General features: G+C 70.9%; 46 protein-coding genes (2 of these 46 running past the window's edge). 23 read left to right on the plus strand and 23 right to left on the minus strand.

All coding sequences use genetic code 11. The features are described 5' to 3' along the window. The 4 genes from RGI145_RS15650 to RGI145_RS15665 all read right to left on the minus strand — a co-directional run. A protein-coding gene (locus RGI145_RS15650; RefSeq protein ID WP_208863880.1) for a Crp/Fnr family transcriptional regulator crosses the window boundary here: on the minus strand, positions 1–564 show its 5' portion. Its footprint begins 195 nt before the window's first position; 564 of the gene's 759 nt are visible here — the first part of the coding sequence; it begins with the start codon at positions 562–564; the stop codon falls past the left edge of the window. Positions 565–722: 158 nt separating this feature from the next. Beyond that, positions 723–842 carry a cytochrome bd-I oxidase subunit CydX gene (gene cydX, locus RGI145_RS15655; protein ID WP_019461854.1) on the minus strand — a complete coding sequence of 40 codons (120 nt, stop codon included), beginning with the start codon at positions 840–842 and terminating at the stop codon, positions 723–725. A gap of 12 nt (positions 843–854) precedes the next feature. Continuing rightward, a complete protein-coding gene (gene cydB, locus RGI145_RS15660) occupies positions 855–2003 on the minus strand; it encodes a cytochrome d ubiquinol oxidase subunit II (RefSeq protein ID WP_075799081.1) in 1149 nt (382 codons plus the stop codon). Positions 2004–2016: 13 nt separating this feature from the next. Further along, entirely contained in the window at positions 2017–3585 is a 1569-nt protein-coding gene (locus tag RGI145_RS15665; RefSeq protein ID WP_075799082.1) for a cytochrome ubiquinol oxidase subunit I, read from the minus strand. 161 nt (positions 3586–3746) lie between these two features. On the opposite strand from RGI145_RS15665, the gene cydD reads away from it, so the two are divergent. The 3 genes from cydD to RGI145_RS15680 all read left to right on the plus strand — a co-directional run bounded on the left by cydD (position 3747) and on the right by RGI145_RS15680 (position 9633). After that, positions 3747–5426, plus strand: a complete 1680-nt coding sequence (gene cydD / locus RGI145_RS15670) for a thiol reductant ABC exporter subunit CydD (RefSeq protein WP_075799083.1) — start codon at positions 3747–3749, stop codon at positions 5424–5426. Between the two features lie 7 nt (positions 5427–5433). Next, complete coding sequence (locus RGI145_RS15675) at positions 5434–7152, plus strand: ATP-binding cassette domain-containing protein (RefSeq protein ID WP_237183094.1); 1719 nt, start codon at positions 5434–5436, stop codon at positions 7150–7152. A gap of 237 nt (positions 7153–7389) precedes the next feature. Then, positions 7390–9633, plus strand: a complete 2244-nt coding sequence (locus RGI145_RS15680; RefSeq protein WP_075799084.1) for a TonB-dependent siderophore receptor — start codon at positions 7390–7392, stop codon at positions 9631–9633. 63 nt (positions 9634–9696) lie between these two features. Here the strand turns inward: RGI145_RS15680 and RGI145_RS15685 are convergent, their stop codons facing one another. Then, positions 9697–10341, minus strand: coding sequence for an aspartate/glutamate racemase family protein (locus RGI145_RS15685; RefSeq protein WP_075799085.1), 645 nt, complete (start codon positions 10339–10341; stop codon positions 9697–9699). A gap of 122 nt (positions 10342–10463) precedes the next feature. Here RGI145_RS15685 and RGI145_RS15690 point away from each other — a divergent pair, with 122 nt between their 5' ends. From RGI145_RS15690 to def, 6 genes are all read left to right on the plus strand, one after another. Beyond that, positions 10464–11348, plus strand: a complete 885-nt coding sequence (locus RGI145_RS15690) for a MurR/RpiR family transcriptional regulator (RefSeq protein ID WP_237183095.1) — start codon at positions 10464–10466, stop codon at positions 11346–11348. After that, complete coding sequence (locus RGI145_RS15695) at positions 11345–12739, plus strand: aspartate aminotransferase family protein (RefSeq protein ID WP_075799086.1); 1395 nt, start codon at positions 11345–11347, stop codon at positions 12737–12739. Before RGI145_RS15690 ends, RGI145_RS15695 begins: the two co-directional genes overlap by 4 nt. A 32-nt stretch (positions 12740–12771) precedes the next feature. Beyond that, positions 12772–13785: an amino acid ABC transporter substrate-binding protein gene (locus RGI145_RS15700; protein ID WP_156878566.1), complete on the plus strand. Its 1014-nt coding sequence runs from the start codon at positions 12772–12774 to the stop codon at positions 13783–13785. An 86-nt stretch (positions 13786–13871) separates the two neighbouring features. Next, positions 13872–15461: an ABC transporter substrate-binding protein gene (locus RGI145_RS15705; RefSeq protein ID WP_075799088.1), complete on the plus strand. Its 1590-nt coding sequence runs from the start codon at positions 13872–13874 to the stop codon at positions 15459–15461. Positions 15462–15475: 14 nt separating this feature from the next. Continuing rightward, on the plus strand, positions 15476–16948 hold the full coding sequence (locus RGI145_RS15710) for a M81 family metallopeptidase (RefSeq protein WP_083670817.1): 1473 nt from the start codon (positions 15476–15478) through the stop codon (positions 16946–16948). A gap of 120 nt (positions 16949–17068) precedes the next feature. Further along, entirely contained in the window at positions 17069–17629 is a 561-nt protein-coding gene (gene def, locus RGI145_RS15715; RefSeq protein ID WP_075799090.1) for a peptide deformylase, read from the plus strand. A 21-nt stretch (positions 17630–17650) separates the two neighbouring features. Here def and RGI145_RS15720 read toward each other — a convergent pair whose 3' ends face one another. From RGI145_RS15720 to madL, 4 genes are all read right to left on the minus strand, one after another. Next, positions 17651–19951: a hybrid sensor histidine kinase/response regulator gene (locus RGI145_RS15720; RefSeq protein WP_083670820.1), complete on the minus strand. Its 2301-nt coding sequence runs from the start codon at positions 19949–19951 to the stop codon at positions 17651–17653. Between the two features lie 283 nt (positions 19952–20234). After that, complete coding sequence (locus tag RGI145_RS15725) at positions 20235–20948, minus strand: GntR family transcriptional regulator (RefSeq protein WP_208863881.1); 714 nt, start codon at positions 20946–20948, stop codon at positions 20235–20237. 3 nt (positions 20949–20951) lie between these two features. Beyond that, entirely contained in the window at positions 20952–21719 is a 768-nt protein-coding gene (gene madM / locus RGI145_RS15730; RefSeq protein WP_075799091.1) for a malonate transporter subunit MadM, read from the minus strand. After that, the gene (gene madL / locus RGI145_RS15735) at positions 21712–22122 is read right to left on the minus strand and encodes a malonate transporter subunit MadL (RefSeq protein WP_075799092.1); all 411 of its coding nucleotides are present in this window, start codon (positions 22120–22122) and stop codon (positions 21712–21714) included. Before madL ends, madM begins: the two co-directional genes overlap by 8 nt. Positions 22123–22392: 270 nt before the next feature. On the opposite strand from madL, the gene mdcA reads away from it, so the two are divergent. From mdcA to RGI145_RS15780, 9 genes are all read left to right on the plus strand, one after another. Continuing rightward, on the plus strand, positions 22393–24039 hold the full coding sequence (gene mdcA / locus RGI145_RS15740; protein ID WP_075799093.1) for a malonate decarboxylase subunit alpha: 1647 nt from the start codon (positions 22393–22395) through the stop codon (positions 24037–24039). 12 nt (positions 24040–24051) lie between these two features. Further along, the gene (gene mdcC / locus RGI145_RS15745) at positions 24052–24369 is read left to right on the plus strand and encodes a malonate decarboxylase acyl carrier protein (protein ID WP_075799094.1); all 318 of its coding nucleotides are present in this window, start codon (positions 24052–24054) and stop codon (positions 24367–24369) included. After that, positions 24366–25280, plus strand: coding sequence for a biotin-independent malonate decarboxylase subunit beta (locus tag RGI145_RS15750; protein WP_075799095.1), 915 nt, complete (start codon positions 24366–24368; stop codon positions 25278–25280). The genes mdcC and RGI145_RS15750 overlap by 4 nt, the downstream gene beginning before the upstream one ends. Further along, positions 25267–25995 carry a biotin-independent malonate decarboxylase subunit gamma gene (mdcE, locus tag RGI145_RS15755; RefSeq protein ID WP_075799096.1) on the plus strand — a complete coding sequence of 243 codons (729 nt, stop codon included), beginning with the start codon at positions 25267–25269 and terminating at the stop codon, positions 25993–25995. The genes RGI145_RS15750 and mdcE overlap by 14 nt, the downstream gene beginning before the upstream one ends. Then, a complete protein-coding gene (gene mdcG, locus RGI145_RS15760; RefSeq protein WP_075799097.1) occupies positions 25988–26650 on the plus strand; it encodes a malonate decarboxylase holo-[acyl-carrier-protein] synthase in 663 nt (220 codons plus the stop codon). The genes mdcE and mdcG overlap by 8 nt, the downstream gene beginning before the upstream one ends. Beyond that, positions 26647–27486 carry a triphosphoribosyl-dephospho-CoA synthase MdcB gene (mdcB, locus tag RGI145_RS15765; RefSeq protein ID WP_075799098.1) on the plus strand — a complete coding sequence of 280 codons (840 nt, stop codon included), beginning with the start codon at positions 26647–26649 and terminating at the stop codon, positions 27484–27486. The genes mdcG and mdcB overlap by 4 nt, the downstream gene beginning before the upstream one ends. Further along, on the plus strand, positions 27483–28415 hold the full coding sequence (locus RGI145_RS15770) for an acyltransferase domain-containing protein (protein ID WP_075799099.1): 933 nt from the start codon (positions 27483–27485) through the stop codon (positions 28413–28415). Before mdcB ends, RGI145_RS15770 begins: the two co-directional genes overlap by 4 nt. A 366-nt stretch (positions 28416–28781) precedes the next feature. Further along, a complete protein-coding gene (locus RGI145_RS15775) occupies positions 28782–29267 on the plus strand; it encodes a tripartite tricarboxylate transporter TctB family protein (RefSeq protein WP_075799100.1) in 486 nt (161 codons plus the stop codon). Further along, complete coding sequence (locus tag RGI145_RS15780; protein WP_208863882.1) at positions 29267–30802, plus strand: tripartite tricarboxylate transporter permease; 1536 nt, start codon at positions 29267–29269, stop codon at positions 30800–30802. The genes RGI145_RS15775 and RGI145_RS15780 overlap by 1 nt, the downstream gene beginning before the upstream one ends. A 52-nt stretch (positions 30803–30854) precedes the next feature. Here the strand turns inward: RGI145_RS15780 and RGI145_RS15785 are convergent, their stop codons facing one another. The 6 genes from RGI145_RS15785 to RGI145_RS15810 all read right to left on the minus strand — a co-directional run bounded on the left by RGI145_RS15785 (position 30855) and on the right by RGI145_RS15810 (position 39329). Further along, a complete protein-coding gene (locus tag RGI145_RS15785; RefSeq protein WP_208863883.1) occupies positions 30855–32582 on the minus strand; it encodes an ABC transporter ATP-binding protein in 1728 nt (575 codons plus the stop codon). Then, positions 32579–33694, minus strand: coding sequence for an ABC transporter permease (locus RGI145_RS15790; protein ID WP_075799101.1), 1116 nt, complete (start codon positions 33692–33694; stop codon positions 32579–32581). Before RGI145_RS15790 ends, RGI145_RS15785 begins: the two co-directional genes overlap by 4 nt. Positions 33695–33701: 7 nt before the next feature. Continuing rightward, the gene (locus RGI145_RS15795; RefSeq protein WP_075799102.1) at positions 33702–34688 is read right to left on the minus strand and encodes an ABC transporter permease; all 987 of its coding nucleotides are present in this window, start codon (positions 34686–34688) and stop codon (positions 33702–33704) included. A gap of 74 nt (positions 34689–34762) precedes the next feature. Beyond that, a complete protein-coding gene (locus RGI145_RS15800; RefSeq protein ID WP_075799103.1) occupies positions 34763–36736 on the minus strand; it encodes an ABC transporter substrate-binding protein in 1974 nt (657 codons plus the stop codon). Positions 36737–36891: 155 nt separating this feature from the next. Continuing rightward, the gene (locus RGI145_RS15805; RefSeq protein ID WP_075799104.1) at positions 36892–37881 is read right to left on the minus strand and encodes a mannonate dehydratase; all 990 of its coding nucleotides are present in this window, start codon (positions 37879–37881) and stop codon (positions 36892–36894) included. Positions 37882–38177: 296 nt separating this feature from the next. Continuing rightward, positions 38178–39329: a mandelate racemase/muconate lactonizing enzyme family protein gene (locus tag RGI145_RS15810; protein ID WP_075799105.1), complete on the minus strand. Its 1152-nt coding sequence runs from the start codon at positions 39327–39329 to the stop codon at positions 38178–38180. A 294-nt stretch (positions 39330–39623) separates the two neighbouring features. On the opposite strand from RGI145_RS15810, the gene putA reads away from it, so the two are divergent. Further along, on the plus strand, positions 39624–43310 hold the full coding sequence (gene putA / locus RGI145_RS15815) for a trifunctional transcriptional regulator/proline dehydrogenase/L-glutamate gamma-semialdehyde dehydrogenase (protein WP_075799106.1): 3687 nt from the start codon (positions 39624–39626) through the stop codon (positions 43308–43310). Between the two features lie 40 nt (positions 43311–43350). Here the strand turns inward: putA and RGI145_RS15820 are convergent, their stop codons facing one another. The 7 genes from RGI145_RS15820 to RGI145_RS15850 all read right to left on the minus strand — a co-directional run bounded on the left by RGI145_RS15820 (position 43351) and on the right by RGI145_RS15850 (position 53100). Next, on the minus strand, positions 43351–44997 hold the full coding sequence (locus RGI145_RS15820) for a GMC family oxidoreductase (protein ID WP_075799107.1): 1647 nt from the start codon (positions 44995–44997) through the stop codon (positions 43351–43353). Next, positions 44987–45607, minus strand: a complete 621-nt coding sequence (locus tag RGI145_RS15825; RefSeq protein WP_075799108.1) for a gluconate 2-dehydrogenase subunit 3 family protein — start codon at positions 45605–45607, stop codon at positions 44987–44989. The genes RGI145_RS15820 and RGI145_RS15825 overlap by 11 nt, the downstream gene beginning before the upstream one ends. Next, on the minus strand, positions 45600–46550 hold the full coding sequence (locus RGI145_RS15830; RefSeq protein ID WP_237183097.1) for a hypothetical protein: 951 nt from the start codon (positions 46548–46550) through the stop codon (positions 45600–45602). Before RGI145_RS15830 ends, RGI145_RS15825 begins: the two co-directional genes overlap by 8 nt. A 28-nt stretch (positions 46551–46578) precedes the next feature. Continuing rightward, the gene (locus RGI145_RS15835; RefSeq protein ID WP_075799109.1) at positions 46579–47688 is read right to left on the minus strand and encodes an enolase C-terminal domain-like protein; all 1110 of its coding nucleotides are present in this window, start codon (positions 47686–47688) and stop codon (positions 46579–46581) included. Continuing rightward, positions 47685–49484, minus strand: a complete 1800-nt coding sequence (locus RGI145_RS15840; RefSeq protein ID WP_075799110.1) for a thiamine pyrophosphate-requiring protein — start codon at positions 49482–49484, stop codon at positions 47685–47687. The genes RGI145_RS15835 and RGI145_RS15840 overlap by 4 nt, the downstream gene beginning before the upstream one ends. A 141-nt stretch (positions 49485–49625) precedes the next feature. Continuing rightward, the gene (gene rhaI / locus RGI145_RS15845; protein ID WP_075799111.1) at positions 49626–50942 is read right to left on the minus strand and encodes an L-rhamnose catabolism isomerase; all 1317 of its coding nucleotides are present in this window, start codon (positions 50940–50942) and stop codon (positions 49626–49628) included. A 31-nt stretch (positions 50943–50973) separates the two neighbouring features. Continuing rightward, complete coding sequence (locus RGI145_RS15850; RefSeq protein WP_075800125.1) at positions 50974–53100, minus strand: bifunctional rhamnulose-1-phosphate aldolase/short-chain dehydrogenase; 2127 nt, start codon at positions 53098–53100, stop codon at positions 50974–50976. A gap of 167 nt (positions 53101–53267) precedes the next feature. Between RGI145_RS15850 and RGI145_RS15855 the strand changes: the two genes are divergently transcribed. From RGI145_RS15855 to RGI145_RS15870, 4 genes are all read left to right on the plus strand, one after another. Continuing rightward, on the plus strand, positions 53268–54071 hold the full coding sequence (locus RGI145_RS15855; RefSeq protein WP_075799112.1) for a DeoR/GlpR family DNA-binding transcription regulator: 804 nt from the start codon (positions 53268–53270) through the stop codon (positions 54069–54071). A gap of 117 nt (positions 54072–54188) precedes the next feature. Further along, entirely contained in the window at positions 54189–54512 is a 324-nt protein-coding gene (locus tag RGI145_RS15860; RefSeq protein ID WP_075800126.1) for an L-rhamnose mutarotase, read from the plus strand. Between the two features lie 85 nt (positions 54513–54597). After that, positions 54598–56058, plus strand: coding sequence for an acetate and sugar kinases/Hsc70/actin family protein (locus RGI145_RS15865; protein ID WP_156878568.1), 1461 nt, complete (start codon positions 54598–54600; stop codon positions 56056–56058). Between the two features lie 241 nt (positions 56059–56299). After that, positions 56300–56512, plus strand: coding sequence for a hypothetical protein (locus tag RGI145_RS15870; protein ID WP_075799114.1), 213 nt, complete (start codon positions 56300–56302; stop codon positions 56510–56512). A gap of 72 nt (positions 56513–56584) precedes the next feature. Here RGI145_RS15870 and pdxR read toward each other — a convergent pair whose 3' ends face one another. After that, on the minus strand, positions 56585–57671 hold the 3' portion of the coding sequence (pdxR, locus tag RGI145_RS15875) for a MocR-like pyridoxine biosynthesis transcription factor PdxR (protein WP_075799115.1). It continues 347 nt past the right edge of the window; the window shows 1087 of its 1434 coding nt (coding positions 348–1434); its start codon lies off the right edge, out of view; its stop codon occupies positions 56585–56587.

Here is a 57671-nt window from a genome sequence, read left to right on the forward strand (position 1 = left end):
CACCGCCTCCGGCGCCAGATGGACGGACATGTCGAGCAGGAAGCTCGCCACCTTCTCCTCCGCCGTCTTGCGGCCGAGCAGGAGCATCCGGTTGCGGGCATCGTCCAGCGCCGCCAGGGTGCGGCGGAGCAGCAGGCGCTCCATCCGGACATGCTCCTCCAGCGTCTCCTCGAAGGGCTTGCGGGGGAAGACGCAGAGCTCCGCGTCGGTCAGGGCAGTGATCGTGTGCTCGGCGGATTCGGCGAAGGGGCGGCCCACGAAATCCGCCGGGTAGAGCAGGCCGACGATCTGTTCCCGCCCATCGGCCGTCGCGGCGCTGAGCTTCAGCACGCCGGACAGGAGATTGGCGCAGAGCAGCGCATCGTCCCCTGCCCAGAGCAGGGTCTGCCCGCGCTCCAGCTTCCGGTGGCGGCCGATGGCATTGAGGCTGTGCAGTTCCTCGTCGCTCAGGGAACCGCAGAGCGACTGGTCACGGACCTGGCAATCGGCACATGGACGGTGAATGGCGCAAGTCCCCCCGGCTGGACCGCGCCAGTATAGCGGGGCCGGGAGGGCTTGTGGCAAGGAAGGCCCCGCCGGGAGCGCATGGCCCCCGGGCGGTCATCCCATACCGGCTCCGGGGCCGGCGGAAGGGGCGGAAGGCGGCCTTGCCGGCCGGCCCCTCCCCGTATCCTCCCCCGGGGAAACCGGGCCCCGATGGGCCCGTCCCCCCGGGGGGTACGTCAGTGGGCCGGATGGATGTCGCTCTCGTCGGGCGGCAGGTGGAACTCCAGCCACATGCCGTTCAGCACCCCGAAGGTGACCGCCAGGCCGAGGCCCAGCACCCAGGCGAAATACCACATGGATCTTCGTCCTCAGTAGAAATGCGGGTTGGCGGCGACGTCCTGGCTGGTCACGCGGCCCCAGAGCACCCGGTAGACCCAGGCGGTGTAGGCCAGCACGATCGGCAGGAAGATCACGGTCACCACCAGCATGATGAACAGGGTCCGGTGAGAGGAGGAGGCGTTCCAGACCGTCAGGCTGGAGGAGGCATCCACCGAGCTCGGCAGGATGAAGGGGAACATCGACAGGCCCACCGTGCTGATGATGCCCAGGGTGGAAAGCGAGGAGCCGAGGAAGGCCGGCACCTCCTTGCGCCACAGGATGCCCAGCAGGGCGAGGACGGCGCCGCCGAAGCCCAGGGCGGGGGCGATCTTCATCCAGGGATAGGTGCTGTAGTTGTCCAGCCAGGCGCCGGCCGCGGCGACGGTGCCGGAGCGCAGCGGGTTGGAGAAGCCGGCCGGGTCCACCACGCCGGTCAGGCGGAAGCCCATGTCGCCATAGGCGACGAAGGCGCCGCCGAGGGCGAAGAGCAGGATCGAGGCCAGCGCCGCCACGGTGCCGAAGCGCCGCGCGCGGTCATGCACCGCGCCATGCTCCAGCTTGACGCTCAGGAAGGCCGTGCCGTGCAGCACCAGCATGGCCACCGAGAGCAGGCCGCAGACCAGGGTGAAGGGGGTGAAGAGGCCGAGCAGCGTGCCGTCGTAGAAGGCGCGCAGGTCGCCATCCAGCCGGAAGGGCACGCCGCGCAGCACGTTGCCCACCGCCACGCCGAAGACCAGGGCCGGGACGAAGCCGCCGATGAACAGCGCCCAGTCCCAGCGCGCGCGCCAGGCCGCGCCGGGGCGCTTGCTGCGGTACTTGAAGCCGACGGGCCGCAGGATCAGCGCCGCCAGCACCAGGAACATGGCGAGGTAGAAGCCGGAGAAGCTGACGGCATAGACGAAGGGCCAGGCGGCGAAGATCGCGCCGCCGCCCAGGATGAACCAGACCTGGTTGCCTTCCCAGGTCGGGCCGATGCTGTTGATCACCATCCGCCGCTCCACATCCGTGCGGGCGACGAAGGGCAGCAGCGCGGCGACACCCATGTCCCAGCCATCGGTGAGGGCGAAGCCGATGAGCAGCACGCCCATCAGCCCCCACCAGATGACCCGCAGGGTCGCGTAGTCCAGGGGGAATTCCATGACCCGTCCTCCTTCAGGCGGTCATCGGCGTCGCGGGCAGCGCGCCGGGTTGGGGCTGCGGGTCCTCATGCCCCGCATAGGGTCCGCGGCGGACGGTGCGCAGGATCAGCCCGACCTCGATCACCGCCAGGGTGCCGTAGAGCAGGGTGAAGCCCACGATCGTGGTCCAGAGCGCGGCACGGGACAGGGAGGAGGCGCCGAGCGCGGTCGGCAGCACGCCCTCGATCGCCCAGGGCTGGCGGCCCATCTCGGCGATGACCCAGCCCAGCTCCGTCGCCACCCAGGGCAGCGGGAGGGCCAGCACGCAGAGCCGCAGGAACCAGCGCTGGTCGAAGCGGCGCATCGAGCAGAGCACGAAGGCCGTGGCGAAGAGCGCGATCATGGTGAAGCCGACCCCGGCCATGATGCGGAAGCTCCAGAACATCAACGGCACGCTCGGCACGGTGTCCCAGGCCGCCTGCTCGACCTGCGCCGGCGTTGCCTGGCGGGGGTCGTCCACATAGCGCTTCAGCAGCAGCCCGTAGCCCAGGTCACGCCCGTGCTGCGCGAAGGTCGCGCGGGCCGCGGCATCCTTCGGGTCCTGCTTCAGCACCTGCACGGCGCCATAGGCGATCTGGCCGGAGGCGATGCGCTCCTGCGCCAGCAGCACCAGCTCCGACATGCCCGTCACCTGCTTGTCCAGGCTGCGGGTGGCGATCAGCCCCAGCACCCAGGGGATCTGCACGGAGTAGTCGGTGCGGCGCTCGGCGAAGTTCGGCAGGCCGAAGAGGGTGAGCCCGGCGGGCGATTCCTCGGTGTGCCAGGCGGCCTCGATGGCGGCCAGCTTCATCTTCTGGTTGTCGGTGAGCGCGTAGCCGGACTCGTCGCCCAGCACCACGACCGAGAGCGAGGAGGCGAGGCCGAAGGCCGCCGCCACCGCCATCGAGCGCCGCGCGAAGCCGACATGCCGGTTGCGCAGCAGGTAGAAGGCGGAGATGCCCAGCACCACCACCGAGGCGATGACGTAGCCGGCGGAGACGGTGTGGACGAACTTGGCCTGCGCGATCGGGTTGAAGAGCACGGACATGAAGTCCACGACTTCCATGCGCATGGTCTCGGGGTTGAAGGCCGCGCCGACCGGATTCTGCATCCAGCCGTTGGCGATCAGGATCCACAGCGCCGAGAGGTTGGTGCCCAGCGCCACCATGAAGGTGACGAAGAGGTGCCCGAGCCGGCTCAGCCGGTCCCAGCCGAAGAACATCAGCCCGACGAAGGTGGCCTCCAGGAAGAAGGCCATCAGCCCCTCGATCGCCAGCGGCGCACCGAAGATGTCGCCCACGTAGTGCGAGAAGTAGGACCAGTTCGTGCCGAACTGGAACTCCATCGTCAGGCCGGTGGCGACGCCGAGCACGAAGTTGATGCCGAAGATCAGGCCCCAGAACTGCGTGATGGTGCGCCAGATGGGGCGCCCGGTCATCACGTAGACGCTCTCCATGATGACCAGCATGAAGGAGAGGCCCAGCGTCAGGGGCACGAAGAGGAAGTGGTACAGCGCGGTCAGCGCGAATTGCAGTCGCGATAGGTCGACGACACCCGGATCCATGGCTTGCTCCGCCGTTTGGGCGCCGCGCCCGGCCCGGACTCCGGAAGGAGCCGCGAAGGGCGGCGCGGTGCGCCTCATGCGGCTCCCTAGGCCGGCGGGCGGGGCCTCTGCCTTGACCTTGATCAAGGCTCCGCGATCAGCCGCGTGCGAGACCGCCGGTCATGCCGCACCCCGCCCCCGACAGGCAGAGCGCCACCCGCCGCCGCGCCTGGCTCCGCGCCGCCAGCCGCGAAGGCGGCCGCTGGAACGCCCTCGCCGTCCTGCTGCTCTGCCTCGACGGCCTTGCCGCCATCGGCTTCGCCGCCGCGCTGGCGGGCGGGCTGGTGTCGCTGGAGCGGGGCCTCGCCGCCACCGCGCCCTGGCTGCTGCTGGGCCTGGGCGCCGCGCTGGCGCGCGGGCTGCTCGCCCGGCTCTCGCTGCAGGCCGGGGCACGGGCGGCCCGGCGGGCCAAGACGGCGCTGCGCCGGCGCATCGTGGTGGCGAGCCTTGCCATCCCCGCCGGGGAGCGTCCGGCCAGCGGCGCCCTGCTGAACGCGGCGGTGGACGAGGTGGAGACGCTGGACGGCTACCTCGCCCGCTTCCTGCCCGCGCGGCAGGCGGCGGCGCTGGTGCCCTTCCTGGTCCTGCTCGCCGCCGCCTGGGCCAGCCCGGTCAGCGCCGGCATCCTGCTGCTCACCCTGCCGCCCTTCATCCTGGCCCTGGCCCTGGCCGGCGGGGCCGCGGCGGATGCGCAGCGGCGGCAGTTCTCGGCCCTGTCGCGCCTGTCGGAAGTCTTCGCCGACCGGGTGCGGGCGCTGCCGGTGCTGCTGGCCTTCGGGGCGGAGGAGCGCGAGGCCACGCGCCTCGCCAGTGCCGCCGAGGAGCTGCGCCGCCGCACCGTGGGCGTGCTGCGCGTCGCCTTCCTGTCCTCCGGCGCGCTCGAATTCTTCGCCGCCCTCTCGGTGGCGCTGGTCGCCGTCTATGCGGGCTTCAACCTGCTCGGCCTGCTGCCGGTGAAGATGCCGGGGACGCTGACGCTGGCGGAGGCCTTCTTCGTGCTGGCCCTGGCGCCGGAATTCTACGCCCCGATGCGCCGCCTCGCCGCCGCCTATCACGAGAAGCAGGCCGCCGAGGTCGCCGCCGACCGGCTTTCCGCGCTGGAGGCCATGGCGAAGGCCCCCGCGAGCCGGGCCGCGCCGCTGCGCCAGGCCCCCGCGATCCGCTTCCAGGACGTCACGGTCCGCTATCCGGGCGAGGAACGGCCGGCCCTGTCCGGCTTCAGCCTGGACATCGCGCCGGGCGAGACGGTGGCGCTGCTGGGCCCAAGCGGCGCGGGCAAGAGCACTGTGCTGAACCTGCTGCTGGGCCTGGCGCCGCTGAGCGGGGGCGAGGTGCTGGTGGACGGGCTCGCCCTGTCGGAGGCGGGCTCCTTCGCCCCCTCCGTCGCCTGGATGGGGCAGGCGCCGCTGATCGTGCCGGGCAGCCTGGCCGGGAACATCGCCCTGTCGCGCCCGGATGCGACGCCATCGGCACTGGCGCCCGCCATCGCGGTGGCGGCGGAACAGGCCGGGCTCGGCACGCTCCTCGCCCGGCGCGAGGGCGGCCTGGAGGCACGGCTGGACGAGCGTGGCAGCGGCCTGTCCGGCGGCGAGCGGCGCCGCGTCGCCCTGGCCCGCGCCCTGCTGAAGCCGGCGCCGATCCTGCTGTTGGACGAGCCGACCGCGCATCTCGACGCCGCCTCGGAGGCGGCCCTGGTGGAGACCATCCGGCGCGTCACCGCGAAGGGCGGCCACACCACCCTGATCGCCACCCATTCCGAGCGCCTGGCGGCCGTCGCCGACCGCGTGCTGCGCCTGAGCTGAGCCCGCCATGACCAAGTCCCATGCCCTGCCGGCCGAAGCCTCCAAGGAGAGCACCGGGACCGCGCCCCTGCCCCCGCTCCCCGCCTCCCCCGCCCCGGCCGGCCCGCTGCGCCGGATCCTCGGCGCGGAATGCCGGCGCCAGCGGCCCCGGCTGCTCCTGGCCGGCCTCCTCGCCGCCCTGGTCGCGGCCGCCTCGGTCACGCTGCTGGGCCTGTCCGGCTGGTTCATCACCGCCGCCGCCCTGGCTGGGCTGGGCGGGCCGGCGGTGGCGCAGGGCTTCAACTATCTGCTGCCCAGCGCCGCTATCCGCCTGCTCGCCATCCTGCGCACCGGCGGGCGCTATGGCGAAAGGCTGGTCGGGCACGATGCCGCGCTGCGCGCCCTGGCGCGGCTGCGCCCGGCCCTGTTCCGCGCCCTGGCCGCTTCGCCCCCTGCCACCGCCCTGGCGCTGTCCACCGGCGAGGCCACGGCGCGCGTGGTGGGCGACGTGGATGCGCTGGAGGCCGACCTGGTGCGCCGCTCCGCGCGCTGGGGGCTCTGGGCCTCGCTGCTCTCGGGCACGGCGCTGCTGCTCCTGGCGGGGACAGGCCCCGCTTTGGCGGCGGCCCTGGCGCTGGGCCTGACCGTCGCCGTTGCACGGCGGCTGTCCGCGCATCTGACGGAACGCGGGCGGGAGGCCCAGCGCGCCGCCGGCAGGCTGAAGGAGGAGTTGGCCACCCTGCTGGCCGCCGCCACGGAACTGCGCGCGCATGGGCTGGAGGACTGGGCCGCCGAGCGGATCGCGCAGCGCGGCGCTGCCCTGGGCGCGGCGCAGCAGCGCGCGGCCGCCGGGGCGGGCTGGTTCGAGTTGCTGCAGGCCGGGGCGACCGGAACGGCCGCCGTTGCTGCGCTGGCGCTGGCGGGACCGGCCGACCTGCCGATGGCCGCCCTGGCGGCGCTGGGCGCGGCCATGGTGGTGGACGGCGCCTCCGGCTTCGTCCGCGGGCTGGAGCGCCAGGGCAGCGTCGCCGAGGCGGAGGCACGGCTCGACGCGATGCTGGCCCCCGCCGGGGAAGAAGCTCCGGCCGGCCGCGTCCTGGCTTATCCGCCTTCGATCCGCTTCGCCGGGCTGGCGGCGGGGCTGCTGCCCCCGGGCTGCGTGGCCGCGATCACCGGCCCCTCCGGCTGCGGCAAGACCACGCTGCTGGAAACCCTGCTGCGCCTGCGGGAACCGGAGCCGGGGCGGATCTTCCTGGGCGGCGTCGATCTGGCGGAGCTGGATGCCGCGACCGCCCGGCGCTGCTTCTCGCTGCTGCCGCAGGATGCGGCGCTGCTGGCCGGCAGCCTGCGCGACAACCTGCTGCTCGCCGATCCGGAGGCGAGCGAGGAGCGGCTCTGGCAGGCGTTGCACGATGCCGGGCTGGAGGAGCGCGTGTCGCGGCTGCCGGGCGGGCTCGATGGCTGGCTGGGAGAGAACGGGGCCCGGCTGTCGGGCGGCGAACGGCGCCGCCTGGGCCTCGCCCGTGCGCTGCTGCGGCCGGCGCCCTGGCTGCTGCTGGACGAACCCACCGAGGGGCTGGATGCGGCCACCGAGGCGCTGGTCCTGCGGCGGCTGGCGGCACGCCTCGCGCGGGAGGGCCAGGGCGCGCTGATCGTCACGCACCGGCCGGCCCCGCTGGCCCTGTGCCGGAGGATCATCCCGCTCGGCGCCCTGGAAGCGGCGGGGCGCCCGGCCCTGTCGCTCTGAACGGCCCAGGAGGCTGGCGAGAGGCCGGCCGAGCCTGTGCCGCTCCCGCCGCTTCTGTTGAAGCCGTCATCAATCCCCCACAGGGTGTGTCATTTCGATCATGGTCCGCCCGGAAATGCGGCGGCGACGGTGTCCCCGTCTCGGAAAACTTCCCTTTCGTCTCCACCTGTCACTAAGAGGCGCTCGCAATTCAGGGCGGAACGATCCGCCCATTTCCCGGAAGCAGAGACCACTCCCATGACGCATCTCGCCCGACCTGCGTTCCGGCCCCTGCTGCGCCTTCTCGGCACGACAGCCCTGGTCCCGGTGGCCCTCGCCCTGTGGCCCCCGGCCGCAGTGGCCCAGACGAGCCAGACCCAGACCCAGTCCGGCGACGCGGCCGGGAGCGCCAACGGCAACGGCACGACCGTTCTGCCGACGGTGAGCGTGCAGGGCGCCAGTCAGAACCCGCTGGGGCCGGTGGACGGCTATGTCGCCACGCGCAACCTGACCGGCAGCAAGACGGACACGCCCCTGATCGAGGTGCCGCAATCCGTCTCCGTGGTGACGCGCGACGCGATCGACCAGCGGCAGGCACAGAATCTCGGTGAGGCGCTGCGCTATTCCGCCGGCATCCGGCCGGAGCAGTACGGCTTCGATTCCCGGGCCGACTGGCTGCAGATCCGCGGCTTCGAGGCGACCGACACCAGCCAGTTCCTGAACGGGCTGCGATTCAACCCGGGCTACACGGCCGGCGTCTTCGAGACCTATGGGCTGGAGCGCTATGAGATCCTGCGCGGGCCCTCCTCCGTGCTCTACGGCCAGATGGCGCCGGGCGGCCTGATCAACATGGTGCAGCGCCATCCGACCGACACGGCGCAGGGCGAGGTGCGACTGACCGCCGGCACGCAGAACATCCGCCAGCTCGCCTTCAACACCAGCGGCCCGCTGACGGCGGATGGCCAGTGGAGCTACGCGCTCACCGGCGTCGGCCGCCTCGCCGACCTGGACGTGCAGAACAGCAACAACGACCGGCTCTTCGTCGCCCCGGCGCTGACCTGGAAACCCACCGGGGACACACGCTTCACGCTGCTGCCCTACTACCAGCGCGACCGGACCATCGGCGCCCAGTTCCTGCCCTATCTCGGCACCGTGCAGCGCAGCGCCTTCGGCCGCATCTCGCGCAGCCTCAACATTGGCGAGGACGGGTTCGACAAGTACGACCGCACGCAGTACGGCATCGGCTACGAGTTCGAGCACCGCTTCAACGACGTCTTCTCCTTCAGCCAGAACGCCCGCTACGCGCATGTCGGCGTGAACTGGAAGCAGGTCTATGGTGGCGGCCTCGTCGCGGGCAGCGAGCGGCTGCTGAACCGCTACGCCTATGACGAGCAGTACAGCTTCGACACCTTCCAGGTGGACAACCGCGGCCAGGCGCGCTTCGACACCGGCCCGCTGCAGCACACGGTGCTCGGCGGCTTCGACTACCAGCACACCAGCTACAAGAGCGTGGCGGCCTTCGCCGTCGCCAGCCCGCTCGACCTCTACGCGCCCGTCTATGGCAGCGGCATCCCGACCCTGGGCAGCCCGTACCAGAACCGGCTGCAGGGCATCGACCAGTACGGCCTCTATGGCCAGGACCAGATCCGCTACGGGCGCTTCGTGGCGACGCTGGGGGTCCGGCACGACTGGGTGGACACGAACACCAAGAACCGCGCCTTCGGCTTCACCAGCGAGAGCAAGGAGGACACCGACACCACCTGGCGGGCGGGCATCACCTACCTCGCCGAGAACGGCCTCGCACCTTACTTCTCCTACAGCACCTCCTTCCTGCCGCAGGCGGGCGGCTTCTCCCCGGCGCGCGGCAACGGCACCTTCGACCCCACCACCGGCGAGCAGTACGAGGTGGGCATCAAGTACCAGCCGAACGGGCTGAACAGCTTCGTCCAGGTCTCGGCCTTCCACATCACGCAGAGCCAGGTCCTGACCGCCGATCCGGACAACGCGCTGTACCAGGTGCAGACGGGCCGCATCCGCGTGCGCGGCGTGGAGGCCGAGGGCGTGGCCAGCCTGGGCAACGGGCTGAACCTGATCGGCTCGATCACCTATCTGGACCCGGAGATCACCCGCGACACGGTGGCAAGCAATGTCGGCAACCGGCCGCTCGGCGTCTCGAAGTTCACGGCCGGCCTCTATGCCGACTACAGCTTCGGCGAGGGCCGGGGCGCGATGAGCGGCGTGGGCCTGGGCGCCGGCGTGCGCTTCGTCGGCAACACCGCCGTGGACAACGCCAATTCGGCGGTGGTGCCCTCCGTGACGCTGTTCGACCTCGCGGCGCGCTACGACCTCGGGCAGCTCGCGCCGAACCTGAAGGGCTTCCAGGCGCTGCTGAACATCAACAACGTGGCCGACAAGCGCTACGTCGCCCGCTGCACCAGCGAGGCCTCGTGCTTCTACGGCAACAGCCGGACGATCCTCGGCTCGCTCGCCTACCGCTGGTAAGGTAGCCGGTGCTGCCCGCGGCGGCCGTGCTTCCCCGGCAGGGGCAGGCGGTCGCCGCCAGTCTCACTCCGCCAGCAGCCGGCGCAGCTTCCGCACCGCGCTGTCCGGCGTGGTCAGCACCGGGCGGCCCGTCGCGGCCGCCACGAGCGGCGCCGCCCTGGCCAGGCTGAACTGCGCCAGGGCGATCACGTCGCAATCCGCCAGTTCGCGCGATGCCTCGGCCGCGATCCTGTCATGCCGGTCCCGGTCGCCGGCATCCAGGGCGGCCAGGGCCCCTTCGGCCAGCACGGTCCTCAGCCCCGTCCCGGGCGGGAACTCGGCCGGCATGGAATCCAGGGTCGGCGCGAAGCTGGCCAGCAGCCCGATCCGGCCGCCGCCCCCGCCTCCATGGGCCACGGCCTCCTCGATCATCGCCTCGTTCGGCTTCAGCACCGGCATCGGCGCCAGTGCCTCCTGGCAGGCCTCGATGCAGGGGCCGAAGGCGGAGCAGGTGAAAAGGATGCCATCCGCCCCCGTTCCTGCGGCATAGCGCGCCAGGGTCAGGAAGCGCTCCGTCATGCGCGGCGTCAGCGCCCCCCCGGCGGCGAGATCGGCCGAGAGGCTGTCATCCAGCAGGTTCATCAGCCGTGCCTCGGGCCATAGCCGGGCGAAGGCGGCCTCGATCGGGGGCGGCGAATGCCGCAGGGCGTGGATCAGGGCGATACGCATGGCCGTGCAATCCTCCGGCGGCGACAGGCTGGGCGTGCAACAACTGTCGCAGCCTCCGGCCATCCGGCGATGGCCAGAAAACAATCGTTGCATCCATCCTGCTTCGATGCAACATTCGTTTCGTGACCAAGCCCGGCCCCATCGATGCGCTGCGACGCGCGCTGCCCGGCCTGCCGCCCCGGCTGCAGGATGCGGCGCGCTTTGTCGCCCGGCATGATTTCGACGCCGTGACCCGCTCGATGCGGGATCTCGCCGCCGCCGCCGGCACCAATCCGGCCACCTTCACCCGCTTGGCGCAGGCCCTCGGCTATCCCGGCTGGGAGCAATTGCGGGAGGCCATGGTGGAGGCGCGGCGCGGCGCGGCGGGCGCTCCCTTCTCGAAGCGCGTGCGCACGGCCCCGCGGCGCGACCAGCGGGAGGGCGCGGACACCTTCACCCTGCCGGCCGAGATGCTGGCCGCCGATGCCGCCGGGCTGCAACTGCTCGACCCCGCGCCGATCGCCGCCGCTGCCCGCGTCCTGCATGATGCACCGCGCGTCTGGGTGGCGGGCTTCCGTTCCTGCCGGGGCGTGGCGCAGCTCCTGCACTACCAGCTCCGCCTCTTCCGCCCCGGCGATGTCAGGCTGGTGGGCGGCGCGGGGCCGGAGGACCTGGACCTGGGCGCCTTCGCCCGTGGCGACGCCGTGGTGCTGGTCAGCTTCGCGCCCTATTCCCGCTCCATCGCGCTCACCGCCCGCATGGCGCGGGAGAATGGCTGTACCGCCATCGCCCTGGCCGACCGTGCCGATGCCCCGATGGCCGAGGGCGCGGCGCACTGCCTGCTCTTCGATGCCGATGCCGGCCCCGGCTTCTTTCCCAGCCTGACCGGCGCCTTCGCCACGGCCCAGGCCCTGGCCGCCGCCAGCTTCGCCCTGGGCGGGGAGGCGGCGCTGGTGCGTCTGCGCGAGACCGAGGCCCGGCTCGCTGCCCTCGCCGAATACGTCCCCGATCCGGAAACCCTGCGATGAACGCCGAAGCTCCCACGGCCACCCCGGTGGCCCCGCCCCGCCGCAGCCGCGTGCTGCACCGCTCCTCCCGCGCCACGCCGCCCGTCGCGGTCGGCGGCCATGGCGTCTGGCTGGTGGAGGAAGGCGGGCGCGAGGTGATCGACGCCTCGGGCGGCGCCGCCGTCTCCTGCCTCGGCCACCAGCATCCGCGTATCGTCGCGGCGATCAAACGGCAGGCGGACCGGCTCTGCTACGCCCATACCGGCTTCTTCTCCAACGAGCCCGCCGAGGCGCTGGCCGAGGAGTTGGTAGGGCATGAACCCGGCGGGCTGGCCCAGGCCTATTTCGTGTCCGGCGGCTCCGAGGCGGTGGAGGCCGCGATCAAGCTGGCCCGGCAGTATTTCCTGGAGATCGGGCAGGAGAAGCGGGTGCGCTTCATCGCCCGCCGCCAGAGCTATCACGGCAACACGCTGGGCGCGCTCTCGGCGGGGGGCAATGCCTGGCGCCGGGCGCCCTATGCGCCGCTGCTCTCGCCGGCCTTCAGCCATGTCTCGCCCGCCTTCAGCTATCGCGAGCAAAGCGCGGAGGAAGACGAGGCCGGCTATGTGGCGCGCCTCGCCGCCGAGCTGGAGGCGGAGTTCCAGCGCCTCGGCCCCGACACGGTGGCGGCGTTCATCGCGGAGCCGGTGGTCGGCGCCACGGCGGGCTGCGTGCCCGCCCCGGCCGGGTACTTCCAGGCGGTGCGCGCGGTCTGCGACCGCCACGGCGCGCTGCTGATCCTCGACGAGGTGATGAGCGGCATGGGCCGCACCGGCACCCGCCATGCCTGGGAGCAGGAGGGCATCGCCCCGGACATCCAGGCCATCGCCAAGGGGCTGGGCGGCGGCTACCAGGCGATCGGCGCGGTGCTGCTGTCCGGCCGTATCGCCGAGGCGGTGGAGAAGGGTTCCGGCGCCTTCCAGCACGGCCACACCTATCTCGCCCATCCCCTGGCCGCCGCTGCGGCGCTGGAGGTGCAGCGGGTGATCCGCGAGGACCGGCTGCTGGAGAACGTGGTCGCCATGGGCGAACGGCTGGAAAGCCGGCTGCTGGAGCGATTCGGCAACCATGCGCATGTCGGCGACATCCGGGGCCGGGGCCTGTTCCGCGCCATCGAGCTGGTCCAGGACCGTGCCACGAAGGCGCCCTTCGACCCGTCGAGGCAGCTCAATGCCCGCATCAAGCGCGAGGCCTTCGCGCGCGGCCTCGCCTGCTATCCGGGCGGCGGCACGGCGGATGGCCGCAGCGGTGACCATGTGCTGCTGGCGCCGCCCTATATCGTCTCCGCCGCCGAGATCGACCTGATCGTCGAACGTCTCGGCGAGGCGGTGGACGCCGCGCTCGACGCCACCCTGGCCAGCCTGCCAGGCTGAGCCTCCCAGCCACACGTTCCGGGACAATGCAGATGAAGAAAATTCTCCTCGCGGGCCTCGCCCTGCTCGGCCTCGGCGCCGCGCAGGCGGCCCATGCCGCCACGCTCGACACGGTGAAGCAGCGCGGCCAGCTGGTCTGCGGCGTCAGCACCGGCTTCGCCGGCTTCTCCCTGCCGGACAGCCAGGGCCAGTTCCGCGGCATCGACGCGGATTACTGCCGCGCCATCGCCGCCGCCGTGCTGGGCGATGCCACGAAGGTCCGCTTCACCGGGCTGACAGCGCAGAACCGCTTCACCGCGCTGCAATCGGGCGAGGTGGACGTGCTGCTGCGCAACTCCACCCAGACCTTCCTGCGCGACGCCACGATCGGCCTGCGCGCCGGGCCGGTGAACTTCTATGACGGCCAGGGCTTCGCGGTGAAGCGCGAGGCCGGCGTCAGCAAGGTGGCCGAGCTGAACGGCGCCACGGTCTGCGTCGCCCAGGGCACCACGCACGAGGTGACGCTGGGCGACTATGCCCGCGCCCACAACATCACCTTCCAGCCCGTGGTCTTCGAGCGGGTGGACACGATGTACCAGGCCTTCTTCTCCGGCCGCTGCGACGCCATGACGCAGGATGCCTCGGCGCTCGCCGGCGCCGTCGCCACCGCGCCCAAGCCGGACGACTACATGGTGCTGGCCGAGACCATCTCGAAGGAGCCGCTCGGCCCCTTCACCCGCAACGGCGACGACCAGTGGTCCACCATCGTCTCCTGGGTGCATTACGGGCTGATCGAGGCGGAGGAGCTGGGCGTCACCCAGGCCAATGCCGAAGCCCAGGCCAAGGGCGCCAACCCGACGGCGCAGCGCCTGCTGGGCGGCGCGGGCGAGTTCGGCTCGCGCATCGGCCTCGACAATGCCTGGATGCTGAACGCCATCAAGGCGGTGGGCAATTACGGCGAGGTCTTCGAGCGCAATGTCGGCGGCGGCAGCCAGCTCAAGCTGCAGCGGGGCCTGAACGGGCTCTGGAGCAAGGGCGGGCTGATGTACGCCATCCCCTTCCGCTGAGCCGCCGGACGGGCCGGCCCTTCCCCCGCCACGGGGAGGGGCCGGCCCTTTCCATGTCCACAGCCACCCCCCGCCGGGAGCCGCCGATGCAGCGCCGCAGCCTTCTCCGATCCGCCGCCCTCCTGCCGCTCACCGGCCTCGCCCGTCCGGCCCTGGCGCAGGCCCGGCGCGCGGGGACGCTGCGCTTCGTGCCGCAGGCCAACCTCACCGTGCTGGACCCGATCCTCACCACGGCGGGGGTGACGGCGGACCATGGCTATGCCGTCTTCGACACGCTCTATGGCACGGGCGCGGATTTCCGCCCGACGCCGCAGATGGCGGAGGGCCATGAGGTCTCGGCGGATGGCCGCGTCTGGACCATCCGGCTGCGCGAGGGGCTGCGCTTCCATGACGGGGAGCCGGTGCGCGCGGCGGACTGCGCCGCCAGCCTCGCGCGATGGAGCAAGCGGGACAGTTTCGGCCAGACCCTGGGCGCCGCCGTGGATGCCTGGGAAGCCCCGGGGGACCGCGAGCTGCGCATCCGGTTGAGCCGCCCCTTCCCGCGCCTGCTTTCGGCCCTGGCCTATGTCGGGCCGATCCCCGCCTTCATCATGCCGGAGCGGCTGGCGAAGACCGATCCCTACAAGCCGGTGACGGAGATGGTCGGCTCGGGCCCCTACCGCTTCCTGGCCGACGAGTTCGTCTCGGGGGCCCATGCCGCCTATGCGCGCTTCGACGGCTACCGGCCACGCGACGAGGCACCGGTGCTCAATGCCGGCGGCAAGCGGGCCTATTTCGAGCGCATCGAGTGGAAGATCATCCCGGATTCCTCCACGGCCGCCAGCGCGCTGCAGTCCGGCGAGGTGGACTGGTGGGAATTCGCCGATGCCGACCTGGTCCCCATGCTCGCCCGGGACCGCGCCATCCGGGTGCAGTCCTACGACCCGCTCGGCTTCATGGGCTTCCTGCGCTTCAACTCGCATGTGCCGCCCTTCGACAACGCGGCGCTGAAGCGGGTGGTCCTGGCGGCGGTGCAGCAGGCGGACTACATGGCGCTGGTCACGGGGGGCGACGACAAGGCCTGGAACACCGCCTACAGCATGTTCCCGCCCGGCCTGCCTTTCGTGAAGCCGGTCGGCACCGATGTGATGGGGGCGCCCAAGGACTTCGCGAAGCTGCGGCAGGCGGTGAAGGATGCCGGCTACGCGGGCGAGAAGGTGGTGATCCTGAGCCCGAGCGACATTCCTTCCCTCGCGCCCTTCGGCGACGTGACGGCCGAGATGCTTCGCCGGCTGGGCATGAACGTGGACCTGCAGGTCATGGACTGGGGCAGCGTGGTGCAGCGGCGCACCTCGCGGGAGCCGGTGGAGAAGGGTGGCTGGAGCCTGTTCCACACCACCTGGAAGAGCGGCTCGATCGCCAATCCGGCGCTGAACACCAACATCCGCGGCCAGGGGGCCTCCGGCTGGTTCGGCTGGTTCGAGAATGCGAGGATCGAGGCCCTGACACGGGAATGGCTGGAGGCGGCCAGCGACGACGAGCAGCAGCGCCTCTTCGATGCCATCCAGGCCGAGGCCTTCGACAAGGTGCCTGTCATTCCCCTGGGGCAGTTCCAGCAGAAGACGGCGCTGCGGGCGGAGCTGACCGGCGTGCTGCCTGGCCCCGCCGCCTTCCCCTGGAACATCCGGCGCGCCTGAAGGAGAGCATGGCCATGCGTATCGCGATCGGCGGAACCCACCAGGAATCCGTCAGCTTCCTACGGCTGCTGACGGAGCTGGCGGAGTTCCAGGCCACCGAGGCGGCGGGGCCGGAGCTGCTGACGCGCTTCCGCGGCACCAACACGCTCTGCAGCGGCTTCATCGAGGTCTGCGAGGCGGAAGGCGCCGAGATCCTGCCGATGGTCTATGCCGATGGCGGTGCCGCCGGGCCGGCCTCGGACGAGGCCTTCCTGCATTATGCCGACCGGATCTGCGCGACGCTGCAGCAGGCCGGACCGCTGGATGGCGTGCTCCTCGCCCTGCATGGCGCCATGACCACGCCGACGCGGCTCGATCCGGACCGGGAGCTCCTGGAGCGCGTGCGCGCGGTGGTCGGCCGGGATGTGCCCGTGGTGATCGGCCTGGACTACCATGCCAATATCGACCGCCACACGGTCGAGCTGGCGGATGCCGTCTTCGGCTACCACTACTCGCCGCACACCGACATCGCCGAGACCGGCGCCCGCGCCGCGCGCTGCCTGATGCGCATGCTGCGCGACGGGCTGCGCCCCGCCATGGCCTTCGACAAGCCGGGCGTCATGGTGCCGAGCATCTTCAGCGCCACGGGCCTCGCGCCGCTCTCGGAAATCGTCGGCGATTCTGTCGCCATGGCGGAGGACAGCCCCGGCTATCTCGATGTCTCCGTCTTCGCCGGCTTCTCCTATGCCGACGTCCCCAATTGCGGCTTCTCCGTCCTCGCCGTCTCGGACGATGCCGCGCGCGCGGAACACGCCGTCCGCACCCTGAGCCGCCGCATCCGCGACGCCCGCCATGAGCTGCTGCACGGGGATCTCGTGCTGGGCATCGAGGAAGGCGTCGATCGCGCCATCGCCCTCGCCGCGGGGGCCGACCGGCCGGTGGTGCTGCTGGAACACGCCGACCGCTGCAACGACAGCACCTATCTGCTGCGCGCTCTCCTGGAACGGAAGGCGAAGCGCGCGGCCGTGCCCTATATCTGGGATGCGAAGGCCGCCGCCGCCTGCCTCGCGGCAGGTGCCGGGGCCGAGGTGACGCTGGATGTCGGCGGCCATTCCTCCGAGCGCGCCGGCGGTCCGGTGCGGCTGACCGGACGCGTCACCTGGGTGGGGGAGAAGACGTACCGCACCACCGGCGCCTACATGCATGGCAAGCTGGTGCAGCTCGGCACCGCGGCGGTGCTGGATGTGGACGGACTGATGGTCAGCCTGGTCAGCCGCCCCACCCTGACGGTGGACGAGGACGTCTTCACCCAGTTCGGCATGCGGACGCGAGACTTCGGCATCATCGTGCTGCGCTCGAAGACGCATTTCCGTGCCGCCTATGAGCCCATCGCCGAGGCGATCCTGATCGTGGACACGCCCGACTGGGGCCCGGCGGACCTGACCACCCTGCCCTACCGCCAGGTGCCGCGGGAGCGCGTCTTTCCCTTCAGCGACCTGCCGGACTGAGGGCGGAGCGCGTCCGGCCTGGCCCCGTGCCGCCTTGCATCCGGCGGCGCGGGGGGCCATCACGGGCATGTCCCGGCCGGCGGCGACCTCCGGCCCCATCCCCTGGAAGGGAGACCGGCCATGGCCATCCTGAAGATCGCCCGCATGGGCCATCCCGTGCTGCTGGAACGCTGCGAGCCCGTGCCCGATCCGGGCGCACCGGAGATCCGCCGTCTCGTGCGGGACATGTTCGAGACGATGGAGGACGCGCCGGGCGCGGGCCTCGCCGCGCCGCAGGTGCATGTGCCGCTGCGCCTCTTCGTCTTCCGCGTCCTGCCGTCCCGCAGCAGCGGCGCGCCGGATGACACGGTGGTCGGCAACACGGTCCTGATCAACCCGGTGGTGGAGCCGATCGGCGAGGAGACGCATCTGCGCTGGGAAGGCTGCCTTTCCATCCCTGGCCTGCGCGCCGCCGTGCCACGCTTCCGGCGGGTCCGCTACACCGGCACGGATTGCGACGGCCGCACCGTCGCGGCCGAGGTGGAGGGTTTCCATGCCGGCGTCGTCCAGCACGAGAACGACCATCTGGATGGCATCCTCTATCCGATGCGGATGACGGATTTCGGCCTGATGGGCTTCAACGAAGAGATCGCGCGCTTCTCGGACCAGCCGGGCGCCGCGCCGCCCACGGCCCGCGGGTAGTCCGTCAGGCGGGGCGGCGGTTCAGGGCGCGGTTTCCGGCTGGGCGGCGAGCAGGCCGGTGATGGCGGCGGCGATCTGCTCCACGGTGACGGGCTTGCGCAGGATGGCGAAGGGGCCGCCCGCCCTCGCTTCCGCCAGATCGTCTTCCGCGGCCTCGCCGGCGAAGCCGGTGACCAGGAGGACGCCCAGCCCCGGCCGCCGCAACCGGGCCCGGCGCGCCAGTTCCAGCCCGTTCATGCCGGGCATGGCCAGATCGGTGACCAGCAGTTCCGCCCGTGGCAGCGCCGGGGAGACCAGCGCCTCGGCACCGCTGCCGGCCGTGCCGACGCGGAAGCCGCTTTCCGCCAGCGCATCCGACAGGAGTTCGCGGAGCGCGGCCTCGTCCTCCACCAGCAGCACGGAACGTTTCCCGCCCACTCCGGTGCCGTGCCCCCCTGGACCGTTCCCGGGGGCCAGGGCGTCAGGCACGGCTCTGGCCTGTGCGGCCGGAGCGGCATGGGGTGGGCCGGCGGCCGCCTCCTCCCGGACCGGCAGGGGCAGCCAGAGCGTGACCACGGTGCCCCGGCCCGGGGTGCTGGCGATCAGGAGGGCGCCGCCGGACTGCTCCGCGAACCCCTTGGCCATGGACAGGCCGAGGCCGGTGCCCTGTCCCTTCGGCTTGGTGGTGAAGAAAGGCTCCGTCGCCCGCGACAGCGTCTCCGCGTCCATGCCGTTCCCCGTATCGGAGACGGCCAGGCGCAGATAGGACACGGCCGCCGGCGCCGGGGCGGGTGCCTGTCCGACGCCATTCCCATCGCCACCCCGGGGAGCCGCGAGCAGCGGCGGCCCCTCGCCTTCCGGGGCGCGCGAGGCGGCAAAGCGGAGCGTCCCGCCCTCGGGCATCGCATCCCGCGCATTGGTGGCCAGGTTGATCAGTACCGCCTCCAGCTGCGAACGGTCCGCGCGCAGCACCGGCAGGCCGGGCTCCGCCTCCACCAGGATGCGCAGGCCGGGGCCCAGCGTATGCCGCAGGATCTCCATGAGGTCGGCGAGCAGGGCCTCGACCGCCACGCTCTCGCTGCGCAGCTCGTCCTTGCGGGCGAAGGCGAGCAGGCGGCGCGTCACGGCCGCCCCACGCTCCGCGGCCTCGCCCATCATCCCCGCCAGCTTCGCCACCGCCTGTGGGTCGCCGGCACGGCGGCGGATCAGGTTCGCGCCCCCGGCGATGGCCTGCAGCACGTTGTTGAAGTCATGCGCCACGCCGCCGGCGAGCTGTCCCAGCGCCTCCAGCTTCTGCGCCTGCCGCAGCTGCTCCTCGGCACTGCGCCGCCCGCGTTCCGCCGCCTCGCGCGCCGCCATGGCCTCCGCCATCCGGGCATAGAGGCGGAAGCGCCCGGCGACGAAGCTGGCGATGAGCAGGAGCGCCACGGCGATCAGCACCGCCGAGGCGATCAGGATGCCGGCATCGATGCGCCAGCGGGCCAGCACCGCCTGCGTGGTCCGGCTGATGCTGATCACCACGGGCTGGGTCTGCAGCCGGGTGGCGGCCACGATGCGGTGCCGGCCATCCATCAGGCTGGACAGTTCCATCACCCGCCGCTCCCCCGGCTGCATGCCCATCACCAGCTCCGGGCTCCGCATGCCGGCGGGAAGCGGCGGATGGCGCAGCAGCAGGGCCCCGTCGTCACGCCACAAGGCGATCCCCGTGTCCTTGGGCATCTGCAGATCGGCATAGAGGCGCTCGAAGTAGTGCAGGTTCATGGCCCCGAGCACCAGCCCCAGGAACTGCCCCTCCGCCGAGGAGATCCGGCGGGCCAGATAGATGGTCGGGCTGCCATTCCCCCGGTTCTCGACCGGCAGGCCGACGAAGGTCAGCCGCGACGGGTCGGTGCTCAGCACCCTGAAGTAGTCGCGGTCGGCGACGTTGACCGGAGGCACCGGCTGGTAGCGGGAGAAGTTCAGCAGCCTCCCGTCCCGGGCGATGACCGTCACGGCATCGAGCTGCGGGATGCCCGAGATCCGTGCCACCAGCATCCCGAAGACCTCCGGCGCCGTGGCCCGGTCGTTGAATTCCTCGGCGTTCTGCAGCCGGCCGTCCCGCAGGTCCTCGGCCACGCCGTTCACGACCAGCTCCACGCTCTGCAGGGCGCGGTCGGACTGTTCCGCCAGCAGGGTATCCAGCGCGGCCAGGTTCGCCTGCGCCGTCATCAGGGTGCTGGTGCGCAGATGCATCGCGGCCAGCGCGGCACCGGCCAGGATGGCGATCGCCACCAGCAGCCCGGCCAGGCGAACGAAGCGGACCATGCCGCCGGGCCGGCCGGGAAAGGAGGCCGGCCTCTTCAAGCCCGGCTCCACGCGCCGCCGGGATGGCCGGGCGGCATGGCGCGCCCCGGCCGGCCCGGGCGCGAGACCGGGCCTGCGCCGCTCCGTGTCACGGCTCGCCCTTCCCCCCGTCATATTGCTTCTGCGCGGCCATGCACGCAGCATCCCGCTTAGGCGCCGGTCCTGCAACCGCGTTGATGGCGGGGGCGCATGACAGGGCGTTCATCCCCCCGGCCCGAACCGCCGCGACGCCGCGCCATCGGACCAGGCCTGGGCGGCGCGGGCTTCCGGACGACGGCCCCCCCTATTCCTGCTCCTGCGCCGCATGGGCGGCGATGTAGCCGCGAAGCGCCCCGGCGGCGTTGAGCATATGCGCCCGCATGCAGCGCGCCGCCTCCTCGCCATCCCCCCGCGCGATCGCTGCCATCACCTGCCCATGCTCCTCGCGCGAGCGGTGGATGCGGTCGCCGTGGCGAAGCTGCGTGCGCCGGAAGGCCGCCAGCCGGCCGCGCAGCGCCATGGCCTGCTCGGCCAGGAAGGCGTTGTGCGTGGCGCGGTAGATGGCGTCGTGGAAATCCCGGTTGAAGCCGTCATAGGCATCGACGTCGCCACGCCGCACCATCTCCGCCGAGGCCTCGTGCAGGTCCATCAGCCGGCTGCGTTCCAGCGGCGTCATGCGATAGGTGGCGAGGCGGACGCAGAGCGCCTCCATCTCCGCCGAGGCCTCGAACATGTCCATGATCCGCGTCGCGGTCACGCGGGTCACGACCACGCCCCGGCGCGGGCGCAGTTCCACCAGACCGCTCACCGCGAGTTGCCGCAGCGCCTCCCGCACAGGGGTGCGGGAGGCGCCGAAACGGTCGGCGAGGAGCTGTTCGTCCAGCGCCGTGCCGGCGGCCAGGGCACCGGAGGCGATCTCGTCGGTCAGCGCGTTGCGGATGCGCTCGGACAGGAGAATCCGCTCTTCCGACAATGCCTCCACCGGCTCCAGCACCGATTTCGCCTCCATGCCATCCATGATTCAGCCGCCCATCAGGGCCCGGACGGCCAGATAGAGCACGGATGGCGCCACGAGGCAGCCCAGGCCGGTGTGGAAGGTGGCGGTCAGCGCGCCATAGGGCACCAGCCGCGGGTCCGTGGCGGCGAGGCCGCCGGTGACGCCGCTCACCGTGCCCATCAGCCCGCCGAAGGCCATGGCGGAGCGCGGATTGTCCAGGCCGATGAAACGGGCGACGAAGGGCGTGCCGATCATCACCAGCACCGCCTTGAGCACGCCGGTGGCGATGGAGAGCGCGATCACCGCCGAATCCGCGCCCAGCGCGGCGCCGGTCACCGGGCCGACGATATAGGTGATCGCCCCGGCGCCGATGGTGGTGAGGCTGACCGCATCCGTGTAGCCGAAGGCCAGCGCGACGCAGACGCCGAAGATGAAGGGCAGCACCGTGCCCAGGCCGAGCGCGACGACGCCCAGCAGCCCGGCCTTGCGCGCCTCGATCACGTCCACCTCGAAGGCGGTGGCGACGATGGCGAAGTCGCGCAGCATGGCGCCCCCCATCAGCCCGATCCCGGCGAAGACGGGCAGGTCGGCGATGCCCTTCTGCCCGCCGGTGGCCAGACCGCCGGCATAGGCCAGCACCAGGCCGATCACGATGGCGATGGCGGAGCCATGGACGCGGCCCAGCGTCAGGTGGCGGGAGATCAGGTAGGAGACCCACATCACCGCGCCGACCAGGGCGAAGGCGGTGACGAGGCTCTGCTCGACGAAGAGGTGGCGCAGGCTCTCAGGCATGGTGGCCACCCTCCGTCTTGAGCGGGGCGAAGCGGCCATCGGCATCGCGCGGCCGCCCGATCCGGCTGAGCAGCGCCGTGGCGGCAAGGCAGACCACCGTCGCGCCGACGCCCGCGACCAACACCAGCGGTCCGCCGCGCAGCGCGGTCACCACGTTCTGCTGCGCCGCCATGGCCACCACGATGGGGATGTACATGGTGGCCCAGAACTCGACGCCGAGCTTCAGCCCGTGGGTGAGCTTGCCGCGCCTCGCCAGCCAGAGCCGGGCGGCGATCAGCAGCATCATGGCGAGGCCGACCCCGCCGACATTGGCCTTCACGCCGAGCATGAAGCCCAGCAGGTCCCCCAGGTAGACGCCAGCCAGGGTGCAGACCGCGAGCAGGGCGACGCCGAAGATGGTCATGGGTGCCCCCCGGACAGGGTGGGGCGAGAGGCAGAGGGCAGCGACATGGGGCCGGAATCCTTCCTGGATGTTCCCGAGATTGCGGACCGGTCTGGCGCCGGCCTGGGTTCAAGTATGCAGAACGCCGATCAGGAAGCAACAAAGTATGCAATGAGGCCGAAACAAACTTGTCCTGTACACGGTTATCCGGATGGGCCACTCTGCCATCCGAAGAGCTGGAAGGCGGCGCCGATCATGGCCGCCCGGTCCGACAAGCCTGGGAGGGAAGGCATGGCCCAATGGCGCCAGGAACAGGAAGCGCGGGAGGCCCGCATCGCCGCGGGGGCGCCCCTGGCCGATGGCAAGGTCGTGCCCGCTGGCAGGGCGGGCGCCCTGCTGGAGGCGGTGCTGCGCCCCGGCGACCGCGTCTGCCTGGAGGGGGACAACCAGAAGCAGGCGGACCTGCTGGCCCGTGCCCTGGCCGGGCTCGATCCGGACAAGGTGCATGACCTGCACATGGTGCAGTCGGGCGTGGTGCTGCCCGAGCATCTGGACATCTTCGAGACGGGCATCGCCCGGCGGCTGGACTTCGCCTATTCCGGCCCGCAATCGGCGCGCATCGCCCGGATGCTCTATGGCGGGCAGATCGCGCTGGGCGCGGTGCACACCTATCTGGAGCTCTTCGCCCGCTACTTCATCGACCTGACGCCACATGTGGCGCTGATCGCGGCGGTGAGCGCGGATCGCGAGGGCAACCTCTACACGGGGCCCAACACCGAGGACACGCCGACCGTGGTGGAGGCGACGGCCTTCAAGAACGGCGTGGTGGTGGCGCAGGTGAACGAGGTGGTGGACAAGGTGCCCCGCGTCGACATCCCCGGCGACCGCGTGCATTTCGTGGTGGAGGCGGGCAGGCCCTTCTATGTCGAGCCGCTCTTCACCCGCGACCCGGGCGCCATCACCGAGACGCAGATCCTCACCGCCATGCTGGCGCTCAAGGGGATCTATGCCGAATACGGCGTGCGCCGGCTGAACCACGGCATCGGCTTCAACACCGCCGCCATCGAGCTGCTGCTGCCGACCTATGGCGAGCGCCTGGGCCTCAAGGGCAAGGTCGCCACCCACTGGGCGCTGAACCCTCATCCCACGCTGATCCCCGCCATCGAGAGCGGCTGGGTGGAGCAGGTGCACTGCTTCGGCTCCGAGGTCGGGATGGACCGCTACATCTCGGCGCGGCCCGACATCTTCTTCACCGGCGCGGACGGCTCGCTGCGCTCCAACCGCGCCTTCTGCCAGACCGCGGGCCTCTATGCCTGCGACATGTTCATCGGCTCCACGCTGCAGATCGACCTGGAGGGGCATTCCTCCACCGTCACCCAGTCGCGCATCGCGGGCTTCGGCGGCGCGCCGAACATGGGCTCCGACGCGCGCGGGCGGCGCCATCCCAGCGAGCCCTGGCTGCGCGCGGGGCGGGAGGCCGATCCGGACGGCGCCGCCGCGCTGCGGCGCGGGCGCAAGCTGGTGGTGCAGATCGGCGAGACCTTCGGCGACAAGAACGCGCCGCTCTTCGTGGAGCAGCTCGACGCGCTGCTGCTGGCGGACAAGCTGAAGCTCGATCTGGCGCCGGTCATGGTCTATGCCGACGACGTCACGCATATCGTCACCGAGGAAGGCATCGCCAATCTGCTGCTCTGCCGCGACCGGGACGAGCGCGAGCAGGCGATCCGCGGCGTCGCGGGCTATACCCCGCTCGGGCGCGGGCGCGATGCGAGGCTGGTGGAGCGGCTGCGCGAGCGCGGCGTGATCCGGCGGCCGGAGGATCTGGGCATCGACCCGCTGGATGCCGATCGCGGCCTGCTGGCGGCGCGCTCGATCAAGGACCTCGCGCATTGGTCAGGCGGGCTCTACCAGCCGCCCGCGCGTTTCCGGAACTGGTGAGGAGACGATCCCATGGAGAACCTGACCTTCCGCCACCAGGCCGCGAAGCCGGCCGGCGGCACGCGGAAGACGGCGATCGCCGGCGTGGTCGCGTCCGGCAATCTCGAAGTGCTAGCGGAGCGCGTGCTGCCCGGCACGGAATGCGTGGTGGAGATCGCCACCGCCGCGCATGGCTTTGCTCCGGTCTGGGAGGCGGTGGTGGCGGATTTCGTTGCGCGCCGCTCACCCGGCGGCCTGCGCCTCTCGGTGAATGACGGCGGCGCGCGGCCCGACACGGTGGCGCTGCGGCTGGCCCAGGCGCAACGCCTGATCGAGGAGGATGCGCCGTGAGCCTCGACCTTCTCAAGGCGAGCTGGTACGAGGCCAGCGCCCGCCAGCGCCTCCAGGGGCTGCTGGACCCTGGCAGCTTCACCGAGTTCCTCGGCCCCGAGACGCGCGAACTGAGCCCGCATCTGCCGCTCTTCGACCTGCCGCGCCAGTTCGACGACGGCATGGTGGCGGGCGCTGGGCGGATCGAGGGGCAGCCCGTCCTGGTGGCGGCACAGGAAGGCCGCTTCATGGGCGGTGCCTTCGGCGAGGTGCATGGCGCCAAGCTGACCGGCCTGCTGCGCGCCGCGTGCGAGATGGGGGCGGCGGGCCGCGTGCTGATCCTCTTCGACACGGGCGGCGTGCGGCTGCAGGAGGCCAATGCCGGCGAGCTTGCCATTGCCGAGATCATGCGTGCGCTGCTGGAGGCCCGCGCCGCCGGGGCGCGCGTGGTGGGGCTGATCGGCGGGCGCAACGGCTGCTATGGCGGCGGCGGGCTGATCGCCGGCTGCTGCTCGCGCCTCGTCGTCTCGGAACAGGGGCGCATCAGCGTTTCCGGCCCGGAGGTGATCGAGACCAACAAGGGCGTCGAGGAATTCGATTCCCGCGACCGGCCGCTGATCTGGCGCACCATGGGCGGCAAGCACCGCCGGTTGCTGGGCGGCGCGGATGCCTATTGCGCCGACACGATGGGGGCGTTCCGCGAGGCCGCGTTGCAGGCGCTGGACGCGGCAGGCGGCTTCGGCCTCGCCGCGATGCAGGCGGAGCAGAAGCGGCTGGAGGCGCGCCTGCAACGCTTCGGCAACAGCACCGATGCGCGCGAGATCTGGCACGCCCTGGGGGCCGAGGCGCCGGACAGCGTGCCCGACCTGGACGACAAGGCTTTCGCGGACCTCGCCACCCGTATCGCGGAGAGCGCCGATGACGCCCGCTGATATCCTCGCCTCCCTCTTCCCCGCCGGCCATGCGGTGCGGATCGGCGAGGACGGGCTGATTGCCGGCGGCGGCACGCTGCCGGATGGACAGGAGGCCGTGGTGATCGGCGTGGCGCGCCGCGCGGCGCTGGGGGTGGAGGGGGCGCTGGCGCTCTCCGGCCATGTCCTCGCGGCGCTGGAACGCGGCGGCAACGGTCCGGTGCTGGTGCTGGTGGACAGCGACAGCCAGCGCATGAGCCGGCGCGACGAGCTGCTCGGGCTGAATGAGTTCCTCGCGCATCTGGCGAAGTGCCTTGTCCTCGCCGATCTGCGCGGGCGGCCGACGATCGGCCTGCTCTACGGCCATACGGCGGCGGGCGCCTTTATCGCCACGGCGCTGGCGACGCGCGTGCTGGTGGCGCTGCCGGGCGCGGAACCCGCGGTGATGGACCTGCCCTCCATGGCGCGCGTGACCAAGCTGCCGCTGGAGGTGCTGCAGGAGAAGGCGAAGTCCACCCCGGTCTTCGCGCCCGGCCTGGACAACCTCGCCCGGACCGGCGCGGTGCTGGAAAGCTGGGACCCGGCGGCATCCCTGGCAGACCAGCTCCAGGCCCTGCTGGCACGCGGCCTGCCGGAACGTGACACGCGCGCCGCGCTCGGCCAGGAACGCGGCGGCCGCCCCAAGGCGGCGGAGATCGCGGCACGGGTGCGGGAACTGGCCCTGCGCCATGGCTGAGAAGGCGCCGCGCCACGCCCTGCTGCAGGTCTCGCCCGCGGGCTGGGCCGCCGTGCTGGAAACGCGGCCGGAATGGCGGGCGGAACCGCTCCTCGCCCACTGGGCGGAGCGCGGCTGGCCGCTGGTGGCGCGGCGGCGCGGCGAATGCGAGGCCGGCGGCGGGATCGCGGCGGGGCTGCCGCTGCCGCCCAGTGCGGGCAAGCGGCGCATCGCCGTGCTGCTGCCCGGGGAGGCGGTCATGGAGATCCGTTCGCCTCTGCCCCTGGCCGAAGCCCTGCCCGCCGCACCACCGGGCTGGCGGCCCGTGCTGGAGGCGCTGCTCGCCCTGGGCGTCGAACACGGCGTCACCCCGCGCGTCTTCGGCAGCCTGGCCTGGGCGGCTTTGACGGGGCTGGACTATCTCGGTCCCGCCTCCGATCTCGACCTGCTCTGGCCGGCGCTGCCGCCGCCCCGGATGGAGGGGCTGCTCGCCGCCCTGGCGGGGATCGAGGACCGGGCGCCGATGCGGCTGGATGGCGAGGTGCTGCGGCCCGATGGCAGCGGCGCGAACTGGCGCGAGCTCCAGGCCGGCGGCGCGGAGATCCTGGTGAAAGGAGCCGACGGCGTGGCGCTGCATCCGCGCGCGGGTTTCCTCGGCGTGGTGGAGGCCGCGTGAGTTTCATCCGTCCCCTGCCTTATGCGCTCCGGGCCGAAGCCGCGCGGATCGGCAGCCTCGCCGCGCACTGCCTGGTCCTGGAGGTCGAGACCTGGCCTAAGCCCGGCTTGGTCAGCCATCTGGACAATGGCAGCCACACGGACATGGACGCGGACAGCTTCCGGCGCAGCGCGGCGGCGATCGAGCCCTTCCTCGCGCGCCTTGCCATCGCCGGCATCGAGGGCGCCACCATGCCCCGGCTGCGCGCCATCGGGCTGGAAGCGGAGCGGGCCATGCTGTTCGCCACGGGCGGGGTGAACACGCATCGCGGTGCGATCTTCGGCCTGGGCCTGCTCTGCGCCGCCGCCGGAGCCCGGCTGGCGGGCGCGAGCGGTACGCTGGGCGAGGTGGTGGAGCGCCTCTGGGGCGAGGAGATCCTCGGCACGCCCTCCGCCCCCGACAGCCATGGCGGCTGTGCCGCCCGCCGCTATGGCGCGGGTGGCGCGCGGCGGGAGGCGGCGGAGGGTTTCCCCACCCTCTACCGCACCGGCCTGCCCGCCCTGAGGCACGGCGCGCTGCTGGCGTCGGGAGATGACGAGGCGGCGCGCGTCCAGTCCTGCTTCGCCCTGATCGCCACGCTGGGCGACACCAACCTGCTGCACCGTGGCGGGGCGGAGGGCCTGGCCTTCGCGCAGGAAGCCACCCGTGGCTTCCTGGCCGCCGGTGGCGTGGGCCGGCCGGGCTGGCGCGCGGCGGCGGCGGCGATCAGTGCGGCATTCGTGGCCCGGCGCCTCAGCCCCGGCGGCTCGGCCGACCTGTTGGCCATGAGCCTTTTTCTGCGGGCGATGGGGGCGTGACCCTCGCCCTGCTCTGCCCCGGCCAAGGCACGCAGCATGCCGGGATGTTCGCGCTAACCGGGGCGGCACCGGAGGCGGCGCCAGTCTTCGCCGCCGCCACGGCGCTTCTGGGCGAGGACCCACGCCATCTCGTTCAGCGGGCGGATGCCGCCACCCTGCACGGGAACCGGATGGCGCAGATCCTGTGCGGCACGCAGCAGCTCGCTGCCTTCCTGGCTCTGCGCGGGGCATTGGGGGGACGGCTGATCCTGGCCGGCTACAGCCTCGGCGAGGTGTCCGCCTGGGGCTGCGCCGGGCTGCTGCCGCCGGAACGGGTGCTGCCACTGATCGCACGCCGGGCCGCAGTCATGGACGGTGCCGGTGCCCCGGGGCAGGGGCTGGCCTATATCCGTGGCCTGGAGCGCCAGCGGGTCGAGGCCCTCTGCGCCGAACACGGCGCGGCCCTGGCCATCGTCAATCCGGGGCTGCTGCATGTGGTTGGCGGGCCGGATGCCGCCCTGGCCACACTGTGCGACGCCGCCCGCGCGGCGGGTGCGCTGCGGGCCGAACCCCTGCCCGTCCATGTCGCCTCCCATACGCATTTCCTGGCCGGTGCCGTCGCCCCCTTCCGCACCGCCATCGGGGAAGCGCAGCCCGCGAAGCGCCCGGCGCCTGGATGCCGTCTGCTGAGCGGCATCGACGCCGCCCCGGTGCTCGACGGGGCCCAGGGCGCGGAGAAGCTGGCGGCGCAACTGGCGCGGACCATCGAATGGGCGGCCTGCCTGCAAGCCTGTGCCGAGGCCGGGGCCAGCGCCTTCCTGGAACTCGGCCCCGGCCGTGCCCTCGGGGCCATGGCGGCGGAGGCCTGCCCCGGCATCCCCGCCCGCAGCCTGGAGGATTTCCGGAGCCTCGACGGGGTGCGGCACTGGCTGGCGGGGTTCGCCGTCTGACGGATGGGCAGTGCCGCCGGAAGACAGTCGGGACACATACGCGATGTCACTTGCCGGACAGCCCGGTGACAGGCCGAACGACATCGTTTCAACTTTGCTATTACTTTTTCTTTACTTCAAGAATGCTCCCGCATGTCCAGGGTGATTCGCGCCATTAGCCCTTCCGGAACCCTACCTGCCGGCCGGAACGCCACCATCTGAGCTGATGTGGTCGGCAATATCTTGTATGGAAAAGAAAATTTCGGGTCGGCCCGACATCGAACGGCAGCGGCTCAACGTTGACAGCGCCTATCGCCGCAAGTCCTTGCGAGGGGATTTACTTGGGCATACGCTGTCGCGAATCAATAAACCTGCTGGAAACGTTCAATGAACAAGCTGACATCTCCACAATTCCGGGATTATTGCAGCAGTTTCATACTACTCGCGCTCGGCCTTGCCTCGGCCTACCACGCACAGAGCTACCAGATCGGCAGCTTCACCCGCATGGGGCCGGGCTTCTTCCCGCTGGCCCTCGGGCTGATCCTCGCCCTCACGGGCGCCATGCTCCTGGGCGCCACCTTCCTGCGGAAAATGGACCCGGCCGAAGCCCGGGGCAAACTCGTGCGGCTGCCCGCGGAATGGCGCGGCTGGATCTGCATCTGCCTCTCCGTCGTCGCCTTCGCGGTGCTCGGCGAGGAGACCGGACTGGTGCCCGCGACCTTCGCCTGCGTGTTCATCGCAGCCCTCGGCGACCGCGAGAACCGGCTGCACGAGGTCCTCCTGCTCGCCGCCGGCGTCACCATCGCGGGTGTCCTTGTCTTCTGGTGGGGCCTCGGCATTCTCTTCCCGCTCTTCAGCCGGAATTTCCTCTGATGTGGCAGTCCCTGCAGGATCTCGGCTTCGGCTTCGGCCTGGCCCTCGAACCCTATAACCTGTTCTGGTGCTTCGTCGGCGTCCTGGTCGGCAACCTGATCGGCGTGCTGCCGGGCACGGGCGCGCTGACCGCCATCTCGATGCTGATGCCGCTGACCTATCCCATGCAGCCGGTTCCCGCGATCATGATGCTGGCGGGCATCTTCTACGGCTCCCAGTATGGCGGGGCGATCGGGGCCATCCTGCTGAACCTGCCCTCGCATCCGCCGCATGCTGTCACCTGCCTCGACGGCTATCCGATGACGCAGAAGGGCAAGGGCGGCACGGCGCTCGGCCTGACCATGATGTCCTCCTTCTTCGCCGCCTCCTTCGGCATCCTGGTCATGATCTTCGCCTCGCCGCTGCTGGTCACGGTGGCCTTCAAGTTCGGGCCGACCGAGCTCTTCTCGATCATGCTGCTCGGGCTGATCGCGGGCTCCACCATGTCCCGCGGCTCGCCGATCAAGGGCTTCGCCATGACGGTGATCGGCCTGCTGATCAGCACCATCGGCACCGACGTGCAGACGGGCACGCAGCGCTTCACCTTCGGCATGCCGCAGCTCACCGATGGGATCGAGCTGGTCTCCATCGCCATGGGCGTCTTCGGCATCGCCGACTTCCTGCGGCACGTGAACCGCATGAAGCACATCAACAGCCCCGGTTCCGTGAGCCTGCGGGACATGCGGCCCAGCCGCGCCGAGGCCCGCGAGGCCTTCTTCCCCATGCTGCGCGGCACCCTGGTCGGCACGCTGTTCGGCGCCATGCCGGGCACCGGGCCGACCATCACCACCTTCATCGCCTATGCGCTGGAACAGAAGGTCTCCCGCACGCCGCAGAAGTTCGGCACCGGCATGATCGCCGGCGTGGCGGCGCCCGAGGCGGCCTCGCATTCCAAGACCCAGGTGGATTTCATCCCGACCATGAGCCTGGGCATCCCGGGCGACGCGGTGATGGCCCTGCTGCTGGGCGCGCTGCTGATCCATGGCATCCAGCCCGGCCCGCGCCTGCTGACCGAGCATCCGGATGTCTTCTGGGGGCTGATCGCCAGCTTCTGGGTCGGCAACGTCATGCTGATGGTGCTCAACGTGCCGCTGATCGGGGTCTGGGTGAAGCTGCTCCAGGTCCCCTACCGCTTCCTCTTCCCCGCCGCGATCTTCTTCATCGCGATCGGCGCCTATTCCGTGAACAACGACATCTTCGCGGTCTACGAGGTCCTGGCCTTCGGCATCTTCGGCGCGGTCTTCATGGCGCTGGACTTCCCCATCGCCCCGATCCTGCTGGGCTATGTGCTGGGACCGATGGTGGAGGAGAACTTCCGGCGCTCCATGCTTCTCTCGCGCGGGCAGATCTCGACCTTCGTCACGCATCCGATCAGCGGCACGATCCTGGGCATCATCGTGCTGCTCCTGGCCGCGCAGGCCTTCTTCGCCATCCGCAAGCGTATGGGCAAGGGCGGGGATCCCCTGCCCATCCCGCCCTCCGACGTGGTGGCGTGATGGACAGGGCGGGAGGGGACATCCCCTCCCGCTCCGGTGTGCCGTCCCGGCGTCAGGCCACGTAGCGGAAGCGCTGATGCATCCGCCGCGCCCGGGGATCGGGGCGCGGGATGGCCGAAAGCAGGGCCTGGGTATAGGCATGGGTCGGATGGTCGCAGACCTGCCGCGCGGGGCCCGTCTCCACCACCTTGCCGCGATACATCACCGCCACCCGGTCGCACATGTAGCGGATCACGCCGAGGTCGTGGCTGATGAAGACATAGGACAGGCCCAGCCGGTCCTGCAGCCCCATCAGCAGGTCCAGCATCTGCGCCCGCAGCGACACGTCGAGCGCCGAGGTCGCCTCGTCCGCCACGATGATGCGCGGGTTCAGCGCGATGGCACGCGCGATGCCGATGCGTTGCCGCTGCCCACCGGAGAAGGCATGGGGATAGCGCTCCCGCCAGTCCGGGTTCAGCCCGACCTGCTTCAGCAGCTCGGCCACACGCGCATCGAGTTCCCGGCCCTTGGCGATCCGGTTCACCAGGAGCGGCTCGCCCACGATCTGCGCCACGGTCATGCGCGGGTTCAGCGAGGAGACGGGGTCCTGGAAGACCATGCGGATCTCCCGCCGCGCGGCGGCCAGAACCTCCTTGTCCGCGGTGGCGAGATCGACGATCCCGCCATCGGCGCGGCGGTAGCGGATGGCGCCGGCGGTCGGCTGGTACATCCGCAGCAGGCAGCGGCCCATCGTGGTCTTGCCGGAGCCGGATTCCCCCACGATGCCCAGCGTCTCGCCGGGGCGAAGCTGGAGCGAGACGTCGTCCACCGCCAGGACCGGGTTCTTCGCATTGCCGAAGATCATGGTGAGGTTGCGCACGTCCAGCACCGGCGGCACCTCGGCCGGGATGGGCTTGCGATGCTGGCGGATCTCCGCCTCGTGCTCCAGCTTCAGCACGGAGCCGATCAGCATCTTCGTGTAGGCGTTCTGCGGCGCGTGGAAGACCTGGTCCACGGGGCCGCCCTCCATGACCTTGCCGTGGTACATCACCAGCACCTCGTCGGCGATCTCGGCCACCACGCCCATGTCATGGGTGATGAACATCACCGCCATGCCGTGCTGCGCCTGGAGCCGCTTGATGAGGTCGAGGATCTCCGCCTGGGTGGTGACGTCGAGCGCGGTGGTCGGCTCGTCCGCGATCAGCAGCGACGGGTTGCAGGCCAGCGACATGGCGATCATCACGCGCTGCCGCATCCCGCCCGAGAACTCGAAGGTGTAGCGGTCGATCGCCTGCTCGGGGCGGGGGATCTCCACCTGTCCCAGCAGCTCGATGCAGCGCGCCCGCGCCTGGGCCTTGCTCATGCCCAGATGCAGGCGCAGCACCTCGGTGATCTGGTCGCCCACCGTATGCACCGGGGAGAGCGAGGACATCGGCTCCTGGAAGATCATCGCGATCTCCCGCCCCCTGACCGCGCGGATCTGCCGGCTGCGCGGATGCAGCTTCGCGAGGTCCACCGAGCTGCCATCCGGCCGGTGCAGCACCATGGAGCCGCCGACGATCCGCCCCGGCGCGTCCACGATCTGCAGGATGGAGCGCGCGGTGACGCTCTTGCCCGAGCCGCTTTCCCCCACCACGCAGAGCGTGCGCCCGCGCCGCAGGGTGAAGGAGACGCCGTCCACCGCCTTCACCACCCCCGCCCGGGTCGGGAAATGCGTGACGAGGTCGCGCACCTCCAGCACGGTGTCGGAGGGTGCCGGCATCGGGGCCGCCGGCCGGGCCTCCAGGATCGTGGCGCTCATTTGTTGTACGGGTCCGCGGCGTCGCGCAGACCGTCTCCCAGGAAGTTGAGGGCGATCACGGCCAGCACCACGGCGACGCCGGGGGCGAAGAGCCAGGGCGCGGTGGCGATGGAGCGGATGTTCTGGGCCTCCCGCAGCAGCACGCCCCAGGAGATGGTGGGCGGCTGCAGCCCGAGGCCCAGGAAGGAGAGCGAGGTCTCCGCCAGGATCATCGCTGGGATGGCCAGCGTCACCGAGGCGATGATGTGGCTGGCGAAGGAGGGCAGCATGTGGCGGAAGATGACCCGCTTCTCCGAGGCGCCGTCCAGCCGCGCCGCCGCCACGAAATCCTCCGTCCGCAGGCTGAGGAAGCGGCCGCGCACCACACGGGCGAGCTGCGCCCAGCCGGTGAGCGAGAGGATCAGCGTGATCATGAAGTAGTTGAGCGTCGCCGGCCAGTCATGCGGCAGCGCGGCCGAGGCGGCGAGCCAGATGGGGATGGAGGGCAGCGAGAGCACGAATTCCACCGCGCGCTGCACGGCGGCATCCACCCAGCCGCCGTAATAGCCGGAAACGCCGCCCAGGATGATGCCCAGCGTCAGCGACAGGAAGACGCCGACGAGGCCCACCGAGAGCGAGATCTGCGCCCCCTGCATGATGCGGGAATAGACGCAGCGCCCCAGCCGGTCGGCGCCCAGCGGCAGCACCACCTGCCCCGGCTCGCCCGGGGCCAGGAGGTGGACGCGGGTGGGGAAGAGGCCGAGGAGGTTGTACTCGTAGCCCTGGCCGAAGAGGCGCAGGCGCACCACCCGGCTCTCGTCCGGCACGTAGCGCATCTCCAGCGTCTCGGGATCGCGTTTCAGGATCGAGGGATGGACGAAGGGACCGAAGCTGCCATCCGGCGCGATGAAGTGGATCATCTGCGGCGGGTGGTAGGCGGCGCGGGTGTTCTGCTGCTCCGGATCATTGATCGCGAAGAAGCCGGGCACCAGGGCGATGACGTAGAAGATGGCCGTGACCACCAGCCCGATCATGGCAAGGCGGTGGCGGCGGAAGGCCCACCAGACCAGTTGCCATTGCGAGGCGACGGCGAGGCTCTGGCGATCGACGGTTCCGAGGACGGCGTCTGACATGGGGTCCCTACTCCAGCCGGATGCGCGGATCGGCGATGGCGAGGAGGATGTCGCTGATCAGGGAGCCCAGCAGGGTCAGCACGCAGATCAGCAGCACGAAGGCGCCGGCCAGGTACATGTCCTGGCTCATCAGCGACTGCAGCAGCATCGGGCCCGCCGTCGGCAGGTTCAGCACGATGGCCACGATGATGGAGCCGGAGACGAGGTTCGGCAGCAGCCAGGCGATGGTGGAGATGAAGGGGTTCAGCGCCACCCGCATCGGGTACTTCACCAGCAGATGGAATTCCGAGAGGCCCTTGGCCCGGGCGGTGGTGACATAGGGGCGATGCAGCTCATCCAGCATGTTCGCCCGCATCACGCGCACCAGGCTCGCCGTGCCGGAGACGGCGAGGATCACCACCGGGATCCAGAGATGCGAGAACAGGTCGAGCAGCTTCGCCATGCTCCAGGGCGCGCTGACATACTCGTCGGAGAAGAGGCCGCCGACCTCCTGCCCCCATTCCACCGCGGCCACGTACATCAGCACGATGGCCAGGAGGAAGGAGGGGATGGCCAGGCCGACGAAGGAGAAGAAGGTCAGCACATAGTCGCCGATCGTGTACTTCCTCACCGCCGAGAAGACGCCGAGCGGCAGGGCGATGGCCCAGGTCAGCAGCAGCGTGGCGAAGGTCAGCACCAGGGTCAGCGCCATGCGCTCCCAGATCAGCCCGCTGACCGGCTGCTGCCATTCGAAGCTCAGCCCGAAATCCCCGTGCAGGAGGATGTTGCCGATCCACTTCACGTACTGGACCAGCATCGGCTGGTCCAGGCCGAAGCGTTCGCGCAGTTCGGCGGCGGTGTTCTGGTCCACCGTCTCGTTGGAGGCGGCGAGGGTGGCGATATAGGTCGTCACATAGTCGCCGGGTGGAAGCTGGATCAGCACGAAGGCCAGGAAGGAGACCACCAGCAGGGCGGGCACCATCCAGGCCAGGCGCTTGAGGATGAATTTCAGCATGGTCCCGCCAAGGTTGCAGGAGTCGGTTGCAGGGGATCATGCGTCCCGCCCAGCCGGGCGGGACGCAGCCGGGGCTACGACGAGAAGAAGAACTGCTGCGGCAGGGCCGGGCCCGGATTGGGCCAGGACCAGGAATTGGGATAGCGCGGGGGCACGTTCTGCAGGTTGTTCCGCACCACGCCGAAGGAGTTGCAGTAGAGGCAGACACCGATCGGCTCGAAGGCCTCGGCGGCGATGTCGAAGACCTGCTTCATGATCTCGCCGCGCTTGCCGAGATCCGCCGTGCCGCGCGCCTGATCGAAGAGCTGCATGCGCTTCTTCTGGTGTTCGGGCGGCTCCATCCCTTCCTTGCCGCCGGACACGTACCACTGCGCCCAGGGCAGGCCGTAGCGCGTGCCCTGCGGATGCTGCGCGAAATAGTCGCGCGGGTCGATCATCGGGTCGAGCCCGCCCGGCCCGGCCCAGGTGGCCGCGTCGTGGTCGTTGTTGTCGCCACGCGTGTAATAGAGGGCGCGCTCGATGGTGTTGACCTTGATGTCCACGCCGATCGCGGCCCAGTGGCGCTTCACCAGCTCCAGCGCATCCACTTGGTCCGGCGCCAGGGTCGGGATGACATCGACGGCGAAGAAGACCTTCTGCCCGTCCGGCCGCAGACGGAAGCCCTGCCCGTCCTTCTTGTTGTAGCCGAGCTCGTCCAGCATGGCATTGGCCCTGGCCGGGTCGTACTGGGTGAACTGGCGGCCCAGGGCCTCGTGATACCAGGGATGGCCCGGGCGCGGCCCCATCTGCCAGGGCTCGGACTGGCCGAGATAGACGAGCTCGATAATTTCCGCCCGGTTGATGCCATGGGACAGCGCCTGCCGGAAGCCCTTGTTGCCGAACATGGCCCGCATCTGCGGGTCCTTGTGCGTCAGGTTCAGGTAGATCTGCATCTGCTGCGAGGAGGCGCCGATCAGTTCCACCAGATGGTAGCCGCCCTTCTGCATGTTGCGCGACAGGGTCGGCTTGTTCTGCAGGCTGTCGATATGCCGGTCCTGGATGTCGAGCTTGCCGGAGACGGCATCGATCATCAGGGATTCGACATCCTGCGAGATGCCGAGGTTCAGCCGGTCGATATAGGGGAGCTGGCTGCCCGCCGTATCGACCTGCCAGAAATACGGGTTGCGTTCCAGCACCACGCGCGTCGCGCCGCCGGTATAGGGCTCGCGGATCACCCAGGGGTCGAGCACCGGCTTCTCCGGATTGCCCCAGCGCGCGGGGATCTCGACATCGCCGCATTTCGCGCGGAACAGCGCGGCCCAGTCGGACATGCCGGCCGCCTTCGCGGCCTCCGCGACGCCCGTGCCGTATTTGGGGTGGAACTGGCCGCAGTAGTGCTTCGGAAACAGCGTCGGATACTGGCCGAGCGGCGTGGCCAGCGCCTCCATGAACATGGCGTAGGGCGCAGCGAAGCGGAAGCGGACCGTGTTGTCGTCCACCTTCTCCGCCGTGCCGGCCTTGTTGGCGATGACGATGGCCGAGGGCGGCGAGCGGTACAGCTCGGTGTTCTTGGCGCAATCCTCGATGGCGAAGACGACGTCGTCCGCCGTGAAGGGATGCCCGTCCGACCACCGCATGCCGGGGCGCAGGTGGAAGGTGAATTCCGTCGCGTCGGCGTTGATCTCCCAGCGCTCGGCGACGCTCGGCAGCACCTCGGTATAGGCGAGGTTCCAGCGCACCAGCCCCTGGTTGCCGACGATCTTCAGGATGCCGTTATGGTCTGCGGAGCCGCGCAGCCCGCGCCGCAGCGTGCCGCCATAATGGCCGACCTTCTCGACCTGCACCACCAGCGGCGTCTTCGGCAGGCGCTCGGCCAGGGGCGGCAGCTTCTTCTCCGCCACCAGCTTGGCCAGGTCAGGCGACTCCTTCGCCGCCGCGCCTTGTGCGGAAGCGATGCCCGGCAGGGCCATGGCCACCGTGGCGCCGACGGCGCCCTGCAACAGGCGGCGACGCTCCAGGCGGCAGGATTCAGGGACCGCGCGGGGGCGGCTTTCCTCGTACTCGGACATCTCTTCCTCCACACCGCGAGGATTGTTCCCCGCCGGTTGCGCTTCGCGTTCTTGTTTCCGCTCTTCGGCGGTCTTTGCTTGCGGGCCGGTGGAAACCGGGGCCGTTCCGGCTCAATTAGAATTCATGACAGGGTAATAATCACCATCGATCAAAGTCAATCAGCTTTGCTGTCCAGGCGACCAAGCGCTTGCAGAAGCCCGGTGATGTAGCCGTAGCAGAAGGCGAAGGCCGTATCCCGGGGATCGCGCCCGCTGATGGTCGGCACATGGTCCGGCATGATCATGTGCTCATAGCCGGTCTCGCCGTAGATCTTCAGCGACTCCCACATGTCCATGTCGCCATCCTCCGGGAAGGTCTCCATGAAGGACAGCTTCCCGCCGCGGATGTTGCGGAAATGGACGTTGAAGATTTTCTTCCGTTCGCCGAACCAGCGGATGACGTCGCCGACCTCGCGCCTTGGGTCGTCCAGCATCTCACCCACCGTGCCCTGGCAGAAGTTCAGGCCGTGATACGGGCTCTCGCGCATCAGCACGAAACGCTTCATTCCCTCCACCGTGCCCAGCACGCGCGTCACGCCGCGATAGCCCGGCGGCGTGTAGGGATCGTGCGGATGGCAGGCGAGGCGAACGCGGTTGCTCTCCGCCACCGGCACGACACGTTCGAGGAAATAGTCGATGCGCGCCCAGTTCTCCTCTTCCGGCAGGATGCCCGCCAGGGTGGGCGGCGCATCATGATCGGCCTTCTCCCAGCGGAAGGCCTCGCTCATCGCGCCGCCCCGGCTCGACTCCAGGGGGGTGCGCGGGATGCCGATGATGTTGAGGTTGTACTTGGCGGCGGGGATGCCGGCCTCGGCCAGCCGCTCGATCAGGCGGCAGATGCTGTCGATCTGCCGATCCCGGTCCGGCCCGGCGGACAGGATGTCGGGGCTGTGCTGCTGCTCGATCGGGCGCGAGGACAGCGGCAGCTGCACCATGTCGAGCGACAGGCCGAAGCCCCCGATCCTGTCGCGGAAGTGCAGCAGCGTGTCGAGCGTCCAGTCATGCGGATTGCCCGGTGGATCGGCGCAGACATGGCGGATGCCGAGCTGCGCCATCACGCGGTAGTCGTCGTCGTCGCGAGCGGGAACCTGGGTGCCGAGATGCATGGTCAGGCCCCGCCCCGGCCGGGGATCGTCACGGCGCGCGCACCCGCCGCCCGGGAAGACGACATTCGATTCAAGGCCCGCTCTCCCATTCCAGGCGCCCGGAAGGGGCACCATGGATCTTATATTTGTCATATGAATAGGGCGGAAACGGGCTGCTCCACAAGCGGATTCCCCGATCCACGGCTGGAGTTTCCGGGCATCCGAGCCATGTCCCGGCCCAGTTCCCCCGCCAACCCTTCCGGACCGGCGAAATGGTATGATCAATCCGCCTGCCCTGCGGTCCCCGGCGCGCCGTCTCAGGGAAAGGCGGTCGAGCCGTCAGGGCGACGCGGCACCTTGCGTTCCCAATGGACGTAGCCGTCCTGGCGCAGATACTCCTCGTCGATCTCCACGCCCCAACCCGGCCGGTCCGGGCGAAGTTCGAGATACCCGTCGCGCGGCAGGTAGGGATCGCGGACATAGCAGCCCACCCCCTCCCCCATCGGCGGCAGCCGGTATTCCAGGATGCGGAAGTTCGGCTGCGACGCGCAGAAATGCAGGTTCACCGCCGTGGCGAGCGGCCCCATCGGGTTGTGCGGTGCGACCGTGACGTAATGCGCTTCCGCGATGGCGGCGATCCTGCGCATCTCCAGCATCCCGCCGACGGCACAGATATCCGGCTGGATGATGTCGCAGCCCTGGACCTGGAGGAGACGCAGGAACTCGAAGCGGCTGTAGAGGGATTCCCCTGTCGCCAGGGTGCAGTCCAGGCCTCGCCGCAACGCGCCCCAGGCCTCGACATTCTCCGGCCGGATCGGCTCCTCGAAGAAGAGCGGGTCATAGGGCGCCAGGGCATTGCCCAGTTGCATCGCCTGACGCGGCTCGAAGATCTTGCCGTGTGCGTCGAAGGCGATCTCGAAGCCGGATGGCAGCGTCTCCCGGAGTTGGCGGAAGTATTCCGCACTGCTCCGCACCACCTCGCCCCAGCGATGCGCGTGCAGGTCGATGCGGTAAGGGCTGAGCTTGAAGGCGGTGAAGCCCCAGGCCGCGTGCAGCGCCTCCATCTCCGCCTTCGCCTGTGGCGGGTCAGGCGCGGTATAGACGCCGGCATAGACCCGCACGCGGTCGCGCGCATGGCCGCCCAGCAGCATATAGACCGGCACGCCCAGGGCCTTGGCCGAGATGTCCCAGAGGCAATGGTCGATGGCCGAGATGGCGGCGAGGCCCAGAGCACCCGGCGGAAAGCGGGACTGCTGCATCAGGAACTGGACCAGGTACTCGATGCGCCTTGGGTCCTGCCCCGCCAGGAAGGTGGAGAGGTAGTCCAGCAGCGGCGGCAGGGCCTTGTCCGGGCCGTGGTTGTAGCATTCGCCCCAGCCGGTGATCCCGGCATCCGTGTCCATGGCCAGCAGCACGCGCGGGCGGTCCCTGTCGCGTGTCATGAAGGCGCGCAGCCGTTCGATCCGCACCCGTTCCCCTCCCTTTGCCCGGCCGGCCTCCCCCACCTCGCGGTGTCCGGCCTCTTCCGGTGGAGGAAACAATGGGGCGCGGAAGACCGCAATGGGCATGGGGGCCGGGTCCACCGCTGGGGCGTCACGGAGTCCGCTTTGCTCCTGACGATCATGGACGCCCGATTCCGGACGGGAAGGAAGGGCAGGCCTACCTTCCTAAATTCTGCTGTGGCGCATGACTAACGAATCATATTCGGCAACGGACATGATAACCCTTCGATCATACCGACCATGCCGGAACCCAGCCATCTCATGTCGCTCGCCACCCGCCTCGATGTGCCAGTTGCTGCACCTGCCCCCTTCGATGCCTTCGCCGCCTCGGTCCAGGTGCAGCCTCCGCTCCGCGCCGCCATCACCCGGCACGAGCGCGCGGCGGAGCCCGACTGCATCGCCCGCCTCCTGCCGGACGCCACGCTTCCCGCCCCGCTCGCCGCCCGGGCGGCCGACACCGCGACGCGGCTGGTGGAGGCCCTGCGCCGCAAGGGCACGCGCGGCGCCGTCGAGGGGCTGGTGCAGGAGTTCTCGCTCTCCTCGCAGGAAGGCGTGGCGCTGATGTGCCTGGCGGAGGCGCTGCTGCGCATTCCCGACACCGCCACGCGCGACGCGCTGATCCGCGACAAGATCGGCGGCGGGGACTGGCGCTCGCATCTGGGGCATTCGCCCTCGCTCTTCGTGAACGCCGCCACCTGGGGGCTGGTGGTCACCGGCAGGCTCGCCACCACCAGCAGCGAGACGGGGCTGTCGCACGCGCTGACGCGGCTGATCGCGCGCGGCGGGGAGCCGGTGATCCGCAAGGGCGTGGATCTGGCGATGCGGATGATGGGCGAGCAGTTCGTCACCGGCCAGACCATCGCCGAAGCCCTGGTGCGCGCCCGGAAGATGGAGGCGAAGGGCTTCCGCTATTCCTATGACATGCTGGGCGAGGCGGCGACCACGGCGGCGGATGCGGAGCGCTATGGCCGCGACTACGAGACGGCGATCCATGCGATCGGGCAGGCCGCGGCGGGGCGCGGGATCTACGAGGGGCCGGGCATCTCCATCAAGCTCTCGGCGCTGCACCCGCGCTATTCGCGCGCGCAGCGGGACAGGGTGATGGCGGAACTGCTGCCGCGCGTGGCCATGCTGGCGGGCCTGGCGAAGCGATACGACATCGGGCTGAACATCGATGCCGAGGAGGCCGACCGGCTCGACCTTTCGCTGGACATCCTGGAGGCGCTCTGCCTCGACCCCGCCCTGGCCGGGTGGGACGGCCTCGGCTTCGTGGTGCAGGCCTACCAGAAACGCGCGCCCTTCGTGCTGGACTTCGTGATCGACCTCGCGCGGCGTTCCGGCCACCGGCTGATGATCCGGCTGGTGAAGGGCGCCTACTGGGACAGCGAGATCAAGCGCGCGCAGGTCGACGGGCTGGAGGACTTCCCGGTCTTCACGCGCAAGCGGCACACGGATGTCTCCTACCTCGCCTGCGCGCGGAAGCTGCTGGAGGCGCGCGACGCCGTCTTCCCGCAATTCGCCACGCACAACGCCCAGACCCTGGCCAGCATCCACGCCCTGTCCGGCTCCCTGGCCGGCGATTCCTTCCGCGTCGGCGACCACGAGTTCCAGTGCCTGCACGGCATGGGCGAGCCGCTCTACGAGGAGGTGGTGGGGCCGGGGAAGCTGGACCGCCCCTGCCGCATCTACGCCCCGGTCGGCACGCATGAGACGCTGCTCGCCTATCTCGTGCGCCGCCTGCTGGAGAACGGCGCCAATTCCTCCTTCGTGAACCGCATCCAGGACCCTGCCGTGACGATGGAGGCGCTGGTCGCCGATCCTGCTGCGCAGGTGGCGGCGGAACAGCCGGCCGGCGGGCCCAATCCGCGCATCGCCCTCCCGCGCGACCTCTTCGGCGCGGAACGGGTGAATTCCCTCGGACTGAACCTGAGCAACGAGGCCGAGCTGGCCCGGCTGGCCGCGGCGCTGCAGGACAGCGCGGCGCGGGACTGGCACGCAGCACCGCTCCTGGCCGGCATGAAGGGCCAGGGCATGCCGCGTCCGGTGCTGAATCCGGCCAATCATCGCGATCAGGTCGGTCTGGTGGCGGAAGCCTCGCCGGAGGCCGTCGAGAGCGCGCTGCGTATCGCCACGGAAAATGCCGCGTCCTGGGCCGCCGAGCCCCCCGAGGCCCGCGCCGCCTGCCTGTTCCGCGCCGCCGACCTGCTGGAACAGCGGATGCCGGTGCTGCTCGGCCTGCTGGTCCGGGAGGCCGGGAAGTCCTTCGCCAATGCGGTGGCGGAGGTGCGGGAGGCGGTGGATTTCCTGCGCTACTACGGCGCGCAGGCGCGGCGGGAGTTCCGCAACGACACGCATCGCGCGCTCGGGCCGGTGCTCTGCATCAGCCCCTGGAACTTCCCGCTCGCCATCTTCACCGGCCAGGTCGCGGCGGCGCTCGCCGCGGGCAATCCGGTGATCGCCAAGCCGGCGGAGGAAACGCCGCTGATCGCCGCGCAGGCCGTGGGTATCCTGCACGAGGCCGGAATCCCCGCCGGGGCACTGCAACTCCTGCCCGGCGACGGCACGGTGGGGGCGGCCCTGGTCGCGGATGCGCGTATCCATGGCGTGATGTTCACCGGCTCCACCGAGGTGGCGAAGCGCATCCAGGCGGAACTGGCGAAGCGCCTGAATCCCGGCGGCGCCCCGGTGCCGCTGATCGCCGAGACCGGCGGACAGAACGCGCTGGTGGTGGATTCCTCCGCCCTGGCCGAGCAGGTGGTGGGGGATGTGCTGATTTCCGCCTTCGACAGCGCGGGGCAGCGCTGCTCCGCGCTGCGCGTGCTCTGCCTGCAGGAGGATGTGGCGGAGCGCATCCTCGCCATGCTGCGCGGCGCCCTGGCGGAGCTTTCGACCGGCAACCCGGACCGGCTTTCCACCGATATCGGGCCGGTGATCAGCGTCGAGGCGCGGGACGGCATCCTGGCGCATGTCGAGGCGATGCGCGCGGCCGGCCATCCGGTGCACCAGTCCGTGCTGCCGGAGGAATGCCGCCACGGCACCTTCGTGCCGCCGACCATCATCGAGATCGACAGCCTGGATGCCCTGACGCGGGAGGTCTTCGGCCCCGTGCTGCATGTGCTGCGCTTCCGCCGCGATGGGATCGAGGCGCTGATGCGGGCGGTGGAGGCCACCGGCTATGGCCTGACCTTCGGCGTGCATTCGCGGATCGACGAGACCATCCAGCGCGTCACCACCCTGGCGCGGGCGGGGAACATCTATGTCAACCGCAACCTGGTCGGCGCCGTGGTCGGCGTGCAGCCCTTCGGCGGACATGGGCTCTCCGGCACCGGGCCCAAGGCGGGCGGGCCGCTCTATCTCCGCCGCCTGCTGGCCGCCCGCCCGGCGGCGACGGGCCTGCTGGCGGGCGCCGTGCCCGAACACCTCCGCGCCTGGGCGGCCTGGCTGGCCGGGCGTGGCGAGGCCGTCGCGGCGGCGGAGGCGGAGGCCCTCGGCGCCGCCACGCCCGCCGGCCTCGTGCTCGAACTCCCTGGCCCGGTCGGCGAGCGGAACACCTACGCCACCGAACCCCGTGGCAGCGTGCTGTGCCATGCCGCCGATGCCGCGACGCTCCACCGCGCCATCACGGCGGCGCTGGCTGCCGGGAACCGCGCCCTGGTCGCCGCCGGCGGCGCGCGGCTGGAGGCTCCCCTGCCCCCCGCCCTGGCCGGCTGGGTGCGCGAGGCCGGTCCCGCTGCCCTCCCGGACGTGCAGGCCGTGCTGTTCGGCGGAACGGAGGAAGCGCTGAAGGCCCTGGCGCAGCACCTCGCCTCGCTCGACGGCCCCATCGTCCCGGTCCATGCCATCGGTGGGGAGTCCGGCTTTCCGGCGGAGTTCCTGCTGCTGGAACGCTCGGTGAGCACCAACACCGCGGCGGCGGGCGGCAATGCGAAGCTGATGATGCTCGGCTGAACGGCTGCCCAACGGCGCGCGGGGGCCGCCCCGATGCCCGTCAGCCGGCTTCCAGGCGGGCCATGGCGCGGATGCGGTCCGCCATCCGGCAGGCCAGGGCCTGGATGGTGAGCGAGGGGTTCACGCCGCCGCTGGTGGGGAAAAGCGAGCTGTCGCAGATCCACAGGTTGCGGATGTCCCAGCACCGCCCATCGGCATCGGTCACGCTGCGCTCCGGGTCCGTTCCCATGCGGCAGGTGCCCATGAGATGGGCCGTGTCGCCCGGCTCGGTGAAGATGTCGCGCCCCCCGGCGGCCTCCAGGTGCCGCCGCATGAAGGCCTCCGCGTGCCGGTGCAGCCGCCGGTCCTCCTCGCCGAAGGAATGCGTCACCCGGGCCACCGGCAGGCCGAAGCGGTCCTTCTCCTCCGCCAGGGTGACGCGGTTGCGCGGCTGCGGCAGGCTCTCGCCCACGATCTTCAGCCCGGCCTGGTGGTTGTAGTCGGTCATGCGCGTGCGCAGCGCCTCGCCCCAGAGGCCCAGGCTGCTGGTCATGGTATTGACCCAGGACACCGGCAGCGGCCCCTGGCTCATGTAGGAATAGCCGCCCGGGAAGTCCTTGCCCTCGTCCGTGTAGTTCCAGTGTTCCGTGACGGAGAGGGAGGGCGGCCCCTTGTACCAGCGGATCTCGTCCTCCATCCGCCCGAAGACGCCGAGATTGCCGTGCACCATCAGGTTCCGGCCGACGAGGCCGGAGCGGTTGGCCAGGCCGTCCGGGAAGCGGGCATTGGCCGAGTTCAGCAGCAGGCGCGGCGTTTCGATCGCATAGCCCGCCACCACGACGTTGCGCGCCTTCTGGAAGCGCCATTCCCCGTCCCGGTGGTAGTGCAGGCCGGTGGCTCGGTCGTCCGGCCCCACCTCGATCCGCCCCGCCATGGCGAGGTCGCGGATCTCCGCCCCAGCCTCCAGCGCGCGCGGCAGCCAGGTGACCAGCACGCTCTGCTTGGCATTGGTGGAGCAGCCGGAGACGCAGAAGCCGCGATAGACGCAGGGATGCGCCAGCCCGCGCGGCGCGGAGACGGTGGCCAGCGGCGTCGGCGCCCAGGCGATGCCCAGCTTCTCCGCCCCGCGCGCCAGGACATTGGCGGCGGCGTTCATCGGATGCGCGCGGTAGGGGGAGCGGCGACGGTGCGGCCCCCAGGGATAGCGCACCGGGCCGGAAATCTTCAGCGCATCCTCGACCTCGTCGTAGTAGCGCCACATCTCGCGCCAATCGACCGGCCAGTCCTCGCCATAGCCGAGCCGCGAGCGCGCCTTGAACCATTCGGGGCGGAAGCGCAGCGAGACCATGGCGAAGTGCACCGTGCTGCCGCCCACCGCCTGGCCGCTGTTGTTGGCGCCGAGCTCCAGCGGGTCGTCGCCATCGCAGATCCGCTCGTCGAGCCAGTAGAGCTTGCTCTGGGAGCGTTCGTCGGAGGCGAATTCCTCCAGCGGGCGCCAGTAGGGACCGACATCGAAGGCGACCACGGAAAAGCCCGCTTCGGCCAGCCGGCAGGCCAACGTGCCGCCCCCGGCCCCGGTGCCGACGATGGCGAAATCCACCGTGTCGCCGTCGGCATATTGCCGCATCGGCACCCAGGCGCCGGGGCGCATCACATCCGGCGCGCGGTGGTCGCGGGCGCGGGTCCCGCTCGCGGCGTCAGCGGTCATGGCGATGCTCCGCCGCCTCCCAGGGATCGCGCCGGTTCTCGTCCATGCGGACATAGCCGCGCGGCGAGGCCGGGCCGCCGAAGCCGATCTCGCTCCAGGCGGTGGGATGAGCGTAGTAGGCGCTGCCGATATCGTGCAGCACGCGGCTCTTGAAGAAGGCCTTCGGCGGCAGCCCGCGCCATTCCGGCGCCTGGGTCTCGCCACGCTGTACTGCGCCCAGCAACGCGTCCTGGCGCCCCGGCGTCAGCTCCGGAAAGGCCGCGCCATAGACGAGCCATGCCTCCGCATCCAGGGCGCGCAGCCCCTGCCGCCAGCATTCGCCGATCGGCGGCATGCCGTCGATGCGGTAGCCGTCGCCATGGCCGGACCGCATCTGCGCGTCGATCATCTCCGGCAGGGGCACAGGCCGGTCGCGCAGCGCGGGCTGCGGCAGGATGCGGGCACAGAGCGCGACCAGCACCCGCCATTCCACCGCGTCGAAGAAACCCGGCGCGGGCGGGGCGAGGCGTTCCTCCACCACGGCCCGCGTCTGCGCGTTCCAGGACGGGGTGTCGCGCTTGGCCAGCACGTCATAGCCGGGATAGCTGTAGCGCTGCCGGGGCTCAGCCATGGTCCGGCCCTCCCATCAGCGCCAGCGCCGCCAGGCCGGCCAGGCCGAGGCCGGTGAAGGAAGGCGGCGCCGGGACCGGCGGCCCGTCCAGCAGGTTCTGGCTCCAGTTGCGCCAGCCGCCCATGTGGCGGGACACGCCGCGGATGTGGAAGCCCGCCCCGGCCATGCCAAGCAGCACCGTCAGCCAGGAAGCGCCGCGTGCCCGCTGCCGTGAGCGCCGTTCCTCCGGCCGCGCCGCCGCCCAGCCCAGCAGCCCCGCCACGGCGGGCGGCAGCAGCACGGGGAGGTACATGGCCCGGTTCTGGAAGTTGCCACGGAAATGCAGCAGCGCCGCCTCCGCCGTGGTGCCGAGCAGCCCGGCGGCGACCAGGGCGGCAATCCCCTGCCCCAGTTCGCGGTCGCCGAGCGGTTCCGTCTGCGTCAGGCCGAGGCTGTCCAGGCGGTCCGGCGGCTGTTCCCGCACCTGTTCCGCCGCCAGCCCCACCGCGCCGGAGAGCAGCATGGCAGCCGGGGCGCCCAGCGGGGCGCCGTAGAACAGGTTCTCGAAGCTCAGCCGGCCGGGGCGCTTGAGGACGTTGTAGATGTGGAAGCCCGTCCCGATCAGGCCGGTCAGCGCCGCCAGCCCGTGGATCGCGTTGCGCGTCCGGTGCGGCAGTGGCCTCCGGTCCGCCAGCCCGTGCAGGGCCGAGACGAGCGAGACGCCTGCCGTCAGCAGCGGCGTGACCATCGCCTTGTTCCGGAAGGCACCGCGATAGTGCTCGATACCGCTGTCGCCCAACACGGCGAGGGCCAGGATGGCGGCCCCGCCATGCAGATGCCGGGCGGCGCGCCTGCGCCTGTCATGCACGGCAGCCGTGCTGGGCAAGTGCAGGCGGGTGAGCAAAGCTCCCGCTGGCAGCGGCCAGGAAGGATTGCGGTCGGCGCGGGCTTTCAACCGGATCATGCGCGCTTCTTTCTGGAGGGCGTGACGGTCAGGAAACGAGGTAGCGGGCGGCGTCGGCCTGCCGGAAGGCGAGCCCCAGCCCCGGCCGCGACAGGTCCGGGGCGATGACGCCGCCCCGCAACACGGGCGCGCCGTCGAAGAGCATCGCCTCGATCCGCACATGGTCGTGGAACCATTCGAGATGCCGCAGGCGCGGGGCGGCGCAGGCGGCATGCAGGTGCAGGGCCGGGGCGCAGTGCCCCGAGAGATCCGTGTGGAAGCTGTCGCAGATCGCGGCGGCGCGCAGGAAGCCGGTGATGCCGAGGCAGCGGCTGGCATCCGCCTGCATCACATCCACGGCGCCCGCCGCCAGCATCCGGCGCACATAGGCGGGGTCGTAGGCATATTCCCCCGCCGCGATCTCCTGCCCCGGCGGTCCGCCCTCCCGCACCAGGCGCAACCCGTCCAGGTCGTCGCTGGAGACGGGTTCCTCGAACCAGGCGACCTCAGCCTCCGCGGCGCAGCGATGCGCCACGGCCAGGGCCCGCTTCGCGGTGAAGGCGCCATTGGCATCGACGAAGAGCCCGCCCCGCCCCGCCGCCGCGCGCGCCACGGCAATGCGGCGCGGGTCCTCTTCCGGATGGGTGCCGATCTTCATCTTCACCCAGCGGCAGCCATCCCGCTCCACCCAGCCGGCGAGCTGGTCGCGCAGCACCTCGTCGGGATAGGTGGTGAAGCCGCCGCTGCCATAGACCGGCGCCTCCCGCCGCGTGGCGCCCAGCAGTGTCACCAGCGGCAGGCCCAGCAGCTTCGCCTTCACGTCCCAGAGCGCGGCGTCGAGGGCGGAGATGGCGCAGGCCGCGACACCCTCCCGGCCGATGTTACGCACCGCCCGCACCATCGCCTCCCAGGCGGCGGGGAGGTCCATGGCATCCTGCCCCTGCAGCGCCTTCGCCAGCACGCCCTGCACCAGCCCGGCAGCGGCGGCGTCCGCATAGGTGTAGCCCAGTCCCCGCTCGCCCCCGGCCCGCAGCTCCGCCAGGACCAGCGTGGTGCGGTCCCAGGCGATGGTGCCGTCCGCCTCGGGGCGGTCGGTCGGGATGGTGTAGGCGGAGGCCGATACGGAGCCGACCGGAGCCTCCGCGCGCCGCAGGCTCACGACCGGCCCGGCAGCACCGAGCTTGCGACCTGTCGGAAGGTGTCCCTGATGACGCTGCCCAGTTCCGGCTCGCCCGCCATCGAGCGGGTGAAGGCCAGCGCCTGCTTCAGCGTGATATGCGGCGGCAGCGGCGGCACGTTGCCATCGGCGCGGAACTCCACCACCACCGGGCGGTCGGAGGCGAAGGCTTCCTCCCAGGCCGCGCCGATCTGCTCCGGATCATGCACCTCGATGCCCCTGAGCCCGATCATCTCGGCGAAGCGGGCATAGGCAACGTCGGGGATGTCCTGCGTCGTCAGGTATTTCGGGTCGCCCTCCATCACCCGCTGCTCCCAGGTCACCTGGTTCAGATCGCGGTTGTTCAGCACCATGGCGACGAATTTCGGCGTTTCCCACTGCTTCCAGTACTTGGCCACGGTGATCAGCTCGGCCATGCCGTTCATCTGGAAGGCGCCGTCACCGCAGATGGCCAGGACCGGGCGGCGCGGATGGGCGAACTTGGCCCCGATGGCATAGGGCATGCCCGAGCCCATCGTGGCGAGGCCGCCGGACAGCGAGGCCATCATGCCGCGCCGCATCTTCACGTCGCGCGCATACCAGTTGGTGTGGGAGCCGGAATCGCCGGTGATGATCACCCCGTCCGGCAGGCGCGGCGACAGCTCCCAGAAGATGCGCTGCGGGTTGATCGGATCGGCCGGCTGCATGGCCCGGTCCTTCAGGGTCTCCCACCAGCCGGCGATGTCCTTGGCGATCGTGTCGCGCCAGGAGGTGTCGGTCTTCTGCTCCAGCATCGGCAGCAGCGCGCGCAACGTCGCCGCCGCATCGCCTTCCAGGTTCACCTCCATCGGATAGCGGATGGAGAGGTTCCGTGCCTGCATGTCGATCTGCACGCCGCGCGCCGCGCCTTCCTTCGGCAGGAACTCCGAATAGGGGAAGGAGGAGCCCACCATCAGCAGCGTGTCGCAGCCCTGCATCAGGTTCCAGCTCGGCTTCGTGCCCAGCAGGCCGATGGAGCCGGTGACCCAGGGCAGGTCATCCGGCAGCGCCGCCTTGCCCAGCAGCGCCTTGGCCGCCCCGGCCTGGAGCCTGTCGGCCACGGCGATCACCTCGTCGGTGGCCTCCAGCGCCCCGGCGCCGACCAGCATGGCGACCTTCTTGCCGCTGTTCAGCACCTCCGCCGCGCGTTCCAGCGTCGCCGCGCCGGGGATGACGCGCGGCGCGGAATAGCCGCTGCCCGAGGGCACGATCCCGTGCGCGCGCGGCAGGTCCTCGACGGCCGGGAGATCCTGCAGGTCGTTGGGGAAGATCAACGCCGTGACTGCGCGCTCCCCCATGGCGATGCGCATGGCACGGTCGATCAGGTGGCGGATCTGCGCCGGCACCATCGCCGTCTGCACAAAGGAGCCCGCGACATCCTTGAACAGCGCCTGGAGGTCGATCTCCTGCTGGAAATGCCCGCCCAGCGCCGTGCGCGCCTGCTGCCCGACCAGGGCGAGCACGGGCTGATGGTCGGCACGCGCGTCATAGAGGCCGTTCAGCAGATGCACCGCGCCGGGGCCGGAGGTCGCGATGCAGACGCCGACCTCGCCGGTGAACTTGGCGTGGGCGCCGGCCATGAAGGCCGCCATCTCCTCGTGCCGCGCCTGGACGAAGTCGATCTTCCGCTCAGGAATCTCGTTGTGCCGCGCGAGGCCGCCGATCAGCCCGTTGATGCCGTCGCCGGGATAGCCGAAGACCCGGCGCACCCCCCATTCGCGCAGCCGCTCCCAGACCTGGTCGCCCACTGTCTTCGCCATGACGCCGCTTTCCTTTTCATGAAATTCTGGAAAGTTCTGCGGCGAAACGGAACGGACACGCCGCGAATTACGGCGTTTGAACGTGCCGGCGCGGGATCTGTTGCCTGTGCGCGGCTGTCGATGCGGTGACACAGCGTTCCATCAGACGATGCCACCTCCGCCACCACGCCGGACGGGGCGGCGGGCGGCGCGGTCCTGGCGGTAGCCGCTGGCGCGATAGGCCGCGACCGGGTCGATGGCCGCGCCCTTGCGCTGCCGCACCATGGCCAGGATCGGCGAGACATCCGTCTGGAAAGACTGCTTCAGCAGGCGGTGCGCCATCAGCGCGTCGTTCGCCTCCTGATACGCGGCCAGCGCGGCGCGGTCCACGAGCAGCGCCTGGGCATAGGCGCGCTGGATCTCCAGGGCCGACCCGATCAGGCTTTCGATCGGGTCGGTGACATTGTGCGACTGGTCGATCATGTAGGCGGGCGGCCGGTCGAAGGCCCCCGCCGCCCCGGCATCCACCAGCTCGTTGAAGACCAGGAAGAGCCGGAAGGGGTCGATCGAGCCGCTGTCCAGGTCGTCGTCGCCATACTTGGAATCGTTGAAGTGGAAACCGGCGAGGCGCTTCGCGTGCACCAGCCGCGCCACGATCATCTCGATGTTCACGTTCGGCGCGTGGTGGCCGAGATCGACGAGGCAGCGCGCCTGCGGCCCGATCTCCTGCGCCGCCAGCAGCGAGGAGCCCCAGTCCTGGATCACCGTGGCATAGAAGGCGGGCTCGCAGAGCTTGTGCTCCAGGAAGAGCGACCAGTCCGGCGGCAGCGCGGCGGCGATCTGCCGGACGCTGCCGATATAGCGCTCATAGGCCCCGCGCAGGTTCGACTGCCCAGGGAAGTTGGCGCCGTCGCCGATCCAGATCGTCAGCGCCTTGCTGCCCAGCGCCTCGCCCGCGCGGATGCAGGCGATGTTGTGCGCCACGGCCTGGGCCCGCACCGCAGGATCGGTGTGCGACAGGCTGCCGAACTTGTAGGAAAGCGGATGGTCCGGATGATCCGGGTGGTCCTGGAAGGTGTTCGAGTTCACCGCGTCGAAGCACAGGCCCAGCCCCTCCGCCTCGGCCCGCAGCGCGGCATGGTCCGCGACCTCGTCCCAGGGGAAGTGCAGCGAGACGCCGGGGGTGGCGCCCGTCAGCGCCTGCACCACGGCGCAGTCCTCCAGCCGGTCGCGCAGGCTGGCCGGCTCGCCCCCGCCGGGGAAGCGCGCGAAGCGCGTGCCGCCCGTGCCCGTGCCCCAGGAGGGCAGCGCCACGGCGAAGCCCGCGAGCCGCTCCGCCACCGCCTCGATGTCGATGCCGCGCGCCGCCAGCTTCCCGCCCAGCCATTCATAGTCGCGCGCCGTCTCGGCCTCCAGCGCGCGGTTGCATTCCGCGCGGAACGCCTCGTCCACCGGACGGACCCTCATGATCTGGTTCATTCCCGTCCCCTCCCTCGCGCCTGTCCCGACCTTAGCGGGTGAAGGCGGGCGCATGGCCCGCATCCACGTTCAGGATGTTGCCGGTGGACTTGCCGGACCGCGCCTCCGCGGCGAAGAAGGCGATGGCCTCGGCGATATCCTCAGGAAAGACGCCGCGCTTGAGCAGCGAGCGCTCGATATAGACCTTCTCCAGATCCTCCCGCGTCGTCCCGTTGGAGGCGGCGCGCTGGTCGCCCCATTCCCCCTGCCAGATGCGCGAACCGCGCAGCACCGCATCCGGGTTCACCACATTGGCACGGATGCCGTGCGGCGCGCCTTCCAGCGCGAGACAGCGGGCGAGGTGCAGTTCCGAGGCCTTGGCGACGCAATAGGCCGAGGCGCCCGGCGAGGCCACCATGGCGTTCTTGGAGGCCACCAGCACGATGGAGCCGCCCGTGCCCTGCGCCCGCATCAGCCGAAAGGCCTCCCGCGTCACCAGGAAATAGCCGGTGGCGAGGATCGAGAGGTTGCGATCCCAGAGTTCCAGGCTCGTCTCCTCGATCGGCGCGGCGGAAGCGATGCCGGCATTGGAGACGCAGATATCGACGCCGCCGAAAGCCAGCGCGGCCTCGGCATAGAGGGCCTGGACCGCTTCCTCCCGCGTCACGTCCACCCAGGCCGAGGCCACGGCATCGGCGCCATGGCTGCGGCGCAGCGCCGCCTCGGCCTCCGCCAGCGCGTCGCGGTCGATGTCGCAGAGCACGATGCAGGCGCCCTCATCCGCCAGGCGGCGCGCCGTGGCCATGCCGATGCCGCCCGCGCCGCCGGTGATCAGCGCCACCTTGCCGGCCAGCGCCTTCGGCCTCGGCATGCGTGCGAGCTTCGCCTCCTCCAGCAGCCAGTACTCGATGTCGAAGGCTTCCTGCTCCGGCAGGCCGCGATAGGCGGAGACGGTGGAGGCGCCGCGCATCACGTTGATGGCGTTGGTATAGAACTCGCCCGCGATGCGCGCCGTCGCCTTGTCAGCGGCGAAGGTGATCATGCCCACACCCGGCACCAGATAGACCACCGGGTTCGGGTCGCGCATCGCCGGGCTGTCCGGGCGCCGGCAGCGTTCGTAATAGGCGGCATAGCCTTCGCGATAGGCGGCGATGGCCGGCTCCAGGCGCGGCAGCAACTCCTCCAGCCCCTCCCGCGCCGGATCGAACTCCAGCACCAGCGGCGCGATCTTGGTGCGCAGGAAATGGTCGGGGCAGGAGGTGCCCAGCGGCGCCAGTTCCGCCAGGGCCTGCGAGCCCACGAATTCCAGCACCGCCGGGCTGTCGTCGAAATGCCCGATGCGGGTGGGCGTGGCGCCGCCATGGTCGCGCCCCGCGATCAACCCACGGATCCGGGGCATCAGCGCTGCCACCAGGGCGCGCCGTTCCTCCCGCGGCAGGGCGGCCACCTTCCCGCCGCCGAAAGCGGGCCGCCCCTGGGATTGCAGCGTCAGCCAGTCGATCGCCCGGTTGATCGTGCCGATCGTGGTCTCGTAGCACTCCCGCTGCGTCTCGCCCCAGGTGAAGAGCCCGTGCGCCTCCAGGATCACGCCCTTCGCCCGGGGATTCTCTACCACGAAGCGCTGTAGCCACAGCCCCAGTTCGAAGCCCGGGCGCCGCCAGGGAATCCAGCCGATCGTGTCGCCGAAGATCTCCTGCGTCAGGCGTTGACTGTCGGCCGAGGCGGCGATGGCGATGATCGCGTCCGGATGCACGTGATCGACATGCGGCCAGGGGATCAGCCCGTGCAGCGGCGTGTCGATCGAGGTCGCACGCGGGTTCAGGTTGAAGGTCAGATGGGGATAGAGCGCCACTATCGCATCCTCCCGCTCCGGCCCCCCGTAGAGATCCGGCAGCCGCAGCAGGCGGTCCTGGTAGAGCGTGGCGAAGCCGTCGAGCTTCATCGTGCCGATATCACCGCCCGAGCCCTTCACCCAGAGCACCGTCACCGTCTCGCCCGTCAGGGGATCGCGCATCGGGATCTTCGAGGAGGTGTTGCCGCCGCCGTAGTTGGTGACGCGCTTGTCGGAACCGAGCAGGTTCGAGCGGTAGAGCAGCTCCTCCTCCGGCGCCAGGGTCGCGGCATGCGCGGCGTCCCAGCGGTTCTCCAGCAGGGGAGCGATGGGGGTGACGGTGTTCATGGTGCCTCCCTGGACGCGGTTGTCGGCCCGCTTCCGGATGCAGGCTTCCATATCGATCATAAACGATCAAGTCCAATCCAATTCGACCGATTTTGATCGAGCGCCCTTGACGCCCTTCCGGCCGCGCCCTTAGCTGTCCGCTCGACCTCCCAGGGAAGGACCGGCGGGTGCTGGAGCGGGAACGTCAGCGGCTGATCCTCAAGACGGCAGAGGAGCGCAGCGTGGTCAGCGTGACCGATCTCTGCGACCTGCTCGGCGCCTCCGAGGCCACCATCCGCCGCGACATCGTGGCCATGGCCGAGCGCGGCGAGATCCGCCGCGTGCGTGGCGGCGTGGAGGCGCTGGAGCCGCGCTACCAGCCGCAGCTCGTCGGCCGCCCCTTCGCCGTGAGCCAGGAGGTGCAGGCGCCGCAGAAACGCGCCATCGCGCGCGTGGCCGCCGGCATGATGCGGCGCGGCGAGAGCATCATCATCGGCGCCGGCAGCACCACCTATTGCCTCGCGGAGTTCCTGGAAGGGACGAGCCTCGACATCCTGACCAGCTCCTTCCCGCTCGCCAGCCATCTCGTCGCGCAGAGCCGCAACCGCATCACCCTGCCCGGCGGCCCCGTCTATCGCGAGCAGGGGATCGTGCTCAGCCCCTTCGAGAGCGACGTGGCGCGGCATTTCCGGGGCGAGCGGATGTTCACCTCCTGCTACGGCCTGAACCGCTTCGGCCTGATGGAGAACGACCCGCTGATCGTGCAGTCGCAGATCCGCCTGATGGCCAGCGCCGAGACGGTGGTGGTGCTGGCCGACAGCCGCAAGCTGCGCCAGCAATCCTCGATGATCGTGGTGGAGCCTGGGCGGATCGGCACGCTGATCACCGACTGGGAAGCCCGTCCGGAGGAGCTGGAGCCGTTCCGGACCCTGGGCATCGAGATCATCCAGGCGGAACCGGGCCAGGAGGACGGGATCAGGCGGGTGGCCTAGCGCCAACACCGGCGAACGGGAGCAGGCCGCCGGCAGAGCGGCCGCTCCGGAACAGGGAACAGGAAACGGAACCATGACGGATGGCGCACGGCCCGCCGGATGGCAGGGGGCACGGCCATGAGCGGCGATGGGAAGATCGCCTTCCGGATGCAGCTCAACCCCGGACAGGCGGCGGCCTACAAGGCGCGGCACGACGCGATCTGGCCGGAGCTCATCGCCCTGCTGCGGGCGTCCGGCATCGGCGACTACAGCATCTTCCTGCATGAGCCGACGCAGAGCCTTTTCGCGGTGATGCGGCGCGCCCCGGACCACCGCGCCGATCATCTGCCGGAGGAAGCGGTGATGCGCCGCTGGTGGCGGCACATGGCCGATATCATGGCCACGGACGCCACCGGCGCCCCGCTCGCCGAGCCTCTGCCCCTGATGTTCCACATGGACTGAGCCCATGCCCGGCGAATGGCCCCCTGGCGAAAACTTCCCTGGCAAAAACTTCCCTGGCGGATGGACCCCGGGGCGGCTGCTGGCCGTGCTCGATATCGGCAAGAGCAACGCCAAGCTGGTTCTGCTCGACCCGCTGAGCGGCCGGGAACTCGCCCTTCGGCAGAAGCCGAACGCGCCGCGCGAGGATGGCCCGCTGCGCCAGCTCGACCTGCCCGGGCTGGAGGACTGGCTGCTGCGGACGCTGTCCGGCCTGCCGGAACGCGGCCGCATCGCCGCTATCCTGCCGGTGGCCCATGGCGCGGCCGCCGTGCTGCTCGATGGGGAGGGCGAGCCCCTGCTGGCGCCCGACTACGAGGACCCGGCCCTGTCGGGGGAGGACGTGGCCTACGAGGCCCTGCGCGATCCCTTCGGCGCCACCCTGTCGCCTTCCCTGCCGGCGGGGCTCAACCTGGGGCGCCAGATCCATTTCGTGCAGCACCGCCTGCCGGAGATCTTCGCCCGCACCGCCGCGATCCTGCCCTATCCGCAATACTGGGCCTACCGGCTCTGCGGCGTCGCGGCCAGCGAGGTCACCTCGCTCGGCTGCCACACGGATCTGTGGCAGCCGGCGCAGGCCCGCTTCTCCGGGATGGCCATCGGCCAGGGCTGGGAAAGGCTCTTCCCGCCACTGCGGTCCGCCGGTGCCGTGCTGGGCCGGCTGCGGCCCGCCCTCGCCGACCGCTGCGGCCTGCCGGGGGACTGCGCGGTGCTCTGCGGCCTTCATGATTCCAACGCCTCCTACCTGGCCCATCTGACGCATCGCGCGGCGGCGGAGCCCTTCGCCGTCGTGTCCTCCGGCACCTGGACCGTGCTGATGGCGCGCGGCACCCCCGCCTCCGCCCTGCGGCCGGAGCGGGACATGCTGGCCAATGTGGATGCGTGGGGCGGGCTGGTCGGCACCGCCCGCTTCATGGGCGGGCGGGAGTACCGGGCCGTGGCCGGCCCGGATGCCCCGCCGCCCGGCGAGGCGGACCTGTTCCATGTCCTCGACGAGGGGGCCTGTGTGCTGCCGGGCTTCGCCGGGGGCGGCGCCTTTCCGGGCCGCCATGGCGCGGTGCTGCGGGCCGGAAGGCTGGACGGCGCGGGCCGCAGCGCCCTGGCCAGCCTCTATCTGGCGCTGCTGACGGACCTGTCGCTCGGCCTGCTGCACGCCGCCGGCGACGTGGTGGTGGACGGCCCCCTGGCCCGCGACCCGCTCTACCCCGCGCTTCTCGCGGCGCTGCGGCCCGGTTCGCGCCTGCTGCGCTGCCCGGACAGCGCGGGGGCGGTCGCCGGGGCGCGTTGCCTCGTCCTGGGCCGGAAGGCACCGCCGCCCGTGCCCGAGGAGGTTCCGCCGCCCGCCTGGGCGGCCCGGGTCCGCGCGGCGCGTCGGCGCTGGCAGCGGGCTCTGGCAGGCCCCGGGGATACGGCCGGCCCCATCGGGCACATCGCCTTGCCCAAGGCCCCGCCCCTGTCCCTACCCCTGGCGGAATCCGTCCCTCCCGCGACGCCGGGCGGCATGATCTGAACCTTCCACGCCCCGGGTGGCCGCTGCCCTGCCCCGGCGAAAGGGCGGCGGCGGAATTCCCGCGGCAACGGCTTGGCACTCCGCTCCCAACTACCTAGCTTCCGCCGCAGGTGGGGGGGCATCCCGCACCGTGACGGCTCCATGAGGGACCGCACGGTCAACAAGAATGGGGGGCGCCGCCGGATCAGGACCTCCTGCCGGCGCGCATGATCCTCCACCCCACCAAACCAAGGAGGAAGACTTGACCGCGACCGACAATCTCCGCGTTCTGCGCCAGAATCTCCGGCAGGCCCGTGCCCATGTCGCCGCCAGCGTCATGGGGCGCGCCAATCTGCACGCCAACCAGGGCCGCCTTGGCCGGGTCCAGCGCCTGATGCTTTCCGTCAACCGGACGCTCTGGCCGCGCCAGGGCGAGGCAGGCACGTCGGCGGAACGGGACGGCCTTCGGCACTGAGCCAGGGCACCGGGGCATGATCCGCCGGCCCTCGCCCACGGATCATGCCCTGCCGCCTTCCAGGCCGGCGGGTCAGGCGGCCGCGGCACCGGGGCTCCAGGCCCGCACCGCCTCGCCCAGCCGCTCCGCCGCGCGCCGCAGCGCCGGCAGCGAATGGCCGGAGAATCCCAGCACGAAGCCATCCGGCCCCTGTTGCACCAGCCGGGTCTCCGACAGCAGCCAGCCCTCGATCCCGGCCGCCGCGCGGATGCGCGCCGCCGTCCCGGGCGGCCAGTCCTCCGGCAGCAGGGCCAGCAGGGAAAGACCCTGGTCGGGCACCGTTACGCGCAGCAGGCCACCGGAGGCGCGGGGCAGGAGCTCCGCCAGCAGGTCACGGGCGATCCGGTAGCGGGAGCGCATGCGCCGCACATGCGCGGCGAAACCGCCGTCCCGGATCAGCTCGGCCAGGGCCTCGCCGGTCAGGCTGGGCGGAAAGCGGTCGCCGACCAGCCGCGCGGCGGTGACCTTCTCCAGCAGTTCCCCCGGCAGCACCGCGAACCCCGTCCGCAGCCCGGGAAACAGCGTCTTGGAGAAGGTGCCGAGATAGATGACCCGTTCCCGCGCATCGATCCCCGCCAGGGCGGTGAGCGGCGGGCCGGCATAGCGGAACTCGCTGTCGTAGTCGTCCTCCACCACCCAGCTCCCCGCCTCGCGCGCCCAGTCGAGCAGGGCGAGGCGCCGCTCCATGCTCATCGTCACGCCGGTCGGGAACTGGTGGGATGGCGTGACATAGGCCAGCCGCGCCGCGGGAGCCTGACGCCGCCCCTCCTCCGCATCCAGCCCGTGACGGTCCACCGGGACGGGCACCAGCCGGGCGCCGCAGGCCTCCAGGATGCGCCGCGCCGAAGGATAGCCCGGGTCCTCCATCCACACAGCGTCGCCGGGGCGCAGCAGCACCTCGGCGCAGAGGCGCAGCGCCTGTTGCGTGCCGCTGGTGACGAGCACCCGTCCCGGATCGCAGGCGATGCCGCGCGTGGCCGCCAGATGCGCCGCGATGGCCTGGCGCAGCGCCTCCACGCCGCGCGGGTCGCCATAGCCGAAATGCGCCGCATCGGCCGTGAGGTGGCGGCGGATGAGGCGCCCGAACTGGCGCAGCAGCGCCGGGTCCGCCTGTGTGCGG

It is taken from the genome of Roseomonas gilardii (assembly GCF_001941945.1).
Lineage (GTDB): Bacteria > Pseudomonadota > Alphaproteobacteria > Acetobacterales > Acetobacteraceae > Roseomonas.

What these genes read in the sequence shown, in the direction of transcription:
- cydX (WP_019461854.1), bottom strand. Translation starts at nt 842, where the DNA reads ATGTGGTATTTCGCCTGGGTGCTGGGCCTCGGCCTGGCGGTCACCTTC.
- cydB (WP_075799081.1), bottom strand. Translation starts at nt 2,003, where the DNA reads ATGGAATTCCCCCTGGACTACGCGACCCTGCGGGTCATCTGGTGGGGG.
- RGI145_RS15665 (WP_075799082.1), bottom strand. Translation starts at nt 3,585, where the DNA reads ATGGATCCGGGTGTCGTCGACCTATCGCGACTGCAATTCGCGCTGACC.
- cydD (WP_075799083.1), top strand. Translation starts at nt 3,747, where the DNA reads ATGCCGCACCCCGCCCCCGACAGGCAGAGCGCCACCCGCCGCCGCGCC.
- RGI145_RS15675 (WP_237183094.1), top strand. Translation starts at nt 5,434, where the DNA reads ATGACCAAGTCCCATGCCCTGCCGGCCGAAGCCTCCAAGGAGAGCACC.
- RGI145_RS15680 (WP_075799084.1), top strand. Translation starts at nt 7,390, where the DNA reads ATGACGCATCTCGCCCGACCTGCGTTCCGGCCCCTGCTGCGCCTTCTC.
- RGI145_RS15685 (WP_075799085.1), bottom strand. Translation starts at nt 10,341, where the DNA reads ATGCGTATCGCCCTGATCCACGCCCTGCGGCATTCGCCGCCCCCGATC.
- RGI145_RS15695 (WP_075799086.1), top strand. Translation starts at nt 11,345, where the DNA reads ATGAACGCCGAAGCTCCCACGGCCACCCCGGTGGCCCCGCCCCGCCGC.
- RGI145_RS15700 (WP_156878566.1), top strand. Translation starts at nt 12,772, where the DNA reads ATGAAGAAAATTCTCCTCGCGGGCCTCGCCCTGCTCGGCCTCGGCGCC.
- RGI145_RS15705 (WP_075799088.1), top strand. Translation starts at nt 13,872, where the DNA reads ATGCAGCGCCGCAGCCTTCTCCGATCCGCCGCCCTCCTGCCGCTCACC.
- RGI145_RS15710 (WP_083670817.1), top strand. Translation starts at nt 15,476, where the DNA reads ATGCGTATCGCGATCGGCGGAACCCACCAGGAATCCGTCAGCTTCCTA.
- def (WP_075799090.1), top strand. Translation starts at nt 17,069, where the DNA reads ATGGCCATCCTGAAGATCGCCCGCATGGGCCATCCCGTGCTGCTGGAA.
- RGI145_RS15725 (WP_208863881.1), bottom strand. Translation starts at nt 20,948, where the DNA reads ATGGATGGCATGGAGGCGAAATCGGTGCTGGAGCCGGTGGAGGCATTG.
- madM (WP_075799091.1), bottom strand. Translation starts at nt 21,719, where the DNA reads ATGCCTGAGAGCCTGCGCCACCTCTTCGTCGAGCAGAGCCTCGTCACC.
- madL (WP_075799092.1), bottom strand. Translation starts at nt 22,122, where the DNA reads ATGACCATCTTCGGCGTCGCCCTGCTCGCGGTCTGCACCCTGGCTGGC.
- mdcA (WP_075799093.1), top strand. Translation starts at nt 22,393, where the DNA reads ATGGCCCAATGGCGCCAGGAACAGGAAGCGCGGGAGGCCCGCATCGCC.
- mdcC (WP_075799094.1), top strand. Translation starts at nt 24,052, where the DNA reads ATGGAGAACCTGACCTTCCGCCACCAGGCCGCGAAGCCGGCCGGCGGC.
- mdcE (WP_075799096.1), top strand. Translation starts at nt 25,267, where the DNA reads ATGACGCCCGCTGATATCCTCGCCTCCCTCTTCCCCGCCGGCCATGCG.
- mdcG (WP_075799097.1), top strand. Translation starts at nt 25,988, where the DNA reads ATGGCTGAGAAGGCGCCGCGCCACGCCCTGCTGCAGGTCTCGCCCGCG.
- RGI145_RS15775 (WP_075799100.1), top strand. Translation starts at nt 28,782, where the DNA reads ATGAACAAGCTGACATCTCCACAATTCCGGGATTATTGCAGCAGTTTC.
- RGI145_RS15780 (WP_208863882.1), top strand. Translation starts at nt 29,267, where the DNA reads ATGTGGCAGTCCCTGCAGGATCTCGGCTTCGGCTTCGGCCTGGCCCTC.
- RGI145_RS15785 (WP_208863883.1), bottom strand. Translation starts at nt 32,582, where the DNA reads ATGAGCGCCACGATCCTGGAGGCCCGGCCGGCGGCCCCGATGCCGGCA.
- RGI145_RS15790 (WP_075799101.1), bottom strand. Translation starts at nt 33,694, where the DNA reads ATGTCAGACGCCGTCCTCGGAACCGTCGATCGCCAGAGCCTCGCCGTC.
- RGI145_RS15795 (WP_075799102.1), bottom strand. Translation starts at nt 34,688, where the DNA reads ATGCTGAAATTCATCCTCAAGCGCCTGGCCTGGATGGTGCCCGCCCTG.
- RGI145_RS15800 (WP_075799103.1), bottom strand. Translation starts at nt 36,736, where the DNA reads ATGTCCGAGTACGAGGAAAGCCGCCCCCGCGCGGTCCCTGAATCCTGC.
- RGI145_RS15805 (WP_075799104.1), bottom strand. Translation starts at nt 37,881, where the DNA reads ATGCATCTCGGCACCCAGGTTCCCGCTCGCGACGACGACGACTACCGC.
- putA (WP_075799106.1), top strand. Translation starts at nt 39,624, where the DNA reads ATGTCGCTCGCCACCCGCCTCGATGTGCCAGTTGCTGCACCTGCCCCC.
- RGI145_RS15820 (WP_075799107.1), bottom strand. Translation starts at nt 44,997, where the DNA reads ATGACCGCTGACGCCGCGAGCGGGACCCGCGCCCGCGACCACCGCGCG.
- RGI145_RS15825 (WP_075799108.1), bottom strand. Translation starts at nt 45,607, where the DNA reads ATGGCTGAGCCCCGGCAGCGCTACAGCTATCCCGGCTATGACGTGCTG.
- RGI145_RS15830 (WP_237183097.1), bottom strand. Translation starts at nt 46,550, where the DNA reads ATGATCCGGTTGAAAGCCCGCGCCGACCGCAATCCTTCCTGGCCGCTG.
- RGI145_RS15840 (WP_075799110.1), bottom strand. Translation starts at nt 49,484, where the DNA reads ATGGCGAAGACAGTGGGCGACCAGGTCTGGGAGCGGCTGCGCGAATGG.
- rhaI (WP_075799111.1), bottom strand. Translation starts at nt 50,942, where the DNA reads ATGAACCAGATCATGAGGGTCCGTCCGGTGGACGAGGCGTTCCGCGCG.
- RGI145_RS15850 (WP_075800125.1), bottom strand. Translation starts at nt 53,100, where the DNA reads ATGAACACCGTCACCCCCATCGCTCCCCTGCTGGAGAACCGCTGGGAC.
- RGI145_RS15860 (WP_075800126.1), top strand. Translation starts at nt 54,189, where the DNA reads ATGAGCGGCGATGGGAAGATCGCCTTCCGGATGCAGCTCAACCCCGGA.